This is a genomic window from Pseudomonas sp. GW823-FHT02F05, assembly GCF_058797315.1.
The window spans coordinates 1-57,671 of the sequence record NZ_JBXAJM010000005.1; the positions used below are offsets into that span (position 1 = coordinate 1).

Annotated in this window: 50 protein-coding genes (1 of these 50 running past the window's edge); 29 read left to right on the forward strand and 21 right to left on the reverse strand. The window is 61.7% G+C overall.

All coding sequences use genetic code 11. The annotated features are described in order from the left end of the window. Positions 1-487: 487 nt before the first annotated feature. Both AC1RAC_RS08095 and aptA read right to left on the reverse strand, forming a co-directional pair. On the reverse strand, positions 488-1,981 hold the full coding sequence (locus AC1RAC_RS08095) for a CoA-acylating methylmalonate-semialdehyde dehydrogenase (RefSeq protein ID WP_236456058.1): 1,494 nt from the start codon (positions 1,979-1,981) through the stop codon (positions 488-490). Between the two features lie 39 nt (positions 1,982-2,020). Then, positions 2,021-3,370 carry an omega-aminotransferase AptA gene (gene aptA, locus AC1RAC_RS08100; RefSeq protein WP_054918734.1) on the reverse strand — a complete coding sequence of 450 codons (1,350 nt, stop codon included), beginning with the start codon at positions 3,368-3,370 and terminating at the stop codon, positions 2,021-2,023. A 126-nt stretch (positions 3,371-3,496) separates the two neighbouring features. Here aptA and AC1RAC_RS08105 point away from each other — a divergent pair, with 126 nt between their 5' ends. From AC1RAC_RS08105 to AC1RAC_RS08130, 6 genes are all read left to right on the forward strand, one after another. Beyond that, positions 3,497-4,417 carry a LysR family transcriptional regulator gene (locus AC1RAC_RS08105; RefSeq protein ID WP_034125912.1) on the forward strand — a complete coding sequence of 307 codons (921 nt, stop codon included), beginning with the start codon at positions 3,497-3,499 and terminating at the stop codon, positions 4,415-4,417. An 88-nt stretch (positions 4,418-4,505) separates the two neighbouring features. After that, positions 4,506-5,900 (forward strand): uracil-xanthine permease family protein, encoded by a 1,395-nt coding sequence (locus AC1RAC_RS08110; RefSeq protein WP_054918737.1) that lies wholly within the window; start codon positions 4,506-4,508, stop codon positions 5,898-5,900. An 87-nt stretch (positions 5,901-5,987) separates the two neighbouring features. Continuing rightward, positions 5,988-6,647 carry a TetR/AcrR family transcriptional regulator gene (locus AC1RAC_RS08115; RefSeq protein ID WP_034125910.1) on the forward strand — a complete coding sequence of 220 codons (660 nt, stop codon included), beginning with the start codon at positions 5,988-5,990 and terminating at the stop codon, positions 6,645-6,647. Positions 6,648-6,659: 12 nt separating this feature from the next. Next, positions 6,660-7,241, forward strand: a complete 582-nt coding sequence (locus tag AC1RAC_RS08120) for an IMPACT family protein (protein WP_236456060.1) — start codon at positions 6,660-6,662, stop codon at positions 7,239-7,241. A gap of 56 nt (positions 7,242-7,297) precedes the next feature. Next, on the forward strand, positions 7,298-7,984 hold the full coding sequence (locus AC1RAC_RS08125) for an SDR family oxidoreductase (RefSeq protein WP_047712496.1): 687 nt from the start codon (positions 7,298-7,300) through the stop codon (positions 7,982-7,984). A 211-nt stretch (positions 7,985-8,195) separates the two neighbouring features. Then, positions 8,196-9,554 (forward strand): 8-oxoguanine deaminase, encoded by a 1,359-nt coding sequence (locus AC1RAC_RS08130; protein WP_054918745.1) that lies wholly within the window; start codon positions 8,196-8,198, stop codon positions 9,552-9,554. 135 nt (positions 9,555-9,689) lie between these two features. On the opposite strand, the gene AC1RAC_RS08135 is transcribed toward AC1RAC_RS08130, so the two are convergent. Further along, a complete protein-coding gene (locus AC1RAC_RS08135; protein WP_003188263.1) occupies positions 9,690-10,781 on the reverse strand; it encodes a calcium:cation antiporter in 1,092 nt (363 codons plus the stop codon). Positions 10,782-10,974: 193 nt separating this feature from the next. On the opposite strand from AC1RAC_RS08135, the gene AC1RAC_RS08140 reads away from it, so the two are divergent. After that, positions 10,975-11,928, forward strand: coding sequence for an adenosine deaminase (locus tag AC1RAC_RS08140; RefSeq protein ID WP_014716772.1), 954 nt, complete (start codon positions 10,975-10,977; stop codon positions 11,926-11,928). A gap of 126 nt (positions 11,929-12,054) precedes the next feature. On the opposite strand, the gene AC1RAC_RS08145 is transcribed toward AC1RAC_RS08140, so the two are convergent. The 3 genes from AC1RAC_RS08145 to vimR all read right to left on the reverse strand — a co-directional run bounded on the left by AC1RAC_RS08145 (position 12,055) and on the right by vimR (position 15,273). Continuing rightward, positions 12,055-13,425: an MFS transporter gene (locus AC1RAC_RS08145; protein ID WP_492616486.1), complete on the reverse strand. Its 1,371-nt coding sequence runs from the start codon at positions 13,423-13,425 to the stop codon at positions 12,055-12,057. A gap of 97 nt (positions 13,426-13,522) precedes the next feature. Beyond that, positions 13,523-14,209: an ArsR/SmtB family transcription factor gene (locus AC1RAC_RS08150; RefSeq protein WP_054918749.1), complete on the reverse strand. Its 687-nt coding sequence runs from the start codon at positions 14,207-14,209 to the stop codon at positions 13,523-13,525. Between the two features lie 134 nt (positions 14,210-14,343). Beyond that, on the reverse strand, positions 14,344-15,273 hold the full coding sequence (gene vimR / locus AC1RAC_RS08155) for a transcription regulator VimR (RefSeq protein WP_034125904.1): 930 nt from the start codon (positions 15,271-15,273) through the stop codon (positions 14,344-14,346). Between the two features lie 117 nt (positions 15,274-15,390). Here vimR and AC1RAC_RS08160 point away from each other — a divergent pair, with 117 nt between their 5' ends. The 3 genes from AC1RAC_RS08160 to AC1RAC_RS08170 all read left to right on the forward strand — a co-directional run bounded on the left by AC1RAC_RS08160 (position 15,391) and on the right by AC1RAC_RS08170 (position 17,160). Next, complete coding sequence (locus AC1RAC_RS08160) at positions 15,391-15,684, forward strand: putative quinol monooxygenase (protein WP_003188253.1); 294 nt, start codon at positions 15,391-15,393, stop codon at positions 15,682-15,684. 138 nt (positions 15,685-15,822) lie between these two features. Continuing rightward, entirely contained in the window at positions 15,823-16,836 is a 1,014-nt protein-coding gene (locus tag AC1RAC_RS08165; RefSeq protein ID WP_034125902.1) for a zinc-binding alcohol dehydrogenase family protein, read from the forward strand. A 144-nt stretch (positions 16,837-16,980) separates the two neighbouring features. Further along, positions 16,981-17,160: a hypothetical protein gene (locus AC1RAC_RS08170; RefSeq protein ID WP_014716767.1), complete on the forward strand. Its 180-nt coding sequence runs from the start codon at positions 16,981-16,983 to the stop codon at positions 17,158-17,160. 8 nt (positions 17,161-17,168) lie between these two features. Here the strand turns inward: AC1RAC_RS08170 and AC1RAC_RS08175 are convergent, their stop codons facing one another. Together AC1RAC_RS08175 and AC1RAC_RS08180 are read right to left on the reverse strand one after the other, a co-directional pair. Further along, complete coding sequence (locus tag AC1RAC_RS08175; RefSeq protein ID WP_236456004.1) at positions 17,169-18,362, reverse strand: multidrug effflux MFS transporter; 1,194 nt, start codon at positions 18,360-18,362, stop codon at positions 17,169-17,171. Positions 18,363-18,449: 87 nt separating this feature from the next. Further along, positions 18,450-18,647: a heavy-metal-associated domain-containing protein gene (locus AC1RAC_RS08180; protein ID WP_072445975.1), complete on the reverse strand. Its 198-nt coding sequence runs from the start codon at positions 18,645-18,647 to the stop codon at positions 18,450-18,452. A 147-nt stretch (positions 18,648-18,794) separates the two neighbouring features. On the opposite strand from AC1RAC_RS08180, the gene AC1RAC_RS08185 reads away from it, so the two are divergent. From AC1RAC_RS08185 to cueR, 3 genes are all read left to right on the forward strand, one after another. After that, the gene (locus tag AC1RAC_RS08185) at positions 18,795-19,175 is read left to right on the forward strand and encodes a hypothetical protein (protein ID WP_034125899.1); all 381 of its coding nucleotides are present in this window, start codon (positions 18,795-18,797) and stop codon (positions 19,173-19,175) included. Between the two features lie 226 nt (positions 19,176-19,401). After that, entirely contained in the window at positions 19,402-21,603 is a 2,202-nt protein-coding gene (locus tag AC1RAC_RS08190) for a heavy metal translocating P-type ATPase (protein ID WP_072445973.1), read from the forward strand. Next, positions 21,600-22,001, forward strand: a complete 402-nt coding sequence (gene cueR, locus AC1RAC_RS08195; protein WP_003188242.1) for a Cu(I)-responsive transcriptional regulator — start codon at positions 21,600-21,602, stop codon at positions 21,999-22,001. Before AC1RAC_RS08190 ends, cueR begins: the two co-directional genes overlap by 4 nt. A 134-nt stretch (positions 22,002-22,135) precedes the next feature. Here the strand turns inward: cueR and AC1RAC_RS08200 are convergent, their stop codons facing one another. After that, positions 22,136-23,035 (reverse strand): PA4780 family RIO1-like protein kinase, encoded by a 900-nt coding sequence (locus AC1RAC_RS08200; RefSeq protein WP_014716761.1) that lies wholly within the window; start codon positions 23,033-23,035, stop codon positions 22,136-22,138. 134 nt (positions 23,036-23,169) lie between these two features. Next, positions 23,170-24,447 (reverse strand): acetyl-CoA C-acetyltransferase, encoded by a 1,278-nt coding sequence (locus AC1RAC_RS08205; protein WP_089042161.1) that lies wholly within the window; start codon positions 24,445-24,447, stop codon positions 23,170-23,172. A gap of 113 nt (positions 24,448-24,560) precedes the next feature. Here AC1RAC_RS08205 and AC1RAC_RS08210 point away from each other — a divergent pair, with 113 nt between their 5' ends. The 4 genes from AC1RAC_RS08210 to AC1RAC_RS08225 all read left to right on the forward strand — a co-directional run bounded on the left by AC1RAC_RS08210 (position 24,561) and on the right by AC1RAC_RS08225 (position 30,739). Further along, entirely contained in the window at positions 24,561-25,913 is a 1,353-nt protein-coding gene (locus tag AC1RAC_RS08210; RefSeq protein ID WP_054896414.1) for a 3-oxoacyl-ACP reductase, read from the forward strand. A 2-nt stretch (positions 25,914-25,915) separates the two neighbouring features. Beyond that, the gene (locus tag AC1RAC_RS08215) at positions 25,916-26,764 is read left to right on the forward strand and encodes a MaoC family dehydratase (RefSeq protein ID WP_492616487.1); all 849 of its coding nucleotides are present in this window, start codon (positions 25,916-25,918) and stop codon (positions 26,762-26,764) included. A 300-nt stretch (positions 26,765-27,064) separates the two neighbouring features. Beyond that, positions 27,065-28,870, forward strand: a complete 1,806-nt coding sequence (locus tag AC1RAC_RS08220; RefSeq protein ID WP_492616488.1) for a collagen-like triple helix repeat-containing protein — start codon at positions 27,065-27,067, stop codon at positions 28,868-28,870. A 186-nt stretch (positions 28,871-29,056) separates the two neighbouring features. After that, the gene (locus AC1RAC_RS08225) at positions 29,057-30,739 is read left to right on the forward strand and encodes a ShlB/FhaC/HecB family hemolysin secretion/activation protein (protein WP_034125892.1); all 1,683 of its coding nucleotides are present in this window, start codon (positions 29,057-29,059) and stop codon (positions 30,737-30,739) included. 407 nt (positions 30,740-31,146) lie between these two features. Here the strand turns inward: AC1RAC_RS08225 and AC1RAC_RS08230 are convergent, their stop codons facing one another. Together AC1RAC_RS08230 and AC1RAC_RS08235 are read right to left on the reverse strand one after the other, a co-directional pair. After that, positions 31,147-31,551 (reverse strand): response regulator, encoded by a 405-nt coding sequence (locus tag AC1RAC_RS08230; protein WP_236453589.1) that lies wholly within the window; start codon positions 31,549-31,551, stop codon positions 31,147-31,149. A gap of 53 nt (positions 31,552-31,604) precedes the next feature. Further along, positions 31,605-31,802: a Flp family type IVb pilin gene (locus tag AC1RAC_RS08235; RefSeq protein ID WP_034125890.1), complete on the reverse strand. Its 198-nt coding sequence runs from the start codon at positions 31,800-31,802 to the stop codon at positions 31,605-31,607. 337 nt (positions 31,803-32,139) lie between these two features. Here AC1RAC_RS08235 and cpaB point away from each other — a divergent pair, with 337 nt between their 5' ends. From cpaB to AC1RAC_RS08275, 8 genes are read left to right on the forward strand one after another with little or no spacing between them, the layout of a single operon-like run. Beyond that, the gene (cpaB, locus tag AC1RAC_RS08240; RefSeq protein WP_492616489.1) at positions 32,140-33,084 is read left to right on the forward strand and encodes a Flp pilus assembly protein CpaB; all 945 of its coding nucleotides are present in this window, start codon (positions 32,140-32,142) and stop codon (positions 33,082-33,084) included. 19 nt (positions 33,085-33,103) lie between these two features. Beyond that, positions 33,104-34,309 (forward strand): type II and III secretion system protein family protein, encoded by a 1,206-nt coding sequence (locus AC1RAC_RS08245; RefSeq protein WP_034125888.1) that lies wholly within the window; start codon positions 33,104-33,106, stop codon positions 34,307-34,309. Then, positions 34,306-35,499: a CpaE/TadZ family protein gene (locus AC1RAC_RS08250; RefSeq protein WP_034125887.1), complete on the forward strand. Its 1,194-nt coding sequence runs from the start codon at positions 34,306-34,308 to the stop codon at positions 35,497-35,499. Before AC1RAC_RS08245 ends, AC1RAC_RS08250 begins: the two co-directional genes overlap by 4 nt. Then, positions 35,496-36,767: a TadA family conjugal transfer-associated ATPase gene (locus AC1RAC_RS08255; protein WP_127882081.1), complete on the forward strand. Its 1,272-nt coding sequence runs from the start codon at positions 35,496-35,498 to the stop codon at positions 36,765-36,767. The genes AC1RAC_RS08250 and AC1RAC_RS08255 overlap by 4 nt, the downstream gene beginning before the upstream one ends. Positions 36,768-36,776: 9 nt before the next feature. Next, positions 36,777-37,658: a type II secretion system F family protein gene (locus AC1RAC_RS08260; protein ID WP_492616490.1), complete on the forward strand. Its 882-nt coding sequence runs from the start codon at positions 36,777-36,779 to the stop codon at positions 37,656-37,658. Position 37,659: 1 nt separating this feature from the next. After that, on the forward strand, positions 37,660-38,547 hold the full coding sequence (locus tag AC1RAC_RS08265) for a type II secretion system F family protein (RefSeq protein ID WP_054896408.1): 888 nt from the start codon (positions 37,660-37,662) through the stop codon (positions 38,545-38,547). Positions 38,548-38,557: 10 nt separating this feature from the next. Then, positions 38,558-39,283 carry a tetratricopeptide repeat protein gene (locus AC1RAC_RS08270; protein ID WP_096143487.1) on the forward strand — a complete coding sequence of 242 codons (726 nt, stop codon included), beginning with the start codon at positions 38,558-38,560 and terminating at the stop codon, positions 39,281-39,283. Positions 39,284-39,293: 10 nt separating this feature from the next. Continuing rightward, entirely contained in the window at positions 39,294-39,566 is a 273-nt protein-coding gene (locus AC1RAC_RS08275; protein ID WP_034125882.1) for a DUF3613 domain-containing protein, read from the forward strand. Positions 39,567-39,702: 136 nt separating this feature from the next. On the opposite strand, the gene AC1RAC_RS08280 is transcribed toward AC1RAC_RS08275, so the two are convergent. Further along, the gene (locus tag AC1RAC_RS08280; RefSeq protein ID WP_054918763.1) at positions 39,703-40,488 is read right to left on the reverse strand and encodes a response regulator transcription factor; all 786 of its coding nucleotides are present in this window, start codon (positions 40,486-40,488) and stop codon (positions 39,703-39,705) included. A gap of 71 nt (positions 40,489-40,559) precedes the next feature. Beyond that, entirely contained in the window at positions 40,560-41,063 is a 504-nt protein-coding gene (locus tag AC1RAC_RS08285) for a prepilin peptidase (RefSeq protein ID WP_181124992.1), read from the reverse strand. Positions 41,064-41,134: 71 nt separating this feature from the next. Here AC1RAC_RS08285 and AC1RAC_RS08290 point away from each other — a divergent pair, with 71 nt between their 5' ends. Beyond that, entirely contained in the window at positions 41,135-41,572 is a 438-nt protein-coding gene (locus AC1RAC_RS08290; protein WP_003188217.1) for a TadE/TadG family type IV pilus assembly protein, read from the forward strand. Continuing rightward, positions 41,569-44,319 carry a PAS domain-containing protein gene (locus AC1RAC_RS08295; RefSeq protein WP_492616491.1) on the forward strand — a complete coding sequence of 917 codons (2,751 nt, stop codon included), beginning with the start codon at positions 41,569-41,571 and terminating at the stop codon, positions 44,317-44,319. Before AC1RAC_RS08290 ends, AC1RAC_RS08295 begins: the two co-directional genes overlap by 4 nt. A gap of 468 nt (positions 44,320-44,787) precedes the next feature. Here the strand turns inward: AC1RAC_RS08295 and AC1RAC_RS08300 are convergent, their stop codons facing one another. The 6 genes from AC1RAC_RS08300 to pbpC form a co-directional block, all read right to left on the reverse strand. Further along, positions 44,788-46,731 carry a pilus assembly protein TadG-related protein gene (locus AC1RAC_RS08300; protein WP_492616492.1) on the reverse strand — a complete coding sequence of 648 codons (1,944 nt, stop codon included), beginning with the start codon at positions 46,729-46,731 and terminating at the stop codon, positions 44,788-44,790. Positions 46,732-46,954: 223 nt separating this feature from the next. Continuing rightward, positions 46,955-47,512 (reverse strand): DUF4136 domain-containing protein, encoded by a 558-nt coding sequence (locus tag AC1RAC_RS08305; RefSeq protein ID WP_034126431.1) that lies wholly within the window; start codon positions 47,510-47,512, stop codon positions 46,955-46,957. 43 nt (positions 47,513-47,555) lie between these two features. Beyond that, positions 47,556-48,158, reverse strand: coding sequence for a DUF4136 domain-containing protein (locus AC1RAC_RS08310; RefSeq protein ID WP_078467818.1), 603 nt, complete (start codon positions 48,156-48,158; stop codon positions 47,556-47,558). Between the two features lie 23 nt (positions 48,159-48,181). Then, positions 48,182-48,931: a methyltransferase gene (locus AC1RAC_RS08315; protein ID WP_047712475.1), complete on the reverse strand. Its 750-nt coding sequence runs from the start codon at positions 48,929-48,931 to the stop codon at positions 48,182-48,184. Continuing rightward, positions 48,924-49,232, reverse strand: coding sequence for a MazG-like family protein (locus tag AC1RAC_RS08320; protein WP_003188211.1), 309 nt, complete (start codon positions 49,230-49,232; stop codon positions 48,924-48,926). The genes AC1RAC_RS08315 and AC1RAC_RS08320 overlap by 8 nt, the downstream gene beginning before the upstream one ends. A gap of 184 nt (positions 49,233-49,416) precedes the next feature. Next, entirely contained in the window at positions 49,417-51,729 is a 2,313-nt protein-coding gene (gene pbpC / locus AC1RAC_RS08325) for a peptidoglycan glycosyltransferase PbpC (protein ID WP_492616514.1), read from the reverse strand. 224 nt (positions 51,730-51,953) lie between these two features. Here pbpC and AC1RAC_RS08330 point away from each other — a divergent pair, with 224 nt between their 5' ends. Then, positions 51,954-52,247, forward strand: a complete 294-nt coding sequence (locus tag AC1RAC_RS08330) for a hypothetical protein (RefSeq protein ID WP_003188208.1) — start codon at positions 51,954-51,956, stop codon at positions 52,245-52,247. Between the two features lie 130 nt (positions 52,248-52,377). On the opposite strand, the gene AC1RAC_RS08335 is transcribed toward AC1RAC_RS08330, so the two are convergent. Continuing rightward, a complete protein-coding gene (locus tag AC1RAC_RS08335) occupies positions 52,378-57,273 on the reverse strand; it encodes an alpha-2-macroglobulin family protein (RefSeq protein ID WP_492616493.1) in 4,896 nt (1,631 codons plus the stop codon). A 299-nt stretch (positions 57,274-57,572) separates the two neighbouring features. Here AC1RAC_RS08335 and AC1RAC_RS08340 point away from each other — a divergent pair, with 299 nt between their 5' ends. Next, positions 57,573-57,671, forward strand: the beginning of a protein-coding gene (locus AC1RAC_RS08340) for an MATE family efflux transporter (RefSeq protein WP_492616494.1). 1,248 nt of this gene lie beyond the right edge of the window; 99 of the gene's 1,347 nt are visible here — the first part of the coding sequence; it begins with the start codon at positions 57,573-57,575; the stop codon falls past the right edge of the window.

Here is a 57,671-nt window from a genome sequence, read left to right on the forward strand (position 1 = left end):
GCTGATAATCTTGTTGACTATCAGTCTGACTCCACAAGCACCCACACGAATTGCTTGATTCAGTTGTTAAAGAGCGGTTGGTTAAGATCTTTCGTCTCAACCGAGGCGCGCATTCTACAGCAGCCTCATTTGCTGTCAAGTGGTTATTTTCAGAAGTTTTCGAAGATTTCTTCAACAACTTCAACCACTTGCGCTTGCGATCTCTCGTAAGCGGGAGGCGAATTCTACAGCGTTACACGCTGCTGTCAACACCTCTTTTTCAACTTCCTTTTGGCTTCGATGAACTGAAGCAACTTGCTGCCGAAAACTGCATAACTCATTGTTTACCAAGGAGTTTTCCGTTTCGACTGCGCCGGAAGTGGGGCGAATTATAGGCTTCCAGAATCTGCCGTCAACCTTCTTTTTCACATTTCTGTCATATAAGTCAAAAAAGCCCCCAATAACGCAAACGCCGGCCCCAAGGGGCCAACCTTTTACCTACCGAGCCTTACAGGCTAGGGAAGGCGAATTGCGACGCTTCATGGCTGGCCCGTTGCGGCCAGCGCTGGGTGATCGCCTTGCGGCGGGTATAGAAACGCACCCCATCCGGCCCATAGGCATGCAAGTCGCCAAACAGCGAGCGCTTCCAGCCACCAAAGCTGTGATACGCAACCGGCACAGGCAGCGGCACGTTAACCCCCACCATGCCGACTTCAATCTCATCACAGAACAGGCGCGCCGCTTCACCGTCACGGGTGAAGATACAAGTACCGTTGCCGTATTCATGATCGTTGATCAGCTGCATCGCCGCTTCCAGGCTATCCACCCGCACTACGCACAGCACCGGCCCAAAGATCTCTTCTTTATAGATACGCATCTCAGGGGTGACGCGGTCAAACAAGCTGCCACCGAGGAAAAAACCTTGCTCATGCCCGGCAACACTCAAGCCACGGCCATCAACGACCAGCTCAGCCCCCGCCGACACACCGTCTTCTATATAGCCACTGACTTTATCTCGCGCCTGCCCCGTCACCAACGGGCCCATATCCAGCCCGCAAGAAGTGCCCGCACCAATCTTCAACGCCTTGACCTGTGGCACCAGCTTGGCAATCAATGCATCCGCCACCTGATCGCCCACGCACACAGCCACCGAGATCGCCATGCAACGCTCACCGCAGGAACCATACGCCGCGCCCATCAGGGCACTCACAGCGTTATCCAGGTCTGCATCCGGCATCAGCACCGCGTGGTTTTTCGCCCCGCCCAGCGCCTGCACACGCTTGCCACGTTTGGTCGCTTCGGAATAGATGTACTCGGCAATCGGCGTCGAGCCTACAAAGCTCAAGGCTTTGACTTCAGGCGCTTCGATCAATGCGTCCACCGCGCCCTTGTCGCCATGCACCACGCTGAGCACGCCTTTGGGCAGCCCGGCTTCCTGCAACAGTTGCGCGATCAACAGCGTCGAACTCGGGTCGCGCTCTGAAGGTTTAAGGATGAAACAGTTACCGCAGACAATCGCCAGCGGGTACATCCACAACGGCACCATCGCCGGGAAGTTGAACGGAGTAATACCTGCCACCACGCCCAATGGCTGGAAGTCCGACCACGCATCAATGTTCGGCCCTACGTTGCGGCTGTATTCACCCTTGAGAATCTCCGGCGCCGAGCACGCGTACTCCACGTTCTCGATCCCACGCTTGAGTTCACCCGCGGCGTCTTCCAGGGTCTTGCCATGTTCTTCGCTGATCAACTGCGAGATCCGTGCTTCGTTCTGCTCCAGCAGTTGCTTGAAACGAAACATCACTTGGGCACGCTTGGCCGGCGGCGTATTGCGCCAAGCCGGAAACGCCGCCTTGGCTGAGTCAATCGCCTGTTGAATGGTTTCACGACTGGCCAAAGGCACCTGGTGAATCACATGCCCGGTAGACGGGTTATAGACGTCGGCACTACGACCGCTGTCGTTGACCAGTTCACCGTTGATCAAATGCTGGATAAGGCTCATGCAGGGCTCCTGAAAAATTGTTCTATATAGAAGGAGAAATCAGTCGATCTTGTTCAGCACTTCGCCGACCGCGTCAAACAGACGGTCCAGGTCCTGCGGCTTGCTGTTGAAGGTTGGCCCGAACTGCAGGGTGTCGCCGCCAAAACGCACATAGAAACCGGCCTTCCACAACGCCATGCCGGCCTCGAATGGACGCACGATGGCATCTCCATCACGTGGGGAAATCTGAATCGCACCGGCCAGGCCGTAGTTGCGAATGTCGATCACATTCTTGCTGCCCTTCAAACCGTGCAGCGCATTCTCAAAGTGCGGCGCGACTTCGGCTACGCTCTGCACCAGGTTTTCTTTCTGCAACAGGTCCAATGCCGCCAAGCCCGCCGCGCAAGCCACCGGGTGCGCCGAGTAGGTGTAGCCGTGGGGGAATTCCACTGCGTATTCCGGCGTCGCCTGGTTCATGAAGGTCTGGTAGATCTCGCTGCTGGCAATCACCGCGCCCATCGGGATCGCGCCGTTGGTGACTTGCTTGGCAATGCACATCAGGTCCGGGGTCACGCCGAAGCTGTCGGCACCGAACATCGAGCCGGTGCGGCCAAAGCCCGTGATCACTTCGTCGAACACCAACAGGATATTGTGCTGGTCGCAAATTTCGCGCAGACGCTTGAGATACCCCTGCGGTGGCACCAATACCCCAGCGGAACCGGCCATAGGCTCGACAAATACGGCCGCAATGTTCGACGCGTCATGCAGCTCGATCAACTTGAGCAACTCATCGGCCAGCGCGATGCCGCCCAGCTCCGGCATACCCCGGGAGAAAGCGTTGCTGGCCAGCAAGGTGTGAGGCAGATGGTCAACATCCATCATCGCCTGGCCAAACAGCTTACGGTTACCGTTCACACCGCCCAGGCTGGTACCGGCAATGTTAACGCCGTGGTAACCACGGGCGCGACCAATCATCTTGGTCTTCGTGGCCTGGCCTTTCAGGCGCCAGTAGGCCCGCACCATCTTCACCGCCGTATCGGCACATTCAGAGCCCGAATCGGTGAAGAACACATGATTCAGGTTGCCTGGGGTCAGGTCGGTGATTTTTTCCGCCAACTGGAAGGACAACGGATGACCGTACTGGAAGCCTGGAGAGTAGTCCAAGGTGCCCAATTGCTTGGCGACCGCTTCCTGGATTTCCTTGCGCGTATGCCCGGCGCCACAGGTCCAAAGGCCCGACAACGAATCATAGACCTTGCGCCCCTTGTCATCGGTCAACCAGCTACCTTCGGCGGCCACGATCAGGCGTGGATCGCGCTGGAAGTTGCGGTTGGCGGTGTAAGGCATCCAGTGCGCATCCAGCTTCAATTGGCTGGCCAGGGACGATGGGGCGTTTTCGGGCATGTTCATCAGCAAAACCTCGCAGGGCAAAAGGCAGCGTCGGGATTGAAAAAGCGTTGTTGCAGCTAAATTGCCACGGGGATAAAGTCGGTGAAATCCAACTCTTCTAACCTTCAGTCAGGACTTCACTAAACTATGAGCAGCCGTCGTCCCGACCCTTTGGCCCAAGTCAGTGACTTCGATATTCGCCTGCTGCGCATCTTTCGCAGCGTAGTGGAGTGCGGCGGCTTCTCGGCAGCGGAAACCGTTCTCGGCATCGGGCGCTCGGCCATCAGCCAGCAGATGAGCGACCTTGAGCAACGACTCGGGCTACGGCTCTGCCAACGCGGCCGCGCCGGTTTTTCCCTGACGGAAGAAGGCCGCGAGGTCTATCAATCTGCCCTGCAACTGCTGAGTGCCCTGGAAAGTTTTCGCACCGAGGTCAACGGCCTGCACCAACATTTGCGCGGCGAGTTGATCATTGGCCTCACCGATAACCTTGTCACTCTGCCCCATATGCGCATCACCCACGCATTGGCGCAGTTGAAAGAACGCGGCCCGGACGTGCAGATCCAGATCCGCATGATCGCCCCCAATGAAGTGGAGCAAGGCGTACTCGACGGTCGCCTGCACGTCGGTGTGGTGCCCCAGGCCAGCGCACTGTCGGGCCTGGAATACCAGCCGTTGTACAGCGAACGTTCCTTGCTCTATTGCGCGGTCGGCCACCCGCTGTTTTACGCCGACAACAAGCAACTCGACGACGAGCGCGTCGACAGCCAGGACGCCATCGCCCCCACCTTCCGCTTACCTGCGGAAATCCAGGCCCATTACCAGGCGCTCAACTGCACCGCCAGTGCGTCAGACCGTGAAGGCATGGCGTTCCTGATTCTCACCGGGCGTTATATCGGCTACCTGCCCGATCACTACGCCAGCCTGTGGGTACAACAAGGCCGACTGCGTGCGCTGAAACCGGCTACACGTTTTTACGATTTGAGCCTGGCATCGGTCACGCGCAAGGGCCGTCGCCCTCATTTGGTGCTGGAAAGTTTCCTGGAAAGCCTGGCCGCCACCCGCTGATTCGGGCCTCGCGCAAAAAGCTGAGCATATGGACAGCTTTTTGCAAGGACTCAAGGACCTTGAACCGTCCGCCTTGAGTTGACCCGCCATGCCCCCAGAATCCTCCAGCCCCAGCGACCTGATCTACGGCCTCAACGACCGGCCGAAACCACTGCCCGCTTTCCTCGCGGCGCTGCAACATGTATTGGCGGCGTTCGTCGGCATCATCACGCCGCCTCTGATTATTGGCTCCACCCTCGGCCTCACCGCCCACTTGCCCTACCTGATCAGCATGGCGTTGATGGTTTCCGGCGTAGGCACCTTCATCCAGGCACGCAGGCCGTTTGGTATCGGTGCCGGCATGATCTGCCTGCAAGGCACCAGCTTTGCGTTTCTCGGCGCGGTGTTGTCTGCAGGCTTTCTGGTGAAACAACGCGGCGGCAGTCCGGAAGACATTCTGGCGATGATTTTCGGCGTGTGCTTCTTTGGCGCGGCGGTACAGATTGTATTGAGCCGCTTTATCGGCCAGCTGCGCCGCGTGATCACACCGCTGGTGACCGGCATTGTGATTACGCTGATCGGCATCAGCCTGATCAAAGTGGGTATCACCGACCTCGGCGGCGGTTTCAATGCACCGGACTTCGGCGCCCCCGCCAACCTGGCGCTGGGCCTGTTCGTGGTTTTGACGATCATCCTGCTCAACCGCTCGAACACGCCCTGGGTACGCCTGTCGGCCATCATCATCGGCCTGGCCCTGGGCAGCCTCGCGGCGTGGTTCAGCGGTAAACTTGTTCCCCAGGCTTTGCCTGACCTGCCATTGGTCAGCCTGCCTACACCATTCCGCTTTGGTTTCAACTTCGACTGGAGCGCCTTCCTGCCGATTGCGCTGATTTATCTGATCAGCAGCATCGAAACCGTCGGCGACCTCACCGCCAATTGCATGATTGCCCGCCAGCCTATCAGCGGCCCTTCTTATATAAGCCGGCTCAAGGGCGGCGTCCTCGGCGATGGGGTGAGCTGCATGATCGCCGCCACTTTCAGCGCTTTCCCCAACACCACGTTTGCGCAGAACAATGGTGTGATCCAGCTCACCGGCGTGGCCAGCCGTTACGTCGGTTTATACATCGGCGTGTTGCTGTTCTGTCTGGGCCTGTTTCCGCTGATTGGCGCCGTGCTGCAGCAAATCCCCAAGCCGGTGCTGGGCGGCGCGACCCTGGTGATGTTCGGCAGTGTGGCCGCGGCCGGCGTGCGCATTCTCGCCCAGGCACCGCTGGATCGACGCAGCATGCTGATTATCGCCACCTCGTTCGGTGTTGGCCTGGGTATCGCCGCGCAACCTAACCTGCTGCACCTGATGCCGACACTGGTGCAGAACCTGTTCGACTCCGCCATCACCAGCGGCGGTATCACCGCCATCCTCCTGTGCCTGTTACTGCCGGAGGCCAAGGCAAGTACCACCGCCGCAAACCACACCCCGGAACGCGACAGCCTGGAACCGCTTTGACGGTTTTATTGCATCAGGACTTGTCTGAGGCTTGAGGGTGGGTTATCTGTGCACACGTCGTCTCTATCGATCAGCACGGAAACCTCCATGAGCCTCGAAGTTCCTGCCCACAGCAACCACGGCGGTAAACCCGCCAGCCGCATTCGGCAAAAGAATGAACAAGCGATTCTCCAGGCTGCTGAAGATGAATTCGCGCGCCATGGCTACAAAGGCACCAGCATGAACACCATCGCTGCCAGCGCCGGGCTGCCCAAGGCCAACTTGCACTATTACTTCACCAACAAGCTGGGCCTGTACATCGCAGTGCTGAGCAACATCCTCGAACTCTGGGACAGCACCTTCAACGCGCTGACCGCCGAGGATGACCCAGCCGTGGCGCTCGCTCGTTACATCCGCACCAAGATGGAATTCTCGCGCCGCCAACCCCAAGCCTCGCGGATCTTCGCCATGGAGATCATCAGCGGTGGCGAATGCCTCACGGAATATTTCGGCCAGGACTATCGGGCCTGGTTCAGTGGCCGTGCCGCAGTGTTCCAGGCGTGGATCGACGCCGGCAAAATGGACCCCGTCGACCCCGTGCATCTGATCTTCCTGCTGTGGGGCAGCACCCAGCACTACGCTGACTTCGCCACCCAGATCTGCCGCGTCACCGGTCGCACCAAGCTGACCAAGCAGGACATGGAAGATGCCGGCACCAACCTGATCCATATCATTCTCAAAGGCTGCGGCATCAAGCCAGCCCTATAAACGAAGCGTTTTATGTCTTTTACGCTCACCGGTTTTTGCGAGTTTCGTGAAGAAATACGCAAGAGCCGCTTTATCACCTTGGCGGCGCCGATTACCAGCCCGCAGGACGCCCAAGCGTTTTTCGAGCAACACAGCGACCTGAACGCCACGCACAACTGCTGGGCCTGGAAGCTGGGCGATCAATACCGCAGCAGCGATGACGGCGAACCCGGTGGCACCGCCGGGCGCCCGATCCTTGCGGCCATCGAGGCCCAGGGCTTTGATCAGGTGGCCGTATTGGTGATCCGCTGGTACGGCGGCATTCAACTGGGCACTGGTGGCTTGGCCCGTGCCTATGGCGGCGGGGCCAATAAATGCCTGCAAAATGCCGAGCGCATCGAGCTGATCAGCCGCGTACCTCTGAGCTGCGCCTGTGGCTTCTCCGAGCTGAACCTGGTGAAGCTGCGCGTCGCTGAACTCGGCGGGATTGTGGTGGAAGAAACCTTCACCGCCAACGGTGTAGAGCTGCAACTCGCCCTGGGGGAGGCGCACATCGACACCCTGCAAACCCAGCTCGCCGACCTGAGCCGTGGGCGCATCCTGCTCGAACGCTGAAACTGCTACTGTTATGCGCTGAACTCCATGAACCGCGATTTCAAAGGAAGCCTTTCATGTCTACGCCAAAAACCGCACTGATCATCGGCGCCTCGCGCGGGCTGGGCCTTGGCCTGGTCAAGCAACTGCTCCAGGACGGCTGGGACGTGACCGCCACCGTGCGCGATCCCAACAAGGCTGATGCCCTGAAAGCCGTGGGGCCGGTGCAGATCGAGAAGTTGGATATGGACGACCAGCAAGCCGTGATCGCCCTGGCCCAACGCCTGAAAGACCGCACCTTCGACCTGCTGTTCGTCAACGCCGGCGTCAAGGGTCCGGCCAACCAGGAGCCCGGCCACGCGACCCTGGCGGAAGTCGGCCAGTTGTTCTTCACCAACGCCGTGGCGCCAATCAACCTGGCCCAGCGCTTTGTCGGGCAGATCCGCAAAGACACCGGCGTGCTGGCCTTCATGAGTTCGGTACTGGGCAGCGTGACCATTCCCGACGGCTCGGACCTGGCGCTGTACAAGGCCAGCAAGGCCGCCCTCAATTCGATGACCAATAGCTTTATCACGCAACTGGGCGAGCCCAAGCCGACGGTGCTGTCGCTGCATCCAGGTTGGGTGAAGACCGACATGGGCGGCGAAAATGCCCACATCGACGTCGAGACCAGCGTGCGCGGCCTGGTGGACCAGGTAAATGCCTACACCGGCAAAGGCGGCCATCACTTCGTCGACTACAAGGGCGACACCATCACCTGGTAACCCCCCCAACTGTAGGAGCGAGCTTGCTCGCGAAGAACGCCCAAGCACTGCGTTAAACCAGACTGCCCGCGTCATCATTGACGATTTTCGCGAGCAAGCTCGCTCCCACAGAGGTAAACTGCCCACCTCGCCCTCCCCGGCGACCCTGGATCAGCAGACAGGGCAACACTGAGCTGGCAAACCTGAACCCATCATTCAGAGGAGCCGGCCAATGCCTGCGACCCGTATCTGGTTAAAAAACCCCCTCGCGATTTTCACTGCCAATGGCCTCGATGCCCGTGGCGGCTTGGTGCTGCAAGACGGTGTCATCACCGAAGTGCTGGCCCAAGGGCAAGCGCCTGCACAACCCTGCGCGCAGGTGTTCGATGCCCGCGAGCATGTGGTGCTGCCTGGGCTGATCAATACCCACCACCACTTCTATCAAACCCTGACCCGCGCCTGGGGCCCGGTGGTCAACCAGCCGCTGTTTCCCTGGCTGAAAACCCTGTACCCGGTATGGGCACGGCTCACCCCGGAAAAGCTCGCCCTGGCCAGCAAAGTCGCCCTGGCCGAATTGCTGCTCTCGGGCTGCACCACGGCGGCCGATCACCACTACCTGTTCCCCGATGGTTTGGAAAACGCCATTGATGTGCAGGTAGGCAGCGTGCGTGAACTGGGGATGCGCGCCATGCTCACCCGCGGTTCCATGAGCCTGGGCGAAGCCGATGGCGGCCTGCCACCGCAGCAAACCGTGCAGCAAGGCCAGGTGATTCTCGAAGACAGCCAGCGCCTGATCCGCGAATATCACCAGCGCGGTGACGGTGCGCAGATCCAGATCGCCCTGGCGCCGTGCTCGCCGTTTTCCGTCACCCCCGAAATCATGCAAGCCAGCGCCGAGCTGGCCAACCAGCTGGACGTGCGCCTGCACACCCATTTGGCGGAAACCCTCGATGAGGAAGATTTCTGCCTGCAACGCTTCGGGCTGCGTACCGTGGATTACCTCGACAGCGTCGGCTGGCTCGGCCCACGCACCTGGCTGGCTCACGGCATTCACTTCAACCCGGACGAAATCGAGCGCCTGGGCGCAGCCGGCACCGGCATCTGCCATTGCCCAAGCTCGAATATGCGCCTGGCCTCCGGCATCTGCCCCACTCTGGACCTGCTCGCCGCCGGCGCCCCGATCGGCTTGGGCGTGGACGGCTCGGCCTCCAACGACGCTTCGAACATGATCCTTGAAGCCCGCCAGGCCCTGTATATCCAGCGCCTGCGCTACGGCGCGGAAAAGATCACCCCCGAAGGCGTATTGGGCTGGGCCACCAAGGGCTCGGCGCAGTTGCTGGGGCGCACAGACATTGGCGAGTTGGCCGTCGGCAAGCAGGCGGACCTGGCACTGTTCAAGCTCGATGAGCTGCGCTTCTCCGGCAGCCATGACCCCATTTCCGCACTGCTGCTGTGCGGCGCGGACCGGGCGGATCGAGTGATGGTTGGCGGCAAGTGGCGGGTGATCGACGGTCAAGTCGAAGGCCTGGACCTCAAGGGCTTGATCGCCGATCACAGCCAGGCCGCGCGCCATTTGATCGCGGGCACCTAAGCCAGGCGCCAATCAAAATGTGAGAGCGGGCTTGCTCGCGAAAGCGGTGTGTCAGTCAGTACATCTGTGACTGAACCACCGCATTCGCGAGCAAGCCCGCTGCCACATTGGGTCTGCGGCGCCTTTCAAATCGGGTTACAGCCCTAACAGCGACAGCATGATAAAGGTCGCAAACAACACAAAATGCGTCATCCCTTCTATCGCATTGGTTTCACCATCGTTGAGGTTGATCGCGCTGACGATCAGCGTGATAAACACCATAACCGTTTGCACCGGCGTCATCGCCATCTGGAACGGCTGCCCGGTGTAGAGCGCCATGGCTTCCATCACCGGCACCGTCAGGATCACCGTGGACAACGAAGCCCCCAGCGCGATGTTGACCACCGATTGCATGCGGTTGGCCAACGCGGCGCGCAATGCCGTGAGGATTTCCGGAGCGGCCGAGATAGCCGCCACCACAATCGCGGTAATCACTGGTGGTGCGCCTGTGCCTTCCAGGCCCAGGTCGAGGGTCTTGGACATCACCTCGGCCAGCGCACCAATCACGATCACCCCAAACACCAGGGTCGCAATGGAAAACGTCAGGCTGACAGACGGCGCGTGCTCGTCTTCCGGCTGTTTCTTACGGCGTTTCTCCGGGTAGCTGTAGCTGAAGAAATAACTGTGCGGCCCCACCTGCATGCGCAGGAACAAGGTGTAAAGCACCACCATCGCGCCAATGGTGAAGGCCGAGTAAATTTTCCAGTCCGCTTCGGGGATGAATTCCGGTACCACCATCGACACCCCCATGGCGGTAAGAATCATCACACTGTAGGTGCGCGCCGAGTCATCGTTGTAGGACTGTTCGCCATGCTTGATGCCGCCCATCAGCGCGGCCAGGCCGAGGATACCGTTGATATCGAGCATCACCGCTGAGTAGATGGTGTCGCGCACCAGGGTGGGCGATGGCTCGTTACTCATCATGATCGCCAGGATCACCACTTCCACCAATACCGCGGCGAGGGTCAGGATCATGGTGCCGTAGGGGTCGCCGACTTTTTCCGCCAACTGTTCGGCGTGATGGGCCACGCGCATCGACGCCATCACGATAAACGCGATCAGCGCAAAGCCGGCCAGCAACGCAACCAGTTGGCCGCTGTGGAGCATCCAGTGCTCCAGCGGGTAGGCGGCGATGGCGGCAATCAGCGCCAGCAGCATGAATTTTTCTTGCTTGAGGGATGTGAGCATTCCGGGCCTTCTCGTACAGCGAATCAGTCATTGATGGGGTACAGACTGCGCCGAGCCGCTAACGTTTCGTTACACCTTAGTTCAGGCCGCCCTTGCGTGAGTGACAGAAATACTCTCCTGCTGGTCAGGTTTTGCCGATTATTTCAGCCATGGCCTGTAGAATGCCGCCATTGCACCTGATGAGATTTTAAAAATGTACGATTGGCTCAACGCCCTGCCCAAGGCTGAATTGCACCTGCACCTGGAAGGCTCGCTGGAGCCTGAGTTGCTGTTCGCCCTGGCCGAGCGCAACAAGATTGCGCTGCCATGGAACGACGTCGAAACCCTGCGCAAAGCCTACGCCTTCAACAACCTGCAAGAGTTTCTCGACCTGTATTACAAGGGCGCCGATGTGCTGCGCACGTCCCAGGACTTCTACGACCTGACCTGGGCTTACCTGCTGCGCTGCAAAGCCCAGAACGTGATCCACACCGAACCCTTCTTCGACCCGCAAACCCACACCGACCGTGGCGTGCCGTTCGAAGTGGTGCTCAACGGCATCGCCGCTGCGCTTAAAGACGGCGAGCAGCAACTGGGCATCACCAGCGGTTTGATCCTCAGCTTCCTGCGCCACCTGAGCGAAGACGAAGCGCAGAAAACCCTCGACCAGGCGCTGCCGTTCCGTGACGCGTTCGTGGCCGTGGGCCTGGACAGCTCGGAAATGGGCCACCCACCGAGCAAGTTCCAGCGCGTGTTCGACCGTGCCCGTCACGAAGGCTTCCTGACCGTGGCCCACGCCGGTGAAGAAGGCCCGCCCGAGTACATCTGGGAAGCCATCGACCTGCTGAAAATCCAGCGCATCGACCACGGCGTGCGAGCCATTGAAGATGAACGCCTGATGCAGCGCATCATCGACGAACAGATCCCGCTGACGGTATGCCCGCTGTCCAACACCAAGCTCTGCGTGTTCGACGACATGGCCCAGCACAACATCCTCGACATGCTCGAGCGTGGTGTAAAAGTCACCGTGAACTCGGACGACCCTGCCTATTTCGGCGGTTATGTCACCGAGAACTTCCACGCGCTGCACACCTCCCTGGGCATGACCCAGGACCAGGCCAAACGCCTGGCGCAGAACAGCCTGGATGCGCGGCTCGTGAAACCGTAACTGAATAGACTTGGACTCAACCTGTGGGAGCTGGCTTGCCTGCGATAGCGGTGTATCAGCCAGCCTCTTATTGCCTGACCTACCGCTATCGCGGGCAAGCCCGGCTCCCACATGGCCCCATCAGCTTCAAGCCTGGGTGAGTTCTTCCAGGGTCTTGCCCTTGGTCTCCATCCCGAACAGCCACACCACCAGCGCCGCCACCGCAAAGCACAGCGCGCCCAAGGCAAATACCCCGCCCTGCCCGGTTATCGGGAACACCAACCCGGTCACCAACGGCCCCAGCAACGAACCAACCCGCCCAATCGCCGACGCAAACCCCGAGCCGGTTGCACGTGCCGAGGTGGGATACAACTCCGGCGTGTAGGTGTACAGCACCGCCCACATGCCAAACAGGAAGAACTGCATCAACAACCCCGAGGTGATCAGCAGGCCCACGTTGCCGCCAAACACTGCGCTCTGCCCATACAGAAACGCCATCACCCCGCCGCCCAGCAGGGTCACCACGCACACAGGCTTGCGTCCCCAGCGCTCCACCAACCACGCGGCCATCAAAAAGCCTGGGATTCCGCCCAGGGAAATGATCACCGTGTAATACACCGACTGAGTCACGGCAAAACCCGATTGCTGCAACAACGCACTCAACCACGACGTCAGCCCGTAGAACCCAAGCAGGGCGAAGAACCACACACTCCAGATCATCATCGTGCGTTGGCGGTACTGCGCCGACCACAGCTGCTGGAACGCGGAGAAAAACGTCCCCGGCGCACTCTCGATCCGTGGCAGGGCAATCGGCTCCGGCAAGTCGGCGCCGCCCAGGGAATCGCGCACCTTCTGCTCGATGCCAAGCAAGACCTTGTCCGCCGCCTCATGGCGCCCAGCCTGTTCCAGCCAACGCGGCGACTCCGGGATAAAGAAACGGATGGCCAGCACGAACACCGCCGGTACCGCCAGCACCAAGAAGATGTCGCGCCAGCCAATCACCGGCAACAAGAAGTAAGACAGTACGCCCGCAGCCACAAAGCCCAACGGCCAGAAACCATCCATCAAGGCGATATAGCGCCCGCGTCTTTTGGCGGGGATCAGCTCCGACAGCATCGACTGGGCAATGGGAAACTCCATGCCCATGCCAATGCCCAGCAGGATCCGAAACAACGTCAGCGTCTCCACCGTCTGGGCCGTGGAACACAAATAGCTCGCCAACCCCCAGAGGACGATGCTCCACTGAAACACCGGTTTGCGACCGAATCGATCAGCAAGCATCCCGGACAGCGAAGCGCCCACCACCATGCCGAAAAAACTCGAACTGGCCAGCAACCCGGCCTGGGCCGTGCTCAGGCCAAACTCGGTTTTGATCGAGCCCAACAGGAAGGTCATCATCGCCAGGTCCATGGAGTCAAAGAAAAACGCCAGGGCGATGATGATGAAAATGATTCGGTGGTAACCGCTGATGGGCAACCGTTCCAGGCGTTCCGCCGCGCTATAACCCTGCCTATCCATGCCACACCCCTCGTATGAAAAATCCCCCTTGCGAGTGTGCGGCATCGTTTGCGCCGGCTATTGCTGGATGCGACCTGACGACAGCTGAGAACGACGCCTACAGCTTGGCAATGCGAGCTATGTGCTCAAGCCCCAGGTCATTGACCGACAAGGCCCGTGACTCGTTGATCACGCTGATCCAGTTCGCCTGCAGAAACAGTTGCATCAAGCCCGCCCCCAACGCACCGCCCAGGTGGGGTTGTTGCTGGCTCCAGTCGAAACAGTCGCAGGCCAGCGGCGATGCCAATGCCTGGGTAAAAATGCCCAGCTGCGCCAATGCCTGCACGCCATTGGGCGTCACCTCTGTACGCGGCTCATGGCGCTCGATCCACCCGGCCTCAAGCATCCGTTGATACAACTGCGCCGCCAGCTCGCCGCCGAGGTGGCCATGGCACCAGCGGGCACGGCGCAGCAATGGCGGTGCGCGCAGCGCCGTTGGCAAAACATCAGGTGTGCTGCGGGCCGCGCTGGCCATAGTGGTGCTGGCCAGCGCATCAATGGCGGCACTGACATCGGCCGCCGCTACACGAAACAGGCGCTGGCCCCGCCGCGCCTCGATCCGCAACAGGCCGCTGCCGGACAGCCGCGCCAAATGTGCATTGGCTGACGCCGGCGACAGCCCGGCCAGCGTCGCCAGCTCTTCGGAAGTCTTCGCCGAACCGTCCATCAAGGCCCAGAGCATGGCCGTGCGTTTAGGCTCGGCGAGCAAGCTGGCGATCTGACTGATGCAAGGTGCTGCTCCCATGTATTCACTCCCTGTTAAACCATTTTTCTGCTGCGGTTGACGCCCAAGTATAGGTGCGCAGGCAGTAGGTTCCCCGGTGTCTGACGGTGCAAATCAGGACAAGATATGAGTGAAACTTCCGAGCGTGGCGCAGGCTATTGACGAGAAGCCATTCGTCCCGGTCGCTGGGCCGTCAATGTCGCACAACGGGACACGAGCATGTCCCGCAGCAGATTGATGGGTTTACTCAATTGCGCACGGTGGGCGCACAGCAGGTTGAGCGGGGTGCGCTCACCCTGCAGTTCCGGCAGGATCAGACGCAAGCGCCCGGCCAGCACATCGGTGCTCACATCCAGCCAGGACTTGTAGGCGATGCCCATGCCCGCCACCGCCCAGCGGCGCACCACATCGGCGTCATCGCTGAAGCGATCGCCGCTGACCGTCAGGCCCACATGGCGCTTGCCATCGTAAAAACCCCAGTGGTCGTGGACGCGGCTGCCGAGCATGTACAGCAGGCAATTGTGCTGGGCCAATTGCTCCAGATGGCGCGGCTCGCCATGCCGGGCGAGGTAACTGGGGGCGGCGCAGAGTACGCGAATATTGTCCGGAGCAATGGGCAGCGCAATCAGGCTGGAGTCTTCGGGTTCGCCGTAACGCAGGGCAATGTCCACGGGCTGGCGGAACAGGTCGGCGATGCGATCACCGAGCAACAGGCGCACGTTCAGTTGCGGATGCTCCTGCTGGAACGCATCCAGCCACGGCAACAGTTGGTTGCGGCCGAAATCCGAGGGTGCCGACAATTGCAGCACACCACTGACATGATCCTGGCCACTGGCCAATAGGCGCCGCCCTTCATCCAGCGCGCTCAGTGACGCCCGCGCGTACGCAAGGAAGCCCTCGCCTTCGGCTGTCAGGCGCAGGCTGCGGGTGGAGCGCGCCAGCAAGCGCGTACCCAGTTGCTGTTCGATACGCTTGAGCGCGGCACTGGCCACCGCCGGTGACAGGTCCATGACCCGCGCCGCAGCCGACAGGCTACCCAAGTCGGCGGCCCGCACAAACAACTGCAAATCATCAAAACGCAGCATGCATTTCCGCTCATTATCAATATTTGGTTGAAACAGCCTGCTGTTTTAGCCGCTTTTATCGGCGTGGGAAATAGCCAATCATCTGCCCATCCCGTTAGCCCGTGCCCGGAGTCGACTATGTCCACCGCTTTTAATGTCATCGCCACGCTGATCGCCAAACCCGGCCAGCACGCCACCCTGGAAACCCTGCTGCGCGGCCTGCTGGAACCGACCCGCCTGGAAGCCGGTTGCGAGCAGTACGACCTGCACCAGGACCTGCAGCACCCCGAGACCTTCTACATGCTCGAGCGCTGGAGCGACGACGCTGCACTGGCCGACCACGACCAGAGCGCGCATATCCAGAGCTTTCGCGCCAAGGCCGCCGATGTGATCGAACACTTCGAACTCAAGCGCCTGAAATTTCTCGCCTGATCCCGCCTTTTTTTGTAGGAACGAGCGTGCTCGCGAAAACCCCAACGACGAGGCGCGAAACCAGAAACACCGCGTCATCGTTAACGATCTTCGCGAGCAAGCTCGCTCCTACCTTGACCGTATTCACTTGGAGTCATCATGAAAGCCATCGCCTACTACGCCTCACTGCCGATCACCGATCCAGAATCCCTGCAAGACATCGAACTACCAGCCCCCGTGGCCGGCCCCCGTGACCTGTTGGTGGAAGTCAAAGCCATCTCGGTCAACCCGGTGGACACCAAGGTGCGCCAGAACGTCGCCCCGGAAAATGGCGCCGCCAAGGTGCTGGGTTGGGACGTGGCGGGTGTGGTCAAGGCGGTCGGCAGTGACGTGACGTTGTTCAAGGCCGGCGACAAGGTGTACTACGCCGGTTCCCTGGTACGCCCTGGCGGCAACAGCGAATTGCACACAGTTGATGAGCGCATCGTCGGCCATATGCCCCAAAGCCTGGGGTTTGCCGAAGCGGCCGCATTGCCATTGACCGCTATCACTGCGTGGGAGCTGTTGTTCGAACGTTTGCAGGTGACTGAAGGCAAAGACGATCAAGGCCAGAGCCTGCTGATCGTCGGCGCTGCCGGTGGTGTGGGGTCGATCCTGACTCAGTTGGCCAACCAGCTCACCGCGTTGAAGGTCATCGGCACCGCCTCGCGCCCCGAGACTCACGCATGGGCCAAGGCCCTGGGAGCACACGTGGTGATCGACCACAGCCAGCCGCTGAGCGAAGTGTTGAAACAGGCCGGGCACGGGCAAGTGACCCACGTCGCCAGCCTGACCCAGACCGAGCAACACCTGGACCAACTGGTCGAAGCACTGCAACCCCAAGGCAAGCTGGCGTTGATCGACGATCCCAAGGCCCTGGATGTGAGCAAGCTCAAGCGCAAGAGCCTGTCGCTGCACTGGGAGTTCATGTACACCCGTTCGATGTTCGAAACGCCAGACATGATCGAGCAGCACAACCTGCTCAACCGCGTGGCCGAACTGATCGACGCCGGCACCCTGAAAACCACGGTGGGCGAGCACTTCGGCGTGATCAATGCGGCGAACCTGCGCCGCGCCCACGCCCTGCTGGAAAGCGGCAAGGCCAAGGGCAAGATCGTGCTGGAAGGGTTCTGAAAACGGCTGTCAGTGTCGTCTGTTATCCACGTAGGTAACGGACGACACCATTAGTCAGAGAGTTGATCCTTGTCATATTTATGCGCCCGTTCAGGTTTATATTGGCCGCCTTTGCCACGATTCTTTTACGTGAGGAAGTCAGCAATGAAAATCCTGATAAAAGCGTTAGCAAAATCCCCCGGCAGCCAATGGCAAGTTCGTCTCGACGGCGAGGCCATCACCTTTCGCAGTGAAGCCGAGGCCCGCGCCTTCGCCGACACGCTGCAGGCCCGGATCCAGGCGCCCCATCGCTTCCCCCTCAACCAGCAACGTTCCGCTGGCTAAACCGAACTTCAGACCTGCGCCTGTACGGCCCTTGCCCGTTGCAGGCGCTGGGTCGCCATGGCAATGGTCACCGCCAGCACCCCGCAGAGGCTGATGACCATGGCCATCGGCATCGCCGTGCCGTCGTGCAACACACCGACCAACGACGCCGCCCCTGCAGCCACACTGAACTGAATGCAACCGAGCAACGCCGATGCGCTGCCGGCCCGAGCCCCCTGCCCGCTCATGGCACAGGCCGAGGTATTCGGCAAAATACAGCCCAGACTGGCGATACAGATAAACAGCGGCACCAACAACGGCCATAGCGCTTCAGTGCGCAACGCGGCAATTCCCAACAGCGTCAACGCGGCCGCCACGTACACCCACACGGTACGCGACAACAAAAACGCCGGGCCGCGCTTGGCCAGCAAGCGTGCGTTCAGTTGCGCCACCAGGATAAAGCCCGCGGCGTTGGAGCCAAACAACCAGCCGTAATGCTCGGCCGGTACGCCATAGAGCTTGATAAACACGAAGGGGGAACCGGCGATGTAGGCAAACATCCCGGCAATCGAGATGCCGCCGGTCAAGGCATAGCCCAGGTACACCCGGTCTGACAGTAGCGAGCCGTAGCGGCGCAACGAGCCCGACAACGGCTGGCGCGGCTGATCGGCCGGGAAGGTTTCCGGCAACCCGACCGCCACGGCGATGGCCGCCATCACGCTGAACAACGACAACGCCAGGAAAATCGACTGCCAGCCCCACACGCCGACCATCAGGCCACCGGCCAACGGCGCCAGGATCGGGGCCAGGCCGGTCACCAGCATCAGTTGCGAATACACCTTGGCCGAACCCACGGCATCGCATTTGTCACTGACCACCGCCCGGGAAATCACCATGCCCGCACACCCGCCAAGGGCCTGCACGAAGCGTGCACCGATCAGCCATTCCAGGGACGGCGCATACGCACAAGCGAAAGACGCGAGGGTAAACAGGGTGACGCCGCTGAGCAGCGGCACGCGCCGGCCAAAGCGGTCGGCCAGCGGCCCGTAGATCAATTGGCCAATAGCCAGGCCCGCGAAATACACCGCCAGGGTCAGCTGGATATGTTTTTCGTCAGTGGCGAAGGCCGAGGCCATTGCCGGAAAGCCCGGCAGGTAAAAGTCGATCGCCAACGGCGCGAAGGCGCTCAAGGCGCCCAGAATCAGGATTATGCGAAGGTTCATCAGACACCCAAGTGAGTCGGCAGCTCGACAGTCTAGCCGCGCTTGGGTGCCATGAACATTACGTTAGGTGGCTAACGATCAGAAAAATCACGCCAGCTTGACGCTGTAGCCTTCCTCGGCAATCAGGTCGATCACTTGGTCAGAGGACAGACTGCTTGCCACCCGCACTTCCTTAGCCTTCAAGTCGACTTCCACACTTGCCGCCGAATCCTGGCTCTGTACCGCCTGGGTCACCGCTTTAACGCAATGGCCGCAGGTCATTCCTTCAACGCTGAATATTTGCATGACATGACTCCTTTGATGAGGTTGAGCCCAGTGTCGAGCTTGCCATGATGGCAAGGTCAAGTTCTCAGTATTTCTGCCGGGCTGGTATTCGGCGGCGGCGTCGTCCAAGCTTCAACCTCCCTAGCTGTGAACCATGGAGCATTCGCCATGCGCTGGTCGTTTTTTGCCCTTGCCGGCCTGATGAGCTTGCCTGCCGCTGCGCCCCAGGCCCTGGCAGCTGAAGATTATGCGGTGCTGATTATTTCCCGCGAACGCCTGGAAGTGCCGACCCACTGCGAGATCGGCCTGTATATCCAGGACCAACTGGCCGGGCGTCTGTTCCAGGAGCAGGCCACCTCCTTCAACCTTCCCCCCGGCGATGTGTCGCTGCGCCTGAAAGTGTTGCCGAGTCAGGCCCCCGGCTGTCTGCCAGGCATGCTCGCGCCTCCCGCGCAGAACATCACCTTGAAAGCCGGCGATGTACGCAAATTACGCATTGCACTGGGCCCGGACGGCATGTACCTCAAAGCGGCGAAACTGGAATACTGAGTAACCCCACGATCGTTCCCACGCTCTGCGTGAGAACGCCTCATCGGACGCGCTGCGTCCCGGGTACAAGGCACTACTTCAACGCCAGGGTGACGCGGAGCGTCACGGGCTGTATTCCCACGCAGAGCGTGGGAACGATCGGCGCAGAGCGGGGGAACGATCGGGCTTGACCTTCCCCACAGGTTAAGGTTGATCCTAGTGGCAACTTCTTCTGGAGGACTGCCCCATGAATGGATCCACCACCTTTGACCTGCCCATCGGCGGCATGACCTGTGCCAGCTGTGCCGGGCGGGTCGAACGCGCGCTGGGCAAAGTGCCTGGCGTGCAACGTGTCAGCGTCAACCTGGCCAATGAGCGCGCGCACATCGAAGTACAGGGCCAGATGGACCCCAGCGTGTTGATCGCCGCCGTCGACAAAGCCGGCTACACCGCCAGCCTGCCCCAAAGCGAAACCGCTACCGACGCCGATCAGGCCCGGCGCCTGCGCCGCGAGCGCTGGTCGCTGGTGGCGGGCGTTCTGCTGGCGCTGCCCTTGGTGCTGCCGATGCTGGTAGAACCCTTCGGCCTGCACTGGATGCTCCCCGCCTGGATACAGTTTGCCCTGGCCACGCCGGTGCAATTCATCCTGGGTGCGCGCTTCTATGTCGCCGCGTGGAAAGCCGTGCGCGCCGGCGCCGGCAATATGGACCTGCTGGTGGCGATCGGTACCAGTGCCGGCTACGGCTTGAGTATCTATGAATGGCTCACCGCCGCCCCAGGCGTGACGCCGCACTTGTACTTCGAAGCCTCGGCGGTGGTGATCGCCCTGGTGCTGCTGGGCAAATACCTGGAAAGCCGCGCCAAGCGCCAGACCGCCAGCGCCATCCGCGCCCTTGAAGCCTTGCGTCCGGAACGTGCGATTCGCGTGCAGGACGGCCGTGAAGAAGACGTCGCCATCAGTGCGTTGAAGCACGGCGACCTGGTGCTGGTCAAACCCGGCGAACGCTTCCCGGTGGACGGTGAGGTGGTGGAAGGCCAGAGCCATGCCGATGAAGCCCTGATCAGCGGCGAAAGCCTGCCGGTGCCCAAACAACCCGGCGACGCGGTCACCGGTGGCGCCATCAACGGTGAAGGCCGCCTGCTGGTGCGCACCCTGGCCCTGGGCGCGGAAAGCGTGCTGGCGCGCATCATCCGCCTGGTCGAAGACGCCCAGGCCGCCAAGGCACCGATTCAGAAACTGGTGGATAAAGTCAGCCAGGTGTTCGTGCCGGCCGTGCTGGTATTGGCGCTGATTACCGTAGTGGGCTGGTGGCTGTATGGCGCATCCCTGGAAACCGCCATCATCAATGCGGTGGCCGTATTGGTGATCGCCTGCCCTTGTGCCCTGGGCCTGGCCACACCGACCGCGATCATGGCCGGCACTGGCGTCGCCGCACGCCACGGCATCCTGATCAAGGACGCCGAAGCCCTGGAGCGCGCCCATGCCGTGAGCGCCGTAGTGTTCGACAAGACCGGCACCCTCACCTCCGGCGCGCCCAACATTGCGCATTTGGCGGCCGTGGATGGCGATGAAGCCCTGTTATTGCAACAGGCCGGCGCCCTGCAGCGCGGCAGTGAGCACCCACTGGCCAAGGCCGTGCTGGATGCTTGTCGCGACAGAGGCTTGGACGTGGCCGATGTGAGCGCCAGCCAATCCCTGACCGGGCGCGGCATTGCCGGTACGCTCGACGGTCGGCCATTGGCGCTGGGTAATCGCCGCTTGCTGGAAGAGACCGGCCTGGACGCAGGCGATTTAGGCCCGCGAGCCAAGGAATGGGAAGCCGAAGGCCGCACCTTGTCCTGGCTGATCGAACAAGGCGCGCAACCCCGTGTGCTGGGGCTGTTTGCCTTTGGCGACACGCTCAAGCCCGGCGCGTTGCAAGCCGTGCAACAACTCAAGGCGCAGCACATCAGCAGCCACCTGATCACCGGCGATAACCACGGCAGTGCACGGGTGGTGGCCGAGGCCTTGGGCATCGACGATGTGCATGCCGAAGTACTGCCCGCCTATAAAGCCGCTGCCGTGGCCGAGCTGAAAAAAACCGGCGTGGTGGCCATGGTCGGCGACGGTATCAACGATGCACCAGCCCTGGCCGCTGCCGATATCGGCATCGCCATGGGCGGCGGCACCGACGTGGCCATGCACGCCGCCGGTATCACCTTGATGCGTGGCGACCCGCGCCTAGTGCCGGCCGCCCTGGAGATCAGCCGCAAGACCTACGCGAAAATTCGACAGAATCTGTTCTGGGCCTTTGTGTATAACTTGATCGGCATTCCCCTGGCCGCCTTCGGCCTGCTCAACCCGGTACTGGCTGGCGCCGCCATGGCCTTGTCCAGCGTCAGCGTGGTGAGTAATGCCCTGTTGTTGAAAACCTGGAAACCCAAGGAATTGGAGGATCAACGCCCATGAACATCGGCCAAGCCGCCCGCACCAGCGGGCTAAGCGCGAAGATGATTCGCTACTACGAATCCATTGGCCTGCTGAAAACCGCCCACCGCACCGACAGCGGCTACCGGGTGTACGGCCACGACGACCTGCACACCCTGACGTTCATCAAGCGCTCGCGAGACCTGGGGTTTTCACTGGAAGAAGTCGGCAAGTTGCTGACCCTGTGGGAGGACCGGCAGCGGGCCAGCGCCGACGTAAAAGCCCTGGCGCGCCAGCACATCGACGAGCTGAACCACAAGATTCGCGAGCTGGGGCAACTGCGCGATACCTTGCAGGACCTGATGGAGCACTGCCAGGGCGATCACCGGCCCGATTGCCCGATCCTCAAGGAGTTGGCAGCGGGCAACTGCTGCGCCTGACAGACAGCACAATGATCGTTCCCACGCTCCGCGTGGGAATGCCGCTTTCGACGCTCCGCGTCACGCTTTAGGACGCAGAGCGTCCAGGGATGCATTCCCACGCAGAGCGTGGGAACGATCAGCGTCGCTGTAAGTTACTGCATCCAAGGCGGCGGCGGTGGCTCGTCCGGCACTTTGCTTGGTGGCGCATCATCCGCCGCGCGAATCGCCTGGCGACGCTCTTCATCCAGCCGCGCCGCTTCGATTTCGCGGATCACACCGCCCACATCCGCCAGTTCTTCCGGTTCGTCGAACTCACCGGTCAATACACTGGCCGGGTGCAAGGTGCCGGCTTCATACAGCGCCCACATTTCCTTGGCGTACTTGGTTTTCTTCAACTCCGGGGCAAAACGCCCGAAGTAGGAAGCCATGTTGCCAACGTCGCGCTCCAGCATGCTGAACGCATGGTTGTTACCCGCCGCATCCACCGCCTGGGGCAGGTCGATGATCACCGGGCCCGTAGGCGTGAGCAGTACGTTGAACTCGGAAAGGTCACCGTGCACCAGGCCGGTGCACAGCATCAGCACGATCTGGGAGATCAGGAAGGCATGGTATTCGCGCGCCTGGTCCGGCTCCAGCACTACGTCATTCAGACGCGGCGCCGCATCGCCGTATTCGTCGGCCACCAGTTCCATCAACAGCACGCCTTCGAGAAAGTCGAACGGCTGGGGCACACGAACGCCCGCACCGGCCAGGCGAAACAGCGCCGCCACTTCCGCGTTCTGCCAGGCATCTTCGGTTTCTTTCTTGCCGAACTTGGAGCCCTTGGCCATGGCTCGCGCCTGGCGGCTGTTACGGACCTTACGGCCTTCCTGGTATTCGGATGCCTGACGAAAACTTCGTTTATTCGCCTCCTTGTAAACCTTGGCGCAACGCAATTCATTGCCGCAGCGCACCACATAAACAGCTGCTTCTTTACCACTCATCAGTGGGCGCAGCACTTCGTCGACCAGACCGTCTTCGATCAGGGGTTCAATGCGTTTAGGAGTCTTCATCAGCTTTTATTGTGGGTCCTGTATTACCAAACACGCGTGTGGCACTCGTTATACGGCAATCGGCTCGCCGGGGGGAGAGGCTACTGACCTCTGACCCCTTGAGAATGCATTCAATGGGCCAATTTTGTCGGCAATCAGCGTTCGATAATCGCCGTCACGCCTTGGCCACCGGCTGCACAGATGGAAATCAGCCCACGGCCCTTGCCCGCTGCATCCAATAATTTAGCCAGGCTGGCGACGATACGCCCACCGGTGGCGGCAAACGGATGGCCCGCCGCCAGGGAACTGCCCTTGACGTTGAGGCGGCTGCGGTCGATCGACCCCAGCGGCGCGTCCAGGCCCAGACGGGTCTTGCAATAGTCGGCGTCTTCCCAGGCCTTGAGCGTGCACAGCACTTGGGCGGCGAAAGCTTCGTGGATCTCGTAATAATCAAAGTCCTGCAACGTCAGGCCGTTGCGCGCCAGCAAACGCGGTACCGCATACACCGGCGCCATCAGCAGGCCCTCGGCGCCGTGGACGAAATCCACCGCCGCCGCTTCGCCATCGCGCAGGTAAGCGAGGATCGGCAAGCCGCGCTCCTTGGCCCACGCCTCGCTGCCCAGCAACACCAGGGAGGCACCATCGGTCAGCGGTGTGGAGTTACCGGCGGTGAGCGTGCCCTTTTCGCTGCGCTCGAAGGCCGGCTTGAGGCTGGCGAGTTTTTCCAGGGTCAGGTCGGGGCGCAGGTTGTTGTCGCGGGTGAGGCCGAGAAAGGGCGTGAGCAAATCGTTGTGCCAGCCTTCGGCGTAAGCCGCCGCCATCTTCTGGTGGCTCTCCAGCGCAAGCTGGTCCTGCTCGGCACGAGGGATCTGCCAGGTCTGGGCCATCAGTTCGCAGTGCTGGCCCATGGACAGACCGGTACGCGGTTCGCCGTTACGCGGCAGTTCCGGCTTGAGGTGATGAGGACGAAGTTGTAACAGGAGTTTTAATTTATCTGCCAGGGATTTGCTGCGGTTGGCTTGCAGCAGGATCTTGCGCAGCCCTTCATTCACACCAATCGGTGCATCCGAGGTGGTGTCCACCCCGCCGGCAATGCCGCATTCGATCTGGCCCAGGGCAATTTTATTGGCCACCAGCAGCGCCGCCTCAAGCCCCGTGCCGCAGGCTTGCTGAATGTCGTACGCAGGGGTTTGCGGTGATAGGCGCGAACCGAGCACGCATTCACGCGTCAGGTTGAAATCACGGGAATGCTTGAGCACCGCGCCGGCGGCCACTTCGCCCATGCGCAGGCCGTGCAGGTTGTAGCGCTCGATCAGACCCTCCAGTGCGGCAGTCAGCATCGCCTGGTTGCTCGCCGTGGCGTAGGGGCCATTGGATCGGGCGAAAGGAATGCGATTACCGCCAATGATCGCTACACGGCGCAATTGAGTCATGGAAAGCTCCCTCGTGGTGGTGGGTGGAATCATCAAGCCTAGCCTAGGCTCAATCGAACGACTGCCACCCCAGGGTGGTCAACCTTTGAACCCCAGCCTTCGGAGAGCGTTCCATGTCTGACCGTTATATCGACTTCGCCAACTCAAGCCTCGGCCATCGCCTGGTCGCCGCCATTGGCCTGCCGTCACCGGTACGCCTGGAACGCTGGCAAGCCGGGCGCCTGCGCCCGGTCGAAGGTGCGCTGCTGCTGGGCGGTGGCGCATTGGCTACCCAGGTGCTGGCATTTGCCAACCGACTCACCGACGCCGTCTACAGCTACGGCGCCGAAGCCTCGACAGCGCCCGCGTGGATTCCAGGACACGGCCCCAAGCTCAAGGCGGTGGTGTTCGATGCCAGCGGTTTGCAGCACACCGACCAGCTCAAGCAGCTGCGCGAATTCTTCCAACCACTGCTTAAAAACCTCGACCACAGTGCCCACTTGGTGATCCTTGGCCGGGCGCCGGAAAGCCTCAGCGATCCGTTCGCCGCCAGCGCCCAGCGCGCCCTGGAAGGGTTCAGCCGCTCTTTGGCCAAGGAGTTGCGCAGCGGTGGCGTACTGCAGTTGCTGTACGTGGGCGACGGTGCCGAAGGCCAGTTGGAGGGCGCGCTGCGGTTTTTCCTCTCGCCCAAAAGCGCTTATATATCGGGCCAGGTGATTCGCCTGTCAGCTTGCGACACCCCGGTGCAAGACTGGACGCGCCCCTTGGCCGGGCGCAAGGCGTTGGTTACCGGCGCCGCTCGAGGCATCGGTGCCTCCATCGCCGAAACCCTGGCCCGCGACGGCGCCGAGGTCATTCTGCTCGATGTGCCCCAGGCCAAGGCCGACCTTGAAGCCCTGGCCGCACGCCTGAATGCACGCACGGTGGCCCTGGATATCTGCGCCGAAGATGCCGCACGCCAACTGATCGAGCACCTGCCAGACGGGCTCGACATCCTGGTGCACAACGCCGGCATCACCCGCGACAAAACCCTGGCCAACATGACCCCGGAATACTGGGACGCAGTGCTGGCGGTCAACCTCAAGGCTGCGCAAGTGCTGACCAAGGCCCTGCTCGACAGCGGCACCCTGCAGGACAATGCACGGGTGGTGTTGCTGGCTTCCATCAGTGGCATCGCCGGCAATCGTGGGCAAACCAACTATGCAGCAAGCAAGGCCGGATTGATCGGCCTGGCTCAAGCCTGGGCGCCGCTGTTGAAGGAGCGTGGGATCAGCATCAACGCCGTCGCGCCAGGGTTTATCGAAACCCAGATGACCGCGCATATTCCCTTCGCCCTGCGCGAGGCCGGGCGCCGCATGAGTTCCCTGGGCCAAGGTGGCTTGCCCCAGGACGTGGCCGAAGCCGTGGCCTGGCTGAGCCAGCCGGGTTCCGGCGCGGTCAGCGGCCAAGCGCTGCGGGTGTGCGGGCAAAGTCTTCTGGGAGCGTAAGCATGCAATGGCAAACGTTGGACAGCACCCCACCTCTACTGCCGCTGTATTGGCGTGCGGCGCTCAAGCGCAAGATCACCGGCAGCTCACTGCCCGAACGTGGGTTGCGCTGCCGGATGAATATCAACCCCAGCGCCGTTGCCGCGTACCGCAAGGTGTGCGGTTTTGCTGACAGCCCGATGCTGCCGGCGACTTATCCGCATATCCTCGCGTTCGGCCTGCAACTGCAACTGCTGACGGACAAGAGCTTTCCGTTTCCGTTGCTGGGGTTGATCCACCTGCGCAATCGCATCCGTATTCATCGCCCGTTGGGTGGCGTGGGTGACGTGAGTGTCGGTGTCTACGCACGCAATCTCAGCACCCATCCCAAGGGGGCCACCTTTGACATCGTGACGGTTGTCGAGGATGCCCTTGGGCTCTTGTGGGAGGGCGAAAGCCAAATGCTATGTCGGGGCGTAAAGGTTGAAGGCGAAGCGGCGGACAGCGGATCGCAGACTCCAGGAACGCTCACCGAACTGACGCGCTGGAAAGCCCCCCCTGATATTGGCCGACGCTACGCCCGAGTGTCTGGCGACTACAACCCCATCCACCTCAGTACCCCGACCGCGAAGTTGTTCGGTTTTCCCCAGGCCATCGCCCACGGGTTATGGAACAAGGCGCGCACCCTCGCGGCGCTGGCAGAACACTTGCCGGCCGCCAATATTGAAATCGACGTCGAGTTCATGAAGCCGGTGCGCCTGCCCAGTGAAGTGATATTGATGAGCAGCGCGGCCGGCTCCAGCGGGGCGTTGGAACTCAAAGGCGCTGGGGATATACAACATATGTTGGGGCAGTGGCAGCCGACTGCCTGAAAACCCTGATTAATTGTATATATACACCCTAAGTTATAGCGGACCTTACGAGGTCCGTCTTTATTTACAACACTTTGATTTTACTAATATAAAAATCCTGAAACACCCTTCCATTACACCTTTGGTATTAGTCATTAAGCCGACGATGGCCGGATGTATATAAATCGTTAATACCAAGTTGAGCGTTGCGTGAAAGAGTGCCCTCGCCTGAGATAGCCACACGGACAAACCTATCGTTATCCGAAGAAGTAACGAAGGTTTGAAACAACCAAGGTTGTACCAGGTGCAAGGAACTCAATCATGAAAACTCAAGTCGTATTTTGGAAAGCAAGTACCGCGCTGGCCCTGATTCTGGCAATGAGCCTGGGCGGCTGCAGCAGCGGTGGTGGCGGGCATAAATCCAGCGTGGCGGCGTCATCGCCGGATGCAGGTGCAGGTGCCGGAGGCGGTACTGGTGGCGGTGATGGCGGTACAGGCGGTGGTACCGGTGGTGGCACAGGCGGCGGTGACGGCGGTACTGGCGGTGGAACCGGTGGTGGCACAGGCGGCGGTGACGGCGGTACTGGTGGCGGAACCGGCGGTGGCACGGGCGGTGGCACGGGCGGTGGTGACGGCGGAACTGGCGGTGGTACTGGCGGTGGTACTGGCGGCGGTACCGGCGGCGGCACCGGCGGCGGCACTGGCGGCGGCACCGGCGGCGGCACCGGCGGCGGCACTGGCGGCGGCACCGGCGGCGGTACTGGCGGCGGCACTGGCGGCGGCACTGGCGGCGGAACAGGTGGCGGAACAGGTTCGACAACCACCCCACTGGTCACCGGCCAGATTGCCGGCACCCTTGGCACCACTGTGGGCAATGTCGGTACAGCGGTCGGTAACCTGGGTTCGACGTTGAATGGCGTACCCATCGTCGGCGCAACCGCTGGCGGCCTGGTCACCTCGGCAGGCACCGCCGTTAACAGCATCGGCACTGGCGTAACCGCCGGCTTGGGCTCACTGGGCACCAACACCAACTCCTTGGGCACCACGGTGGCAGGCGTAGGTAACGGCGTGGCCGACCTGGGCGGCGGCCTCTCGACCACCGGCCAAACACTCTCAACCACTCTCGGCGGAATACCTGTGGTCGGCGGCGCGACAGGCGGAGTGGGCACTGCGGTAGGTGGCGTCGTGGATAAAGTCGGCACCACCGTCACCATGCTCGGCGATACCCTCAGTACGGCCAGCACCACCGGCCCGCTGGGTTCGTTGACCAACACCTTGGGCAGCAAAGTCGTGGTGCCTGTGGTGTCGCTGGTGGAAAACACCACCGGCAACCTGGGTAACGCAACCGGCCTGGGCACTCCACTCAATGGCGTACTGGATAAGGTCGGCTCGACCGTCACCAGCTTGGGTACTCAAGTCGCCAGCACGGGCGGCACGGGCAACCCGGTCACCGGCGTTGTCGGCACCGTACTCACTGGCGTCGGTGGCACACTGGATAAATCAGGTGGTTATGTCGCCCCAACCGGTGGCACCTCGGCTCCCGGCATTCCGGAACTGGTGGGTGGCCTGGTGGCTAACGTGGGTACCGGCCTGAACGTGGGCAATACCAACGGCACAGTCAGTGCAACGGGTGTGACCGGTGGTGCAGTCGGCGGCACCGTTGCGTCGCTGGGCACTGCGCTGGGTGGCACAGGTGTAGCAAACACCGCAGCTACCGCACCGGTCGCCACCGTAGCGGCCAATGTCGGCGCAGCGCTCAACCCTGTGACCAGCGGCGTCACCAACCTGACCCAAACCATCGGCACCACTACCGGTGTGGGTGCTCCGGTCAATGGTCTGGTGACTCAAGTCGGCGGCGCTGTGAGCAGCGTGGGCACTAACTTGACGGCAGCCAATGCCAACCCGATCACCAACGCGGTAGGCACCACCGTCACAGCGGTCGGCGGCACCGTCGCCTCGGTGGGTGGCCTGGTAACCGGCGGCGCGACTGGCGGCACCAGCGGTGGTTTGCTCGGCGGCCTGAATATCGGCACCACCGCCACAGCAACCGGCACTGCCACCACCACGGGCGGCACTACGGCCACAGGCGGTCTGGGCGGTTTGTTGAATGGCCTGACCGGCAAATAGAAATGCACCTGGCCGATTAGACGGCCTCCCCTACAGCGCCTACGCTTGGTTGAGACGAGAGACCTTTAATAAGTCTCTCGTCTTTTTTATGGGCAGCGACACCTGTGATCAATCGCCGCCCTCCCGAACCGAGTCCCAGAACCCGGCGGGCCCGAAGCGCTGCTGCAGTTGACCATGGAGTGTCCTATGCGCGTGTTGACCCCGTTGTTATTGCTCACCCTCAGTGCTTACGCCCAGGCCGAGACCCTTCCCAGCTTTCTCAACAGCAACGACACTGTCCGCACCCTGCCGGTACCCAACCTGCCCGCGGACGCCTACCGACCACCCACGTCGAAAACCCAAGTACCCGAGGCGCCGCCGACTGCAGGCCAGCCGCTGTTGATGGACACCAAGGTCACTATTCGAAAGTTGCAGATCGAAGGCGGAACGGTCTACCCGCTCGCCGAGACGGCGCAGGTGTATGCGCCGTTGATTGGACGTGAAACCAACCTTGCGCAACTGATTGAAGCGACCCGTGGCATCACCCGCCGTTATCAGGAGGATGGCTACCTGCTGTCCTACGCCTTCCTGCCGCAACAGAACTTCGAAAATGGCCTGGTCCGCGTGGTACTGGTGGAAGGCTACATCAAGGACTATCAACAAACCGGCGACATTGGTTCGGTGTCGGCCTACGTCGATAAACTCGCGCAAAAGCTCCTGGCCGAACGCCCACTGACTCGCAAGACCTTCGAGCGCTATACCACGCTGATGAGCCGCATCCCCGGCCTCAGCGTACAAGCGCAAGTACCGCCGCCAGGCACCACCGATGGCGCCACGCACATGCAGATCCAGGCCAGCCGCAAACCTTTCACCACCAGCATGAGCCTGGTGCAGAAAAGCCGTGGCGGCACGCAAGCGTTGCTGAGCGCCACCAGCAATTCCCAGACGTCCATGGGCGAGCAGCTCAGCGTCAGCGGCCTGTTCCCACCCGGCGAGGACAAAGAGCATTACTACCGCGTGGACTACAACCAATTCATCAATGCCGAAGGCACCCAACTGGCGCTCGCCGCCGAGCGCTATCGCGCCGACCCCAGCAGCAGCGTGCAACTGGACGGCGGTTTCGAACTCAAGCCGCACCAGTCCATCGACCGCTACTCCATCGGCCTGAGCCACCCGTTCATTGCCTCCCCGACCGAGTCCTTCACCCTGGGCACACGCCTGTACGCGGTCGACCAGACCACGCGCTATAAACTGGTGGGTTACCCGTTGCGTTTCGACATCGAATCCAACCTGCGCGCCCTGGCCTTCGAAGGAGATTGGCGCAAAGCCGACGCGCGACGCCTACGCATCATCAGCGGTGGCCTGTACCAGGGCATCGATGGCCTGGGCGCCAAGGCCCGCAGTGACCTGGACGTGGCTAAACCCGACCTCGACTTCTTCCGCCTGCGCCTCTCCGGCGTGCAAAGCGACAAGTTCTTCGACAACTGGCAAGGCGTACTTTCCGGCGCGCTGTACTGGAGCAACAACACCCTGCCCGACAGCGAACGCGCCACCTTCGGGGGGCAAAATTTCGGCCGCGGCTACCCGGACGACCAAGGCTCGGGCGACAAGGGCTGGGGGGTGGCGTACGAGGTCAACTACAGCTTCAACCGCGCCGGCAACTGGGTGAAAATCCTGCAACCCTACGTAGTGGTCGATCGCGCCAAATCCTGGTTCAACGACCTGCCGGTCAAGGCCAACGACATGTCGTCGGCGGCGGTAGGTTTACGCTTTGGCGACAACAAGTACTACAACATCGCGCTGGAAGCGGCCAAGCCAATGTCGGATATCGCCCTGGACAGCTTCAATCGCAGGCCTCGGTATACGCTGAGCTTCAGTTATCAACTGTGACGAGGGCACCTGTAATCAATGTGGGAGCTGGCTTGCCTGCGATGGCGCTCTTCGGGTCGACCATTTAATTGGGTTGGAATGAGTACATATCTCGGTCTGCCATACCGCCTTCGCGAGCAAGCCCGCTCCCACAGTTGGGTTTCGGAGTGTCAGGCAGTTAGTCGTTGACTGTTCGGCCATCATCGCAGGCAAGCCAGCTCCCACAGGGGTCTGTGTTGCTCACAGAATCAGTGCATGGCACAGATCCCTGCGGCCTGACAGCCGAACCCCCTCTACCTGCGCCCCCGCAATCAAACTGTGGGAGCGGGCTTGCTCGCGAAGGCGGTGTGTCAGTCAATGAATCTTTAACTGAACCACCGCTATCGCAGGCAAGCCAGCTCCCACATTTAATAAGCGGTGCAGGTCCGTTACCGACCAGGTGTAGAGAGGGGAAACAGGCTGTTGAGGGTATCGAGCAAGCGCACCAGGTAGATCGGCTTGCGAAACAAGTCCAGCACCTGCAAGCGCAGCATATCGCTGACATCGTCCATTTCTGCATGGCCAGACATCACGATCACAGGCAAATGCAAGCGTGAGGTATGTTCGCGCAGGCGCTTGATCAAGGAGATACCACTTTCCTCGGGCATGCGCAGATCGGTGATGACCAGGGCGATATCAGGGTGAAGTGTCAATTCTTGCAAGGCGAAGGTGACGGAGGTCGCGGTGAAACAGACGAACCCCTCGTTTTCGAGGGATTCGGCCAACTCCACCAGCGCATCCTCCTCGTCGTCCACCAATAGGATTTGTTGGCGGGATGACGAAGGGTGGGTCATGGGCGGTACCTGATAAAAAGAATCACCGGAACGAAAGAATACCGCAATGACGGCTAAGTCGCCGCTGGCAGCGCATCGGACACTTGCTCGAAGATGCCTTTTATCTTATCGCCAAGCCCAGTACCAATACCGACGATCACCAACGCAACTATCGCGACGATAATCACATATTCAATAGCCGACGCCCCATCTCTGCGGCGCAGGAATAACTGAGCGTGAACATAAAATTTCAAGAACAGGTCAAGGATCATGTTGAGATCTCCTTCATGCGCCACAAAGCGCCGATACAGCTGGCCCGCACAATGATTGCCGTGTGCCACTAGAGCATTGTCAACAAATTTAACACTCACAACTGTAAGAATGAATTAATCATAAAGTATTAGTGGCTCCATGCGCCCTGCAAGTCCGTTGTTTAAAGGCCCGATTCTAAAAACATCGATAAATTTTTCGTTCGGTAATGGCATTTCGTCCTAGCTGAGCTACCTTCAAATAGCCAAATCGTTAGTTGTTCATCACAGCCCAGTTGCGAATTTAACTCGTTTGGATTAACGGGAATAAAAGTAGTGCAACAGGATAGGGAGCGCCGTCATGAACAGTCGCATCAGCATGGTCCTGGCTGGCTTGCTGCTTATCGGAGCCCTGGTGGCAGGGTATTGGGGCCTGGTGCTCAGCCGTCCACCGGCACCTGCCGTAGCACCCTCGCCACAACCTGTCATTTCCGTGGAAAAAACCGTTGCGGTCGTGGAAGACCAGACCCGCCAGCCCGTCGTGGTACTGGTGCACGCGGTTGCGCCTTTTGTGCCCCTCACCGCTGCCGATGTAGCCGTGGAAAAACTGCGCACCGTGCCGGCAGGCAGCCTGACCAGCGTTGACCAGGCCATCGGTCGTACGCCTTTGCGGGCCCTGGGTGCCGGCACCTGGCTCAATGATGAAAGCTTCACAGCCGGCGGCCCCCTGGCCCGCATGATTCGTGCGGATGAACGCGCGCTCGCCGTCGCCGTCGACGAGGTCATCGGTGCCGGTGGCCAGTTGAGCCCCGGCGACTACGTGGATGTCTTGTTGTTCTTGCGCCAGGACAATGCCAATGCCGAGCAATCGGCGCAGGTGGTCATCCCCGCGATTCGCCTGCTCAGCGTCGGCGACCAACTGGGTTTGGCCAACGACGGCACCCCGGCAGTACCGCCACCCGCCACCGCCGAAGAACGCGCCCAGGCGGCTCAACGTCGCACCGCCGCGCGCAGTGTGGTGCTGGCGGTGCCCGAACAATTGCTGAGTCGGCTGATGCTCGCTTCCCAAGCCGGCACGCTGCGCCTGGCCGTGCGCAGTGCCGACGAACAATTGCTCAGCCGCTACTGGGCCGGTGAAAGCGACACCCCGGACAAGGTGCAAAGCGCCAACCGCGACCTCTACCAATTCACCCAATTGGCCCTCAGCGGCCCGCCGAAAAAAATCACCCCCGCGGTGGCCCTCACCGGCCAGCGTCAGGGTATCGAAGTGATTCGCGGCGCGGCGGCAGCACAACCTACCCCCTGATTGAACAAGGATGCCTTGAATGAGCCAACGCTACGCTCAATTGGCCTTGGCCTTGATGCTGCCGTGCCTGCCCCTGGGCATGGCGATGGGCGCATCGGGCAGCTGCAACGCCCTGGGCCAATTGCCCGCCGTGATCGAGGTAGGCGAAGGCTTGCAGACCGAGCTGCAGTCGCCGGTAGCGATTACGCGCCTGGCTATCGGCGACCCGAAAATTGCCGATGTGCGGGTCAACGGCGACCGCCATTTCCTGCTCACTGGCGTCGGCAGCGGCGCTACCAGCCTGATGGTGTGGACCGGCTGCTCGACCACGCCGCGCCAGAGCATGGTGTTCGTCAAGGGCAAGGCTACTTCGGCGCTCACCAGCCAATCGCTGTCGCCCTCCGAAGACCCGACGCTGCCCAGCCAGGTGCAGACCGATATTCGTTTTGTCGAGGTCAGCCGCACCAAGCTCAAGGAAGCCAGCACCAAGATCCTGGGCATGGGTAAAAACTTCTTCCTCGGCAGCCCCGACTTGCTGTCCCCGTCAGAGGGCATTTTCAAATTGCCGGTGAGTGCCGACAACTTCAACATCGGGTTTGGCGGTGGCCGGGTCAAGGCACTGATCAACGCCCTGGAAAGCAGCGGTTTCGCCTATACCCTGGCGCGCCCGAGCCTGGTGGCCATGAGCGGCCAGAGCGCGACCTTCCTGGCCGGCGGCGAAGTGCCGATTCCGGTGCCCAGTGCCGGCAGCGATACCATCACCATTGAATACAAGGAGTTCGGTATTCGCCTGACCCTCACGCCCACGGTCATCGACCACAACCGCATCGCCCTGAAAGTCGCCCCGGAAGTCAGCGAGCTGGATTACAGCAACGCGATCCGAATCCAGAATATCCAGGTGCCGGCCCTGACCGTCCGGCGCACCGACACCAGTGTGTCACTGGCCGACGGTGAAAGCTTTGTGATCAGCGGCCTGATCAGCAGCACCAACCGCTCCACCATCGCCAAGCTCCCGGGCCTGGGCGATATCCCGATCCTTGGTGCGTTTTTCCGCGACTCCAATATCCAGAGCGAAGAGAAAGAACTGCTGATGATTGTCACGCCGCATCTGGTCCAGCCACTGGCTGCCAATGCGCAGTTGCCGTCGCTGCCCGGCGAAAAACTGCGCACCTATGACCCGAACTGGTTCCGCCTGTTCTTCCTGGAAAACGGCAACTTCGACCGTCGCAGTGGACTTTCCCAATGAGCGATAGCCTGAGCCAGACCTTCCTGGCAATCACCCGTAACAGCACCGACCTGGAATGGCTCCAGGGTGCCCTGGCCCCTCTTGGCCAAGTGATCAACGTGGGCGGCGGCAGCCTGGATGAATTGCTGGCACTGGTGGACGTGACCTTCGCCAACCTGGTGTTCGTGGGCCTGGACCGCGAGCACCTGGTAGCCCAGAGCGCCTTGATCGAAGGCGCCCTGGAAGCCAAGCCGATGTTGGCGGTGGTGGCCTTGGGCGACGGCATGGACAACCAGTTGGTACTCAACGCCATGCGTGCCGGCGCTCGGGATTTTGTCGCCTATGGTTCACGCTCCAGCGAAGTGGCCGGGCTGGTGCGGCGCCTGAGCAAGCGCTTGCCGCCCAGCGCGCCGAACGCCCATCTGGGCGGCCTCACCGTGCTCTACGGTGCCCAGGGCAATACCGATGGCGCCCTGCTGGCGAGCCACCTGGCGATGGTGGTGCAAAAGAGCGGCCAGCAGACGCTGATGCTCGACCTCGGCCTGCCCAGGGGCGACAGCTTGGCGCTGCTGGGCCTGGACAGCACCTTCAATTTCGGCGACGCCTTGCGCCACCTGCGACGCCTGGACGCCACCCTGATCAACAGCGCGTTCACCAGCACCGACGACGGCCTGCGGATCCTTGCCTACGCCGCCAGCGATGACCCGTTGGAAATGACCAGCGCCGCCGAGCTGTACATGTTGCTCAGCGCCTTGCGTCAGCACTTCCAGCACATCGTGGTCAACCTCACCGGGCAAGCGGACAGCGAAGCCCTGCGCACCTTTGTCAGCCACTGCGACAAGCTGTTGTGGTGCACCGACCAGTGCGTACTCGACTGTCGGCGTAACCTGGCGATGCTGAACCTGTGGCGCGAAAAAGGTATGAAGCTCGACCATGCCAAGCTGCTCGTCGATCGTTACGTCAAAGGCTGCGCCCCCGGCACCGAAGCCCTGGAAAAAAGCTTCGGCCTGGAGTGCATCGCCGTGCTGCCCCTGAGCCCCGAAGTGCGCCTGAACGCCAAGAACCAGGGGCAAAGCCTGTTCACCCTGGCCCCACGCGAAGCGTTGACCCAAGCCCTGCGCCACCTGGGCGAGCGCCTGGCCAAACGTACCGAAGGCCTGGATAAACCTTCGACGCGCTGGTTCGAACGCCTGCTGGGAGCGAGTCGATGAACGGCGAAAAACTCTTCGGCGCTCCGGCCCGTGGAAGTACCGCGCACAACGACCACGACGGCCTGAAACTGGTGCTGCATCGCTACATCATCGATGCCATCGAAGAGTCGGGCCAGAACCTGCTGGAAGGCTCGCGCCAATCCCTGGCGCAATTTGTCATCGACAAAGTGGCCGAATACATCACGCGCATGCACCTGGCGATCTCGCGCTATGAGATGGAGCGCCTGGCCGAGGAAATCGTCGATGAGCTGACCGGCTTCGGCCCGCTGGAAGTGCTGCTGCGCGATGTGTCGATCACCGAGATCCTGGTCAACGGCCCGCACAGGGTGTTTATCGAGCGTGACGGAGTACTCCACCAGAGCGACCTGCGCTTTATCGACGCGCACCATGTAGAACGCGTGATGCAGCGCATTCTCGCGCCCCTTGGAAGGCGCCTGGATGAGTCGTCGCCGATGGTCGATGCGCGCTTGCCGGATGGCAGCCGGGTCAATGCGATCATCCCGCCGATTGCCCTGGACGGCCCGTGCCTGTCGATCCGTAAATTTCGCAAGGACATGCTCAAGAGCAGCGACCTGGTGGCGATGCAAACCATCGACCACAACATCTTAGAGTTCTTCCAGGAGGCGGTGGGCAAGCGCTGCAATATCCTGATCAGTGGCGGCACCGGCACCGGCAAGACCACGCTGCTCAATATCCTCAGCCAATTGATCAACCCCCACGAACGCCTGGTCACCATCGAAGACGTCGCCGAGCTGCAACTGGGCCACCCCCACGTGGTGCGCCTGGAAACCCGCCCGCCCAATGCCGAGGGGCATGGCGAGGTCAAGGCCAGCGACCTGATTCGCAACGCCCTGCGGATGCGCCCGGACCGCATCATCCTTGGCGAGATCCGTGGCGTCGAAGTGCTCGACGTGATGACGGCCATGAACACCGGCCATGACGGTTCCATGAGCACCGTGCACGCCAACAATGCCCAGGACGCGTTGCTGCGCCTGGAAACCCTGGTGGGCCTGACCGGCCGGGTGGTGGCGGAGAAAACCCTGCGGCAGATGATCTGTGCCGCACTGGATGTGGTGGTGCAACTGACGCGCCTGCCCGATGGGCGCCGTTGCGTCAGCGAGGTGGTGGAAGTGGTGGGGGTGCGCGACGACGTGTATGTCACCAACACCCTGTTCCGCCTCGACCGCCGTACCGGTTTCGGCTTTCTGCGCGAAGCGCTCAACCCGGCCGGCGACAAGCTGCGGCGCGAATCGGCATTGCCGTTGTAGAGAGGGCTCATGACCGGACTTGTCTTGCTGCTCATTTGCATCCTGCTGATCAGCCTGTCCGTCTGGCTGTTCCAGCGAGGGTTGCGCCAGGCCGGCACCGACCGGGTGCTGGAGCGGCTCAGCGACGGCCAGCCGGTGCCCCAGGAGCCGAACGGCAACTGGGTCGCGCTGGAGCGCATGTTCCAGCGCGCCGGCCTGGGCAAGCCCACCGACCGCCTGGGTTTGTGGCTGAGCGGCTGGGCGCTGGGCATGTTGCTGGGCTATCTGCTGGCCGGCGGGCTGGGACTGTTGGCCATGCTGATCCTGCCGCCGCTGCTGCTGCGGGTGTATATCGCCTGGCGCTACCAACGGCGAGTGCAGCGCATGGTCGAACAATTACCGCAGCTGCTGGACCACAGCGTGCGCAGCCTCAAGTCTGGGCGCACCCTGGCGGACGCTGTGCTGGGCGCGATCGACAGCACCGAAGCGCCGCTCAAGCAGGCCATGAGCCGCATCCAGCGCAACGTGCAAATGGGCGTGAGCCTGCCGGAGTCGGTCAGCGACTTTGCCGAGTTTTACGAGCGCGATGAATTCCGCCTGTTTGCTCTTGGCCTGAAGGTCAACCACCGCTACGGCGGCAACGCCAGCGAGCTGCTGGAAAACCTGATCAAGATGATCCGCGAGCGCGAACAGGGTGCGCGCCAACTCAAGGCCATGACTGGCGAAACACGCATGACCGCCTATGTGCTGGCGGGTTTGCCTATCGTCATGGTCGGCTACTTCCTGATGGTCAACCCGGGCTACCTGATGAGCATGTGGAATGACGGAACCGGGCGCCACCTGCTGCTGGCCGCGGTGGCGCTCGACATCACGGGCACCTTCGTCATGTGGCGCATGTTGCGGAGTATTTGAGATGGCCATCCTGATTTGCATCCTGTTGTCGCTCGCCGCCGTCGCCTTGATCGTCGGCAACCTGCTAGAGCAAAGGCGCCGACAACGCCTGGTCAGCCAACGCCTGCAAGGCCAACTGACCCGCGAGGACAAACTCGGCAGCCTGATGCGCCAGTTGGGCGCCAGCACCGTGGCCCAGCGCTCGGTCAGCCTGGACAACGAAACCCAGACCCTGCTCAACCGAGTCGGTTGGCGTAAAGCCAACCAGCGCTCCATGTTTGCCGCTTTCCAGATCGGCGTGCCCATCGTGTTGCTGGGCTTGACCCTGCTCGGCCAACAGCTGCTGTTTCCCCATGCCGGCTCACCCTGGATTGCCCCGGCGATTGCCCTAGGCATCGGTTACTTGCTGCCCAAACGCATCCTCGCCCTCAGTGCGAAATACCGCCAGGAGCGTATCGCTCGGGAAATCTCCACCTTCATTCCGTTACTGCGCATCCTGTTCGAATCCGGCATGGCAGTTGAGCAATCGCTGCGGGTGTTGAGCACCGAAGCCCAGCGCTTGCTGCCAGACCTGACCCATGAACTGCGCCTGATCCTGGCAAGGGTCGACTCGGGCCTGGAACTGTCCGAAGAGCTGGGCAAGACCGCACGCCTGTTGGCCGTGGATGAGTTCACCGACACCTGCATCATCCTTCAGCAGTTGATCCACCAGGGCGGCGGCGCGATGAAATCCTTGCTGGCCCTCAAGCAGTTGCTTGACGACCGCCGCCTGACCCGCCTGCAGGAATACATCTCGAAGATGTCCGCGAAGATGTCCGTGGTGATGATGGTGTTCCTGTTTCCCGCCTTGCTGATCGTGCTGGGGGGGCCGGCCATGATCGCCATCTCCCGAGCCTTGAATAACTTTTGAGGAGCCTGCCATGAAACCACTGATCGTCGCCTTGAGCCTGCTGATGCTGGGCGGTTGTGCCAGCAACGGCCAGGTTCCGTGGGCCGGGTTGCTGGCGCCGGGCAGTTGCCCCAAGCCCAGCTCGGACCAGGAGCTGTCGCTGAACCTGGCCGATGACATGGCCAACGAAGGCAAGCTGCACGCCAGCCTTGCCAACCTGCAGAACCTGCCCAGCGCCCTGCCCCAGGTTCGTCAGCGCCAGGCCCGTGCCTATCGCTTGCTAGGCCGTCCCGACGCCGAGCCGTTGTACCGCAGCCTGCTGGGCACCTGCCTGGCCGCCGACGGCGAGCACGGCTTGGGGCAACTGGCGTCGGCCAAGGGCGACAACGGCCAGGCCATGGCTCACCTGCAACGCGCAGCACGGCTGGCGCCCACCGACGAAAAAATCCGCAACGACCTGGGCGTGGTGTACCTCGATCAACGGCGCCTTGAAGACGCGCGCTTTGAATTCATGACCGCCATCGAACTCAAGCAGAGCGATCAATTGGCGGCGGTCAACCTGGTGACCTTGCTGATCTATCAGGACAACTGGGAGCAAGCCGCGAAAGTGGTCGGCCAACTCGGGTTGAGCCCTGATCAGGTGACCCGAGCCCAGGCACGGGCGCAACACCTCAAGGACGCTGGCACGGCACCGCAGCGCCCAGTCAAAGATCAGGTAGCGGCGGTCAACGATACGCTGCCGGCCTCTGTGAAATAAGGAGTCGATGATGAAATTCCAATACCTCGCCGGCCTTGCATGCCTGGCCCTGCCCCTCCTCGCTTCGGCCATCGAAGCGGGGCCGTCTTCACCCCGGCAGGCCGAAACGGAAAACTGGATGGCACTGCAACTGAGCGGGCGCGCAGCCTCGGCCAACCCCCAGAAAACCACGCCGGCAGAACGCGAACAGGCGCTCAAGCGCTGGCTGGACAGCAACAAGCACCCGATTCCGGAGTTCTTTGATCAGAAAATAGGCGGCACTGCGCAAAGTGGAAGCAAGTAAAGCTACTGTGGCGAGCAAGCTTGCTTGCGCTGGGGTGCGAAGCGCCCCCAAGAAAAGCCCACTCCAGCTGCGCTGTCGAGCGGGAGCAAGCTCCCTCGCCACGGAAAGATGGCTCCTGCAAGGTTTGCCTGGGCCTTTAGTGCGCAGTCACCCGCTGGCGCATCGCCGAGTTGCTCGGTGACAACGCCAGCGCCAACTGCGTGCGGTTGTGCATATGGGTCAGGCGCAGCACCTGGGACACGTACAGCTTCACCGTGTTCTCGGTAATCCCCAATTCACAGGCAATCTGGTAGTTGGTCTGGCCCTTGCCCACCAGGCGAGCCACATCCAGCTGGCGCGGTGACAGCTGATTGAAAATCGCCGGGATCTCCAACGACCCGGCTTCATCGGCCGATGGGTCCCCGTCATGGTCCTGGAGCGTCGGGTTGCGACGCACTTTGTCCAAGTCCATATACAAGTCGTTGATCGATTCGGACAGGTACTGCAACTTCTGGTTGAGCGTGCCCAGTTGCAGGTCTTTTTGCCGTTCCTCCAACGCCGCTTCCTGGCGCTTGAGGCCTTCGAGCAATTCATCGAGGTTGATCGGCTTCTGGTAGTAATCGGCGATGCCCGCACGCAGGGCTTTGATCACATCCTGTTTGTCGGCACGACCGGTGAGCATGATCGCTTCGAACGCACGATGTTTGCCGGCGATCCGTTGCAGCGCCTGGACCAGTTCGATGCCGTCCATGTCCGGCATATGCAGGTCACACAGCACTAAACCAATCTGAAGGTCTTCGCCAAAACGCTGGACCGCTTGCTGGCTGGACTCGCACGGGACACAACGGTACCCGCTGCTTTCAAGAAATTCACAGAGTTCCTCCACGATCAATGGTTGATCGTCGACAACGAGCACTTTTACTGCAGACGTAAGCTTGTTCACGCGCTACTCCATGCCTGGCAAGCCAAATGATGACCTATCCTTTCTGACGAAAACTCCTACACAACTACTCATTAAACGTAGACGTACTTTCCGACTATGTACATAGCATTAATCAACTCGTGCGACTGATGGATCCAAAACCAGCTGCCGGCAAAACCTGTCAAAACGAAGGGCGCAAAGGGCTGTTTTGTTGACGCTTGCCCTGCCCGCTCAACGCGATTTGAGCTAAGCCATTGATGCATAAGTGTCCAGGCCACCATTACGATGCCAGCGCCGATCAACGCCCCCAACAGGTAGTCGATATTGGAGGCCAGCCCCAAGGCGGCTAGCAACTTCACATCCCCCGCGCCAAAGCGGCCCAACGCGTAGCCGGGCAGGGTCAGCACCAGCGCCAAAGCCAAGGCCAGGCCACCCTCGCTGCGGGGCGCACCCAGCCAGGTCGAGCCCGCCCATAGCAGGTAAATCAGCGCCAACAGCCCGACGCCCAGGGTCAGCGTATTGGCAATTTGGCGCTGGCGAATATCCTGCACAGCACATACGCCCAACCACAGCACAATCACTAGCGTCTGGATCACGTAAAAAACATCCCTTTTGGCTGAATGATTCTATGCTGATATCAAGTACTCGACTCAGGGTAGACGCAGTCATGAAATCGAGCCTCCCGAGAAAGCAAAAAGGCGCTGCGGCGATCGAGTTTGCCTTGGTCTTCGTGATTTTCTTTGCAGTGTTCTACGGCATGCTCAGCTACAGCTTGCCGCTGCTGTTGATGCAGTCATTTCACCAAGCGGCAGCCGAAGGGGTACGCCGCAGTGTGTCCCTGGACCCCAGCACCGCAGGCTATTCGGCCCTGGTGGTGCAACGCGCCAAGGATGCCGCCCAGGCCCAATTGAACTGGATCCCCGGCTCATTGAAATTCTTGCCCGGCTATATCACCGCCACCTACACCAATAATTTGCTGACAGTGAAGATCACCTACCCCTCGGCCAATATCAAAGCGGTCTTGCCGGCCCTGGTATTGCCCGGGGTGGGCACCGTACCCAACCTGCCCACCAACCTCACTGCTACCTCGAGCCTTCAGTTTTGACGACGGGGGATAAATTGTTCGCACGCCTGCGCGGGCGCACCAGCGCCCTGGCCTTGGACGCGCCAGCAGCACCCGCGTCGGGCCTGCAAGTGCAACTGGACAACCTGGGTGGGGTGCTGAACATCTCGGGCACCTTGAAGCCTTTACTTGCCCAGCATCTTGCCAACGCGCCCAACCCCCCCTTGCAGACCTTGCTGTGTGCCGACAGCGCGCGGAGTGTCGAGGGCACGCCGCAGGAGTGGCAACGACACGGCCTGGACCTCGACTTCCAGGGCGCTGCTGGCCAGGTCCTGCATACCCGCGGCTGGATCGAGCCGGAGGGCGACGGCTGGGCCCTGCACCTGCTGGACATCACTGACCTGCTGGCCGACCGAGTACGGGTGCAGCAACGCGAACAGAACCACCAACTCGCCGCCCTGATGAGCGAACAGCTGCGCGTGTGCAGCCCCAACCGCCTGCCCCAGGTGTTCAGCGAACACCTGCGCAGCGTGGCCCAGCGTTGGCGCATCCCCTGCGTCGCCATGGCACTGCTCGACGAAGATGATCAAGGCTGGCGCATCTACAGTCACTACGCCGCTCACGACGCCCCGGCCTTGTGGCAGACCGGGCAACACCTGGGCACCAGCCTGGACAGCATCAACGGCAACACACCACTTAGCCTGGACATTGCCCAAGGGCGCAGCGACAACCCGCGCCTGCACAGTGTATTTGGCAATGCCGACGGCTTCCTGGTGCCGTACCGCGACAGCCATGGCGCCGCCGCGTGGCTGCTGTGTGGCTTCTATAACGGCCAGGCACACCACACCGGCGAGCGTGACTGGCTGAACCTGTGCGCAGCACTCGCCGCGCCGCTGCTGGGCCGTCTGCGCGAACAGCGTCACCACCAGCAACTGGAACGGGTAGAAGCCCTGCAAGGCCTGCTCGGCACTGGCTGGTGGGAACTGTTGCCCGCTACCCAGGAAATCCAACTGGCGCCACAATTGCTGCGCAACCTGAGCCTGGACGACGGCCCCACCCGCCAACCCCTCGGTACCTGGCTCGAGCTCATCCACCCCGCCGACCGTCAGGCCCTCGACAGCCGCCTGCAAGACCTGCAAGCCCTGGGCAAGCCACTGCTGACCAACGTGCGCCTGCAACGCACCGAGTCCGAGCAGTCGCCCCTGTGGTACCGCATACAAGGCCAAGTGCTGGGAGCCGGCAATGAACGGCGCTGGGTCGGCTTCATGCTCGACATCAGCGACATTCAGAACCAGCAACTGCAAGCCGCCGCCGCCCATGCGCGCCTGGACAACCTGATCGCCAGCTCACCGGCCGTCATCTATGTGCAGCGCTACGTCAACGGCGCGCTGCACCCAGCGTTTTTCAGCGCCAGCCTGTTGCCGCTGCTGGGCTGGACCTTGGCCGATTGCAACCACGACACCCTGGCGGCGCTGATCCACCCCGACGACCGAGAACACTACTTCGAACGCACCCGCCAGCTGCTGCGCGAAGGCAACGTGCGCAGCCGCTACCGCCTGCGCGACAAGCAAGGCAACTACCACTGGCTGCTCGACGAAGCCAAGCTTTTGCGCGACGACCTCGGCTTGCCGGTGGAAGCCGTGGGCCTTTGGCTGGACGTCACCGAGGCGACCCTGGCCGCCGAGCAGGTGCGCCAAAGTGAAGAGCGCTACCGCATCCTGGTGGAAGACTCGCCAGCGATGATCTGTCGCTACCGTCCCGACCTGATCCTCACCTTCGGCAACACGCCGCTGGCCAATTACCTGGAATCCCGGCCCGACCAATTGCCAGGCATCGACTTGGGCCAGTGGCTGTCGGATGAACAGCGCGCCGCCTTTATGCAACGCATTCAGCAACTGACCCCGGAATTCCCGGTGAGCACCGCGGAAATCAGCCTGCAACTGCCGGGGCGCGAACATGCCTGGTGGGTGTGGTCGGACCGTGGCGTCTTCGATGAACAAGGCGCTCTGATCGAAGTGCAGGCCGTGGGCCGCGACAACACCGAAGTACGCCGCTCCCAGCAGCAACTGACCCAAAGCGCGAAAATGGCCACCCTCGGCGAAATGGCCACCGGCCTGGCCCATGAGATCAACCAGCCGCTGAACGTGATGCACATGGCCATCACCAATGTGCTCAAGCGCCTGGGCAATGGCGATGTGCAAATCGACTACCTCACGGAAAAACTGCAGCGTATCGACGCCCAGGTGCAACGCGCGGCACGGGTGGTCGACCATATGCGCGTGTTCGGCCGCCGCTCGGAAATCGAGCAGCAACCGTTCGACCCCGCGCAGGCGCTGGAGGGCACCCTGTCCCTGCTCAGCGAAGGCCTGCGCGGCAAAGGTGTAGACGTGCGCATCAGCCCTGCGGACTTCTCGGTGCAGGTCAAAGGCTATGTCGACCAGCTGGAACAGGTGCTGATCAACCTGATGGTCAATGCCCGCGACGCATTACTCAGCCGGCGAGAAAAAGACCCTGCCCTGCGCCCCTGGATTGCCCTGCACAGCGAGCACGACAGCCGCCATGTGCGTATCTGGGTCGAAGACAACGCCGGCGGGATCGACCCGCGCCTGTTGGAGCGGATTTTCGAACCGTTCTTTACCACCAAGCCGATAGGCGTCGGCACCGGATTGGGGCTCTCGGTGAGCTATGGGATTGTGGAAAACATGGGTGGGCGCCTGAGCGTCACCAACGGCGAGGCCGGCGCGAAATTCTGCGTCGAGTTACCCATCGCGCAGCACTCAATCAGCTAACCACGATGCGAAGCGAGCCGCTCTTGCTCTTGCTCTTGCTCTGCTTTTGATCTTGATCTTAGGCGCCCCGTCAAACCACGCTGGCCGGAATTCGACAGGGATTTGGGGGGTAAACCGGCAGGGATGCCGGTTTAGCCGCCCCGCGCCATGGATGGCGCGTGGCGGCGGCCCCCCAAATCACTGGCGGATTGCGGGCACACCGAGCCTAGGCGAGGTGCCGAGTGGTGGGGCAAGAGCCTTTTGCTTACTTTTGGGCTCTTTTCAAAAGTGAGCCGCTGTAAAAGCGGAACCCTAAGTGGCCGTTACCGCAGGAATGGATATGTACACGTTCCAACTGTGTTGACTGCCAGGCCGCCTTCGCGAGCAAGCCCGCACAGTTGGATCGCGGGGGGGCAGGTAGATAGGCGTCGGCTGTCAGGCCGCTATCGCAGGCAAGCCAGCTCCCACATTTGGAACTCGGGGAGTCAGCTAAATCACCAGGTAAGCCCTGCCCATATGACAGGTGAGGTTGGCACCGACTTCGGCATTGCCCAGGTTGATGCCCAAGGCGCTGAGCAAGGTGTTGACGACAGGGTCGAGAATCGGTGACAGCACATTCTGGATCAGCCCCACCACCGCCGTGGTAATGGTCGCCAACAGCCCGGCAACCCCAGCCAACGCGCCACTGGAGACACTGCCGCTGGGCGGTGCATAAGTTACCTGCAAGCCATTAAGGGTCGCCGCCAGGCTGCCGACGATATTGGCGGTGCCCGGCGCGAACTTGTAGGTGGGCGGCGCATTCATCTCGGCCACCGGGGCAAACACCATCGTGCTGGTTTGCGCAGCAATGGTGGAGTTGGCTTTCAACAGCAAACCACCCCCCACATTGGGTGTACGGTTGGGGCTGCACAGCAGCGTCAGGACCACACAGTAGCGCTGGCCAAAATCGATCAGCCTGACCGGCTGCACATCGACTGCTGCGGAGGAAGAAAAAGCCGCCACCGGATCCACTGTACCGACCGCCAGGGTCGCCAGGGACGTAGTGGTTTTCACCGTCAAGGATTTGGAGGCCGGCGAGTCGCAATTGAAATCCGTGACATGGGTTTGCGCACTGCCGGCTTCGATGTAAATGGCCAGCGATGTGGTGACATCGACGTCAGCCACATTGCAGGCCACCAGGCACAACACACCGCCAACCACCGCCGGCAGGTTGAGGTTCAACAAGCCCTTGACCACCTGGGACACCGGCGTGCCCAGGCCCGTCAATATGGACGCCACGCCAGAGACCGCCTTGATGATCGGCGCCTGCACGGTCACCAACGTGCGCACTTGCGCGGTGCGTACAAAAATCTGATCGGTCGGCGGGGTATTCTGCAAGCCCTTCTTGGCCAGCATAGGATTGCCAATGGCCGACAGCTGCGGCGGTTCGATGACCTTGGTCTGGATCGACACATTGCCCACCAGCGGAATCGCGACCTGCGCCGCCGCACTCACCGCATTCTTGCTGCTGGACAACTGCGCCACCGCTTCCAACAGTTGAAACAATTGCACGTTGCTATTCAGCGCCGCCGTCGGCGTGCCGGTGGCGATGTCAATCAGGTCACCCACGGTCAACAGCTTGCTGTTGGGCGCAATGGCTTGAATCGAAATCACGTCATTGACGACCGCTGTGACCGCCGCACCGTTTTTCTGCAAAACCTTCACAGCAGCGTCGATCAGTTGAGTAGCCGAGACTGCGGTACTGAGCAAGGCATCGTAGTCACCGGCCTTCACGTTCAGGTTAATCGCCAGTTGGTCCAAATAACTGAGCAGGTTGACGTTGGTCTGCAGCAAGCCGTTCCAACCCGCCGCCGTGAGCGAAAGGTTGCCGCCGAGCAGGTTGCCGATGACCAGGTTGAGCAGTGGGGATTTGCCTGAGTCGACGCTGGCCAGGCTGCTGCGGATCGACAGCTGCGCCACGGGCGGTGGTGTCGCCGCGACGGCGGTGGCGCTCAAGTTGATTTGCGGGGTAATCGGCGCACCACTGAACAGGTTCCACAGCCCATTGGCAACGCTGGTCATCACAGTGCGGGAAGCCACCACGCGGATAGCGTCGCTCTTGGTGGCATCAGCGGTAAACACACGGGTGTTCAGAGCATTGGTCGCCAGGGTGCCGCATGTCACCGCCAGGGAGCTGCCATTACCGACCACAAAACCGTTGCGCGCCGCATTTTGCGTGGCATAGGCGTTTGCGGTGGTGTTGGTACCGCATTGGCCACCGAGACTGGCTGCCTCCAACGCCGAGGTATCGGCGACGGATTGCAGCTTGCGCTTTTCCAAATACAAGCGCCCGCTGTCGACCGCCAGCAACGTAAACACCAAGGCCAAGGCCAAAGTGCCTGCCGCCATCAAGCCAATTGCACCACGCTGTCTGGAGCCGAATCGGGGAGACATCGAAGCACTCCTGCGCTAACTCTCCGTTGCACTGGAGTGTAGACAAGGCTTCGGCAGGTTGCTGGCAACTCGCCACATTGGCGACTGGCGGAGATGCCCTGATACGCCCTGATACTGTAGGAGCGAGCTTGCTCGCGAAAAACCTACAGACGCCGCGTTGATTCAGGAAGTACGCGTTATCGTTGACGTTTTTCGCGAGCAAGCTCGCTCCTACAGTGAGCGATCAGCGCGGCGGGTAGTTTGAAAGGATCTTGGTCACGGTGCTGCGGATGGCTTTGTTGCGTTCCTCGGGGTTCGGCGTGCTGGCCATCATCTGTTCGTCGCTGCCGCGCCACACCAGCTTGCCGTCCTTGCCGTCGAGCAGGTCGATCTGGATGGTCGCGACCTTGTAGGTGATATTGCGGGTTTCGTTGTACATCGGCGCGCCCCAGTAACCATTCCACGGGCCGCCCCAGGCACCGCCATAGTTGGTGGTGACTTGCTGCTGGCGGTCTTCGACGATCAGGTAGGCCTGTACATTCAGGTCAGCCTTGGTACCCGCCGCCGCAGGACGCAAACCGCGCTGATCCAGCTGTTCGCCCACGGCCTGGCGGATGCGTTGCTCGGTGAGGTCGCTCTTGATCCTCGGGTCATCGGGACGGTACTGCAACGCTGGGTCTTTCCAGGCCCAATTACGGTAGGCGCCGAAGTCTCGGCTGGCGTCGAAATCGTGGTTGACCTGGTTGCTCTGGCAACCGCCCAGCAACATGACAACAGCAAGCGCAGCGATGCGACGAAGCATGGTGTTCTCCAAAAACAACGTGGGCATGTAATGAGAATAGCTGCTAACTGGGCGGATAGGCAGCCATTGCCTTCTGCATCGCCTTGCGCAAGCTATCGGCGCGTTCGCTCAGGCTGCCCTGGCTGGTGGTTTCGGCACTGGTGCTCCACACCGGCTGGCGGGTGCGCGCATCGAACAGGCTGATACGCGCCACGGCCACTGTCACTTCATAGGTGCGCACCACGGGCACGCTGTTGTACATGCCGTAACCGTTGCCATAGCGGTTATAGCCGCCGTAGCCGTAACCATAATCGTCCTGGACCTGGCGCAGGCGTTTTTCCAGGCGTACATCGGCGCTCACCAGCAGGTCGGGCGCACGCTTGTCATGCAAGGGGCGCAAGCCGCGCTGATCGAGGGCGCCGCTGACCGCCTCGGCAATCTGCGCCGAATCGGCCCAGGCCGTGCCCGCCGGCAACTGACCGTTGAGCCAACCCCAGCTGCGGTAGGCACCATAGTCGCGCACCGGCGCGGGGTAGGCGCTGGCATCAAAGGTAGTGGCCGCCTGGGCGGGCGCCGGCGGCATCGGTGCCGAACTGGCCACGTAAGGATTGGGGCTCGAGCAGGCCCCAAGCGCTAAAGACAACAGGATTAAACCGAGACGACGCATGTCGACCTCCCACGCTGGGCCGCTTAAACCGGGCGGCAGATCCAGTGCAAATATCGCCCAAGCCCGGCAAAGCTTGGGTGACGACGGTGAGCGAGCTCCATCTCCAACAAGTCCTGCAGGTTGGCGCGAGCCTGGAATTCCACCGGCATATAGTCGTGGAACACCCGCACGCCACTTTGGCTTTCGACCTGCCACAGCCCTTCGAGTTGCGCCGCCAACTCCCGTGGGTCCAGGGGTTGTTGCGGCGTCAGGCTCTGCTTTTCGCCGGCCATGTCGTTCTTGCGCATTTTGCGGAAGTGGCCTTTGAGCAGATTGCGGTAGATCAACGCATCACGGTTGTAGAATGCCAGGGACAACCAGCCACCCGGCAGCGTCAGTTGGTGCAGTACCGGCAGGATGGCGTGGGGCTCGGCCAACCACTCCAGCACGGCATGACACAGCACCAGATCGTAAGGCTCGGTGAGTTGGCCGAGCAAGTCCTGCCACGGTGCATGAATAAAGGTCGCGCTTTGGCCCGCGTCGGCGAAGCGCTGGCGCGCACCTTCAAGCATCGGCGCAGCGGGTTCGGCCAAGGTTACCTCGTGGCCCTGCTCGGCCAGCCACAGCGACATGTGCCCCAGGCCTGCGCCGATATCCAATACGCGCAACGGCCGCTGCGGCAAGGCTTGCACCAGGTCGGCCTGGAGCACCGCCAGGCGAATCGCGCCCTTGGCACCGCCGTAGATTTTTTCGGCAAAGCGCGTGGCCAACTGGTCGAAATGACGATCACTCATGGGCAAACCGCCGTTCGCTATCGGCCAGTTTGGCGCGCACCACTTCGTTCATATCCAGCCCCAACTCACTGCACAGCAACAGCAGGTACAGGACAATATCGCCGACCTCCTGGCCCGCATGGGCAAGTTTATCGGCGGGCAGTTGGCGGGATTGGTCTTCGGTGAGCCATTGGAAGATTTCCACCAGCTCGGCCATTTCCACGCTGGCAGCCATGGCCAGGTTTTTCGGGCTGTGGAACTGCTTCCAGTCGTTGGTATCGCGGATGCGGTGCAGGCGTTCGGTGAGGTGTTCGAGGTTCATGCGGGGGCTCCTGAATGGGTATAGCTTACCCGATCATTCCCACGCTCAGCGTGGGAATGCTTCCAGTGACGCTCCGCGTCGCCTGCGCGGATGACGGGACGCGGAGCGTCCCAGGCGGCGCTCCCACGCAGAGCGTGGGAACGATCAGCAGAGCGTGGGAGCGATCAGCAGAGCGTGGGAACGATCAGTCGACAACGCTGAACTCGAGCCTGGCGGTTTGGCCGGCTTCATCCAATACGCTGAGCTGATAGCGCCCCAGCCGTTCAAAACTGGCGTTGATGCTGTCCTGATTGGCGCTGTCCCCCAACGGCGCGCCATTGAGGAACCACCAACGCCGGCCACTGCCGCCCAGGGCGGAGATGTTCAGGCGCAAGGCTTGCTGACTGGCGGCGGGCAAACGTAATTGATCGCCCTCGCGCACGCCCACGATGGACAACGGCGACGCCGCAGCCAGCGCCGGTGGAGGGCAATCCGGGTCAGGCGCAGGAATGCGCGCTTCCCGGCGTTCAATCCTTGGCAACCAGGGCTCCAGCGGCGCCGGCCACAGCGCGATGTTTTTGGGGGTTGCGCCAGGGCAATGGGCATCGACCCTCAAACCCTTGGGGTTAACCCAGATGCTTTCCATCAAGCCCACGCTCAAGGGTTGATCCAATGCCTGCAAGGTCGGCGGCGTGGTGTTGTCCAGGGTCCAGGCAAAACGCTGGCGGCGGCAATTGGGGTCGCTGCGGCTCATGGGCTGGCCCAGCGGCCAACAAATCGCTGCCACGCCGATATTGGCAGGCACCGGTTTGACTGGCGCACTGATACCGCGCTGGCTGTCGCGGTTGGTCAGCACGTCATGCACCTGCAACATCAACGGTGCTGCCGACGCCAGGCCGAACTGCCCCGGTACCGGCGTGCCATCGGGCCGGCCGATCCATACGCCAATCAGGTAACGCGGGCCCACGCCAATCGCCCAGGCATCGCGAAAGCCATAACTGGTGCCGGTTTTCCACGCCAGCACCGGCCGTTGGACCAGCTCGGCACGCGGGTCACGGTCGGGCCGCGCCTGGCCGCTGAGGATGCGTCGCACAATCCATGCGGCGCCGGGCGACAGCAACGGCCGCTCCCTGAGCGTATCGTCCGGCTGCAACCGCAGGCTGGCGCTCTTGCCATCGCGGGCCAGGGCGCTGTAACCACTCACCAGATCTTCCAGACGACTGCCCGCACCGCCGAGGATCAGCGCCAGGTTCGGCTCGGCCAATGCCGGCAACGCCAACGGCATGCCACCGATGCGCATCTGTGCGGCAAAGCGCTTGGGCCCGTAGGCTTCCAGCAGTTGCACCGCAGGCAGGTTCAACGAACTGGACAACGCGGTGCTCGCCGGCACCGCGCCAGTAAAACCCATGGAAAAGTTGCCTGGACGGTAATCGCCATAGCGCCGAGGCACGTCCTGCAACAGCGATTCGGAGTGAATCAGGCCGTCATCCAACGCCATCCCGTAGAGAAAAGGCTTCAAGGTGGAACCGGGCGAACGCAGCGCGCTGATCATATCCACATGGCCAAAGCGCTTGGTGTCATTGATATCCACCGACCCCAGGTAGGCGCGCACCGCCATGCTTTCTTCTTCCACCACCAGGATGGCCGCCGAGGTGTGCTCCGGCAGGCGTGCGCGCCAGCCCAACAGCAGGTCTTCGAGACGGCGTTGCAAGGTGGCATCCAGAGTGGTGCGAATCAGTGGCGGGCTGTCGGGGCGATTCAGGCGACGTGCGAGCAAGGGCGCCAGGCTCGGTTCCAGGCGAGGGGCGAGCAACAGGGGTTCTTCCAAGGCTTCGTCGACCGCCGATTGCGGCCATACCTGAAACTCGGCCAGGCGGCGCAGCACTTTGTCCCGGGCCTGCTGGGCGCGCTGCGGATGACGGTCCGGGCGCAAACGGCTCGGCGCCTGGGGCAATACCGCGAGCAACGCGGCTTCGGCGTGAGTCAATTGTGATGGCGACTTGCCCAGGTACGCCCAACTCGCTGCCGCCACGCCCTGCAGCGTACCGCCGAAGGGCGCGCGATTCAGGTACAGGTTGAGGATTTCGTCCTTGGACAGGTGCCACTCCAACTGCGCGGTACGCCACAGCTGGCGTAACTTGCCGTGCAGGGTGCGTGAGTGTGGGTCGAGCAGGCGCGCAACCTGCATCGACAAGGTGCTGCCGCCGGACACCACTCGCGCGCCGCTCAGGTTTTGCCAGGTCGCACGCACCAGCGCCAACGGGTTTACGCCGGGGTGTTGGTAGAACCAACGGTCTTCATAGGTGAGCAGCGCGTCGAGATAATACGGCGACACTTCGCGGGTCTGTACCGGGTAGCGCCATACGCCATTGGCATCGGCAAATCGCCACAGCGGCGTGCCATCTTCGGCCAGCACCACCCGCGCCAGGTCGTCCTGGGGCAGGGGCAAGGGCCAGATGCGATCGGCGCCCCACAGCAGCGCTATTACTAACGCCACACAACCCAAAGCCCAGCGCAATAACTGTGGGAGCGGACTTGCTCGCGAAAGCGGTGGGTCAGTTGGCAGAGATGTCACAGGCACGCCGCCTTCGCGAGCAAGCCAGCTCCCACATTGGGCCGCGTACATCTGCAGGTGATTAAACTAAAACTCAAACGGGCAAACCTCTATGCTTGCAGGGAACTCGCCTGCGTTATCGACAACCAAAGGCACAGTTACGCCCACCTTCTCATCAGGACACGCACATGCAGGTAGAAAGCTTTTTCGAATGGTTGGGCCAGGCGCTCGGTTCCGTCATCCGTTTTATCGTCGACGGGCTCAGCGGTTTGTTCGGGGCCTTGACCCACGCCGGCGGCAACTTTATCGACGGCCTGTCACGCACCTTGGGCATGGACACCTCGATCATCAGCATCATCACTCTGATCGTCGGGTTGCTCTTCCTGTACTCGGCGGTACGCGCCTTTATGCGGGCCTCGATTATCGTGGGAATCATCTGGCTGATGCTGGGGCTTTGGCTACTCAGTTGGGTCGTGCACTGACGGTGCAACCACTCGATTCCCCCTGTAGGAGCGAGCTTGCTCGCGAAAAACTCAAAGGCGCCGCGTTGATTCAGGAAACACGCGTTCTCGTTGACGTTTTTCGCGAGCAAGCTCGCTCCTACAGTGTCTTTCAGCGGCCCTTGATCACCATATCCACTGGCGTCTCGCCCACCGCCTGCCAGTTCGGCCGATACATCGACTCCACTTGCGGCGGCGGCACGCGGTAGGTTCCCGGTGTCACCGCACGCGCCAGGTACAACAAGTGCGTGGTGCCATAGCCATCCAGATTCATCGCCGCCACATAGCGGTCGTCCCGGAACTCCTGATGCTTGAGCGATGCGTTCTGCATCGACTCGCGCCACTCCTTCACCTGGCTGCTGGCGTTCTCCAGGCTCGCTGCGCTTTGTGCCAGGTTCTGGTTTTCCAGTTCCAGGCCGGCGGGCAGCAAGTCCACCACCAAGGCATCCGGCACGCGTTGCTTGGCACTGACGGCCAGGTGCACCAGCACCAGGTCGCCGCTGTTGAGGCTGCGCAAATTCAACGGCTGGCCATTCATGCCCAGGTATTCGCGGCGAATACTCAGGTTCTCGCCACCCGGGGCAGGCGGCACTTGTGGGTAACCCGAGATTGTCAGTTGCTGGTAGACCGGCACACCGCTTTGATTGGTCAGGCTCAAATTGCCGGAAAGCAGCTTGCCTTCCAGGTTGAGCGTCGACTGTTGGTTGTTCAGCTCATGCTCCCCGTCGCTGCCATCCAACAGCACCTTCCACGCCGATTCGGGCTGGGCGAAACCCAGCCGCCCGGCCAGGAACAACGAGTTGCGCTCCTGGGTCGACAGATAGGGGCTGGCCGCCAACTGGTCCGACAAGGTAAACAGGCGCTCTTCACGCGTGCCCTTGGCCAAGTCATTTTCCTCCAGCAACGCCAGAATCATCGCCTGATCGCGCAACGGGCTGCCGTAGTCGGCCAGCCACTCCTTGGCACTGCGCTGCGCCGCCAAACCGGCGAGCAAGGCTTGATCGGCACGCGGCTGGTCGCCCATTTTCTGCAGGGCGATGGCCAACTGCACCAACGGCAAGCCGGAGCGTGCGTCGCTGCGCCGTTCGAACAGACTGCGCAACGCACCCAACGGCGCCTGCTGACTGCGCGCCAGCACCATACCGGCGTAGGCCTGTACGGCGAAACGCGTGTGCTCGGCGTTGTCGCTGTAATCCACCTCGATCAGGTTACGTTCCTGCACATACCGCAACAGGCGCTCGCTGGCCTTCTTCAAGGCTTCAGGCGGTACTGCAAAACCCTGGTCGCGGGCGCGCAGCAGGAAGTCGGTGACATACGCAGTCAGCCAATATTCTTCCTCGCCATCAGCGCCCCACAAACCGAAGCTGCCGTTGTAGCGCTGCATGCCCAGCAGGCGCTCGATGCCCAACTCGATCTTGCGCTTGCGCTCGGCATCCGGCTCGCCCTTGATGCTCAGGCGCTTGAGCAGCGCGTCGTCGGCGTACAGCGACGGGTACAAGCCACTGGCGGTTTGTTCCAGGCAACCATAGGGGTACGCCTTGAGCGCACTGATCTGCGCGCCCAGGTTCAACGGCGGCCGGCTCGACAGGCTCAACAGCGCCTCACGCCCCGAGGCATCGAACTGATCCAGCGCACCCGCCGGCAAGCTCCACGGCTGATCCTTGATCACGGCGCGGTAATGCTTGAGCAAGGCCGGGTACGCCGGGCGTACGCCCAGGGTCCACTCACGGCTGAACGGCGGCAGGTTTTCCCCCGGCAGGTCCAGGCCATTGACCGTAACCTTGACCCTGCCCTGACCGAAACCGCCCCAGGCTTTTACCGGAATGCGCAGGGTGGTGCGCTGGCCTTGCTTGAGTTCAACCGATTGCGTGTCGCTGTTGACCAGTTCCAACGGCCCTTGCGTCGTTAATTGCACATCGAGTTTCTGCGCCTTGCCCGACAGGTTTGAGAGGTCCAGGGCCAGGGTGGTCTGGTCGCCCCCGGCCAGGAAGCGCGGCGCCGACAACTCGGCAATCAGCGGGGCGGCGATCACCGTCTTGCCTTCGGCCATGCCGTAGCGATCATCGCTCCAGGCTTGGGCCATCAGGCGCAGTTCGCCGTTGAAGTCGGGGATATTGACGCTGACTTCGCCCTCGCCTTTGTCGTTCAGCGTCACCGGGGCGCTTTGCAGGGCGACGATGGTTACGCTGGTGTCCGGGCGTTTGCCGCCTTTGGCCAACGCCGCGTCGCCACCAAATGCCAGGCTGGCCAGGCGCCCTTGGCCGGCTTCAATCAACTGGCCGTAGATGTCGAATTGGTCGACGCCATAGGCTTTGCGGCCAAACAGGCTGGCGTACGGATCGGGCGTTGGAAATTCGGTGATATTGAGGATGCCCACGTCCACTGCCGCAAGCAGTACGTGCACCTTTTGAGGCACACTGCCATCGGCGTTTTTGGCGGCGATCTTTACCGTCAGCGGTTGTTTGGGGCGCATTTTTTCAGGTGCAGTGAGGGTCAGGCCGAGTTTGCGCTGGGTGCGATCCAGCGGCAGGTGCAGCAAGCCCACGGCGCGTTTAGGCGTGATATTGGCTTTGCGCTCGCCGGGACGAATCACCAGGGCGCTCACATACAGATCGTGGCTCGACCATTTAGGGTCGAGCTTCACCGCAAAGCTTTTGCCTTCGGCCGGCACGTCGATTTCCTGCCACCATAGCGGGCCTTCGGCAGACTCCACCAACAGGTAGCCTTTACCGGCAGCCGGTGGCGTGACGGTGACGTTGGCGGTGTCGCCATCGCCATAGGCGGGTTTGTCCAACGCTAGCTTGACCTGGTCGGGGCGCACGGCGCCGCCTTCGGTGTTGTCCTGGGCCTGGTAGCCGGCCCAGAAACGCAGGCTGCTGACCAGCCCGGTCTGCGGGTCTTCGACCTCCACGCGGTAAGGGCCCCACTCCACCTGGAAGCTGACCTTGGCGGTGTCGCCCGCCTTGATGTTCAGGCTCTGCTCATCGAGGTTGAGGAATTTCTCGTTGAAGTGGTAGCTCCAGCCGTCATTCTCCGAGTAGTTCCAGTAGTAGTCGCGGCGCTCACGCACCAGGCGCACCTTGAGGTCTTGCGCGGCCAGTTTCTGACCGTCCTGGTTGGCCACCAGCACTTCGAATTCCACCGGGCCATCGCCGTTGGTTTCCTTGCCGTCAAACAGGCCACGCAGGCCCGGCAATTGCTCGGCCGGCCAGATCGGCTGCACCAGGCGCCGGGTGATCGGCCGACCGCCGGACTCCTGCAGGCTGGCTTGCACAATCAGTTGCAACGGCGACTTGGCCTCGGCCCACTTGCTTTCCAGGGTCAGCGCTTGCTCGCCATTGGCGTCGAGTACGCTTTCGTCCAGTTCGAAATCCTGGCTCAGCTCTTCTTCAGTGACGGAACCGAACTGGTAGCCCGGCAGGGATTTGACCGCCTCGCGCAGTGGCCGCACGTACACCTGGCCACTGACGCGGTTACCGGAGGCGGGCGCGCCGTAGAGGTAACGACCGTTGACCTGGATGACCGGGTTATCCGCCGGGCTCAACGCCGTGTCACTGCCCTTGAGTTCCAGCGCCAGGCGTTCGGGCAGGAAGTCTTCGACGAGAAATTCATAGAGTTGCGGCTTGCCGTCACCGAGGTCGAACACCAACTGCCAGCGCCCGGTCGGCGCCTCGCCAGCCAGCTGCAACGGGTATTGATACAGGCCCGACGCGTCGGCCTCCCACACGAACTTGCGACTCACCTGTTCATCCGGGCGCCGCACTTCGACGCTCACCGGCTGAGGCTTCACCGCCTTGCCATCCTTGTCACGCAACAGCGCGTTGAGCAGCACGGTTTCGCCGGGGCGATACAAATCACGCGGGCCGAACACAAAGAACTGCAACGGGTGGGACGGTTGCCCGCCGATATCGAACTCCGCCAAATCCAGCGCGGCGCTGTCCAGGCGCAGCAGGCTGGTTTGCTCGCCCTGCTTGGCCAGTAACACCTGGGCTTTTTTCGGCAGCGGCAACTCGGCGTGGCCACCGTCTTCGGTCTTGCCCTGGCCGAGCACGCGGCCTTCGGCATCGAGGATTTCCAGTTCGACGCCGTTGAGTGCCTTGCCGCCTTCCAGGGCCTGGGTAAACACATCCAGGCGATTGGCGTAGCGGTGCACCGACAGGCCGATATCACTCAAGGTGAACAGGGTGGCCGGTTGCGAATAGTTGTAGGTGCCCGAAGCGCGCATCACCGCGAGGTACACGCCCGGCTGCTGCAACTGCTTGAGGCCGGCAATCGGTAGCAACAGGGTTTCGCGGGTATTGCGCGCCGGGTTCAGGTCGAAACGCCCGCCGTACACCAGTTCGGCCATTGGCAGCAGTTCACGGGACTCATAGCTTTGCAGGCTGGTATTACGCCCCCACTGCGCCAGGAACGACGGCAGGGATTCGGGTTTGATCCGAAAGAATTCCACGTCGATCTTGTCGACATTCAACGCGATCACCGGCAGGCCCTCGGCCAGGCGCGTCGGCAACAGGGTGCCACGGCTGGCGAAGCCGACGGTGGCTTGCAGGTCGCGGGTTTCCAGGCGGGCGCTGTATTCGGCGGCGAGGGTGTTGCCGTTGACCGCCTTCACCCCTGCGTCCACGGTCAGCACCAGTTTGCGCTGCGGTTCAAGGTGGCGCAGGCGCAATTCCATCAGGTTATCGGACAGTTCCCAGGCGCCATCGACCTTGCCGGACTTGCTGTCTACCAGGTGCAGCTTGTCGGCGAATTTCTGATCGGGGTCCAGCGGAATGGAAAAACTCACCGACAGCGTGCTGGCCCCATCCAACTGCACCTCGGACACATCCACCACGCTCAGCTCACGCCCGGCATAGCGTTGCTTCAACGCTGCCACGTCCACCGCCGCTTTCACCGGCTTCGGCGCTGCCGCCACGGTGGGCGCAGGCGGTGCAGCGGGTTTATCGGAAGAATCGCAAGCGCTCAGCAGGGCCAGCGCGCAGGCCAGGAACAGTCCTTTGTTAAGCATGGGGCACTCATAGTCAGAGGGAACCGAGGGGTGAACTATATATCAGCGCCGACCAAGCTGCTGCGGCGCCGGTCACATTGACCGACGGAGGGGCGGTTGGTTCTAGGTGGGCATGAAGCCAAGCCAAATCCCACAGCCACTGGAGATCAAACGGTGGGAGCTGGCTTGCCTGCGATAGCGGTCTTTCAGCCGATATCTTCACTGGCTGACCCACTGCTATCGCAGGCAAGCCAGCTCCCACATTGGTTCTGCTGTGTGGCGGGTTGACGGTTACAATGCCGCTCTACCAAGGAGCCTTCATGACCGCCCTGCTGACCGACTGGCGCCACCGCCCCACCCATCGCCGCGTCTGGGCCCTGGCCGCGCCGATGATCCTGTCGAATATCTCGGTGCCCTTG

Coding starts and splice junctions, on each gene's coding strand:
- AC1RAC_RS08250 (WP_034125887.1), top strand. CDS start 34,306: ATGAGCGATAGCCTGAGCCAGACCTTCCTGGCAATCACCCGTAACAGC.
- AC1RAC_RS08205 (WP_089042161.1), bottom strand. CDS start 24,447: ATGACTCAATTGCGCCGTGTAGCGATCATTGGCGGTAATCGCATTCCT.
- AC1RAC_RS08245 (WP_034125888.1), top strand. CDS start 33,104: ATGAGCCAACGCTACGCTCAATTGGCCTTGGCCTTGATGCTGCCGTGC.
- AC1RAC_RS08095 (WP_236456058.1), bottom strand. CDS start 1,981: ATGAGCCTTATCCAGCATTTGATCAACGGTGAACTGGTCAACGACAGC.
- AC1RAC_RS08260 (WP_492616490.1), top strand. CDS start 36,777: ATGACCGGACTTGTCTTGCTGCTCATTTGCATCCTGCTGATCAGCCTG.
- AC1RAC_RS08315 (WP_047712475.1), bottom strand. CDS start 48,931: ATGAGTGATCGTCATTTCGACCAGTTGGCCACGCGCTTTGCCGAAAAA.
- AC1RAC_RS08320 (WP_003188211.1), bottom strand. CDS start 49,232: ATGAACCTCGAACACCTCACCGAACGCCTGCACCGCATCCGCGATACC.
- AC1RAC_RS08145 (WP_492616486.1), bottom strand. CDS start 13,425: ATGGATAGGCAGGGTTATAGCGCGGCGGAACGCCTGGAACGGTTGCCC.
- AC1RAC_RS08105 (WP_034125912.1), top strand. CDS start 3,497: ATGAGCAGCCGTCGTCCCGACCCTTTGGCCCAAGTCAGTGACTTCGAT.
- AC1RAC_RS08230 (WP_236453589.1), bottom strand. CDS start 31,551: ATGACCCACCCTTCGTCATCCCGCCAACAAATCCTATTGGTGGACGAC.
- AC1RAC_RS08220 (WP_492616488.1), top strand. CDS start 27,065: ATGAAAACTCAAGTCGTATTTTGGAAAGCAAGTACCGCGCTGGCCCTG.
- AC1RAC_RS08275 (WP_034125882.1), top strand. CDS start 39,294: ATGAAATTCCAATACCTCGCCGGCCTTGCATGCCTGGCCCTGCCCCTC.
- AC1RAC_RS08265 (WP_054896408.1), top strand. CDS start 37,660: ATGGCCATCCTGATTTGCATCCTGTTGTCGCTCGCCGCCGTCGCCTTG.
- aptA (WP_054918734.1), bottom strand. CDS start 3,370: ATGAACATGCCCGAAAACGCCCCATCGTCCCTGGCCAGCCAATTGAAG.
- AC1RAC_RS08310 (WP_078467818.1), bottom strand. CDS start 48,158: ATGCGTCGTCTCGGTTTAATCCTGTTGTCTTTAGCGCTTGGGGCCTGC.
- AC1RAC_RS08335 (WP_492616493.1), bottom strand. CDS start 57,273: ATGCTTAACAAAGGACTGTTCCTGGCCTGCGCGCTGGCCCTGCTGAGC.
- AC1RAC_RS08110 (WP_054918737.1), top strand. CDS start 4,506: ATGCCCCCAGAATCCTCCAGCCCCAGCGACCTGATCTACGGCCTCAAC.
- AC1RAC_RS08305 (WP_034126431.1), bottom strand. CDS start 47,512: ATGCTTCGTCGCATCGCTGCGCTTGCTGTTGTCATGTTGCTGGGCGGT.
- AC1RAC_RS08185 (WP_034125899.1), top strand. CDS start 18,795: ATGCGCTGGTCGTTTTTTGCCCTTGCCGGCCTGATGAGCTTGCCTGCC.
- AC1RAC_RS08190 (WP_072445973.1), top strand. CDS start 19,402: ATGAATGGATCCACCACCTTTGACCTGCCCATCGGCGGCATGACCTGT.
- AC1RAC_RS08150 (WP_054918749.1), bottom strand. CDS start 14,209: ATGGGAGCAGCACCTTGCATCAGTCAGATCGCCAGCTTGCTCGCCGAG.
- AC1RAC_RS08125 (WP_047712496.1), top strand. CDS start 7,298: ATGTCTACGCCAAAAACCGCACTGATCATCGGCGCCTCGCGCGGGCTG.
- AC1RAC_RS08140 (WP_014716772.1), top strand. CDS start 10,975: ATGTACGATTGGCTCAACGCCCTGCCCAAGGCTGAATTGCACCTGCAC.
- AC1RAC_RS08180 (WP_072445975.1), bottom strand. CDS start 18,647: ATGCAAATATTCAGCGTTGAAGGAATGACCTGCGGCCATTGCGTTAAA.
- AC1RAC_RS08120 (WP_236456060.1), top strand. CDS start 6,660: ATGTCTTTTACGCTCACCGGTTTTTGCGAGTTTCGTGAAGAAATACGC.
- AC1RAC_RS08115 (WP_034125910.1), top strand. CDS start 5,988: ATGAGCCTCGAAGTTCCTGCCCACAGCAACCACGGCGGTAAACCCGCC.
- AC1RAC_RS08270 (WP_096143487.1), top strand. CDS start 38,558: ATGAAACCACTGATCGTCGCCTTGAGCCTGCTGATGCTGGGCGGTTGT.
- AC1RAC_RS08255 (WP_127882081.1), top strand. CDS start 35,496: ATGAACGGCGAAAAACTCTTCGGCGCTCCGGCCCGTGGAAGTACCGCG.
- AC1RAC_RS08170 (WP_014716767.1), top strand. CDS start 16,981: ATGAAAATCCTGATAAAAGCGTTAGCAAAATCCCCCGGCAGCCAATGG.
- AC1RAC_RS08235 (WP_034125890.1), bottom strand. CDS start 31,802: ATGATCCTTGACCTGTTCTTGAAATTTTATGTTCACGCTCAGTTATTC.
- AC1RAC_RS08330 (WP_003188208.1), top strand. CDS start 51,954: ATGCAGGTAGAAAGCTTTTTCGAATGGTTGGGCCAGGCGCTCGGTTCC.
- AC1RAC_RS08160 (WP_003188253.1), top strand. CDS start 15,391: ATGTCCACCGCTTTTAATGTCATCGCCACGCTGATCGCCAAACCCGGC.
- AC1RAC_RS08175 (WP_236456004.1), bottom strand. CDS start 18,362: ATGAACCTTCGCATAATCCTGATTCTGGGCGCCTTGAGCGCCTTCGCG.
- AC1RAC_RS08300 (WP_492616492.1), bottom strand. CDS start 46,731: ATGTCTCCCCGATTCGGCTCCAGACAGCGTGGTGCAATTGGCTTGATG.
- cpaB (WP_492616489.1), top strand. CDS start 32,140: ATGAACAGTCGCATCAGCATGGTCCTGGCTGGCTTGCTGCTTATCGGA.
- AC1RAC_RS08200 (WP_014716761.1), bottom strand. CDS start 23,035: ATGAAGACTCCTAAACGCATTGAACCCCTGATCGAAGACGGTCTGGTC.
- AC1RAC_RS08135 (WP_003188263.1), bottom strand. CDS start 10,781: ATGCTCACATCCCTCAAGCAAGAAAAATTCATGCTGCTGGCGCTGATT.
- AC1RAC_RS08215 (WP_492616487.1), top strand. CDS start 25,916: ATGCAATGGCAAACGTTGGACAGCACCCCACCTCTACTGCCGCTGTAT.
- AC1RAC_RS08290 (WP_003188217.1), top strand. CDS start 41,135: ATGAAATCGAGCCTCCCGAGAAAGCAAAAAGGCGCTGCGGCGATCGAG.
- AC1RAC_RS08165 (WP_034125902.1), top strand. CDS start 15,823: ATGAAAGCCATCGCCTACTACGCCTCACTGCCGATCACCGATCCAGAA.
- AC1RAC_RS08225 (WP_034125892.1), top strand. CDS start 29,057: ATGCGCGTGTTGACCCCGTTGTTATTGCTCACCCTCAGTGCTTACGCC.
- AC1RAC_RS08130 (WP_054918745.1), top strand. CDS start 8,196: ATGCCTGCGACCCGTATCTGGTTAAAAAACCCCCTCGCGATTTTCACT.
- vimR (WP_034125904.1), bottom strand. CDS start 15,273: ATGCTGCGTTTTGATGATTTGCAGTTGTTTGTGCGGGCCGCCGACTTG.
- AC1RAC_RS08210 (WP_054896414.1), top strand. CDS start 24,561: ATGTCTGACCGTTATATCGACTTCGCCAACTCAAGCCTCGGCCATCGC.
- cueR (WP_003188242.1), top strand. CDS start 21,600: ATGAACATCGGCCAAGCCGCCCGCACCAGCGGGCTAAGCGCGAAGATG.